The sequence below is a fragment of the Streptomonospora sediminis genome (assembly GCF_054778995.1).
Map to the genome: position 1 here is coordinate 112,795 of NZ_BAAGYZ010000012.1, position 57,302 is coordinate 170,096.

General features: G+C 72.3%; 48 protein-coding genes (1 of these 48 running past the window's edge). 14 read left to right on the forward strand and 34 right to left on the reverse strand.

The window, feature by feature from the left end; genetic code table 11:
• Window positions 1-54: 54 nt before the first annotated feature.
• The 11 genes from ACYVD5_RS04260 to ACYVD5_RS04310 form a co-directional block, all read right to left on the reverse strand.
• Window positions 55-201, reverse strand: a complete 147-nt coding sequence (locus ACYVD5_RS04260) for a hypothetical protein (RefSeq protein ID WP_460999563.1) — start codon at window positions 199-201, stop codon at window positions 55-57.
• Window positions 202-349: 148 nt separating this feature from the next.
• A complete protein-coding gene (locus ACYVD5_RS04265; protein WP_460999564.1) occupies window positions 350-499 on the reverse strand; it encodes a hypothetical protein in 150 nt (49 codons plus the stop codon).
• A gap of 13 nt (window positions 500-512) precedes the next feature.
• Window positions 513-2,003 (reverse strand): nitroreductase family protein, encoded by a 1,491-nt coding sequence (locus ACYVD5_RS04270; protein ID WP_460999565.1) that lies wholly within the window; start codon window positions 2,001-2,003, stop codon window positions 513-515.
• 163 nt (window positions 2,004-2,166) lie between these two features.
• A complete protein-coding gene (locus ACYVD5_RS04275) occupies window positions 2,167-4,182 on the reverse strand; it encodes a TOMM precursor leader peptide-binding protein (protein WP_460999566.1) in 2,016 nt (671 codons plus the stop codon).
• Window positions 4,175-6,085 carry a hypothetical protein gene (locus ACYVD5_RS04280; RefSeq protein ID WP_460999567.1) on the reverse strand — a complete coding sequence of 637 codons (1,911 nt, stop codon included), beginning with the start codon at window positions 6,083-6,085 and terminating at the stop codon, window positions 4,175-4,177. The genes ACYVD5_RS04275 and ACYVD5_RS04280 overlap by 8 nt, the downstream gene beginning before the upstream one ends.
• A 561-nt stretch (window positions 6,086-6,646) precedes the next feature.
• A complete protein-coding gene (locus ACYVD5_RS04285; RefSeq protein ID WP_460999568.1) occupies window positions 6,647-7,297 on the reverse strand; it encodes a response regulator in 651 nt (216 codons plus the stop codon).
• A 136-nt stretch (window positions 7,298-7,433) separates the two neighbouring features.
• Window positions 7,434-10,163: a type I polyketide synthase gene (locus tag ACYVD5_RS04290; RefSeq protein ID WP_460999569.1), complete on the reverse strand. Its 2,730-nt coding sequence runs from the start codon at window positions 10,161-10,163 to the stop codon at window positions 7,434-7,436.
• Entirely contained in the window at window positions 10,156-17,604 is a 7,449-nt protein-coding gene (locus tag ACYVD5_RS04295; protein WP_460999570.1) for a type I polyketide synthase, read from the reverse strand. Before ACYVD5_RS04295 ends, ACYVD5_RS04290 begins: the two co-directional genes overlap by 8 nt.
• Window positions 17,601-18,296 carry a helix-turn-helix domain-containing protein gene (locus ACYVD5_RS04300; RefSeq protein ID WP_460999571.1) on the reverse strand — a complete coding sequence of 232 codons (696 nt, stop codon included), beginning with the start codon at window positions 18,294-18,296 and terminating at the stop codon, window positions 17,601-17,603. Before ACYVD5_RS04300 ends, ACYVD5_RS04295 begins: the two co-directional genes overlap by 4 nt.
• A gap of 245 nt (window positions 18,297-18,541) precedes the next feature.
• Entirely contained in the window at window positions 18,542-19,183 is a 642-nt protein-coding gene (locus tag ACYVD5_RS04305; protein ID WP_460999572.1) for a response regulator, read from the reverse strand.
• Window positions 19,180-20,331 (reverse strand): sensor histidine kinase, encoded by a 1,152-nt coding sequence (locus tag ACYVD5_RS04310; protein ID WP_460999573.1) that lies wholly within the window; start codon window positions 20,329-20,331, stop codon window positions 19,180-19,182. The genes ACYVD5_RS04305 and ACYVD5_RS04310 overlap by 4 nt, the downstream gene beginning before the upstream one ends.
• Window positions 20,332-20,887: 556 nt before the next feature.
• On the opposite strand from ACYVD5_RS04310, the gene ACYVD5_RS04315 reads away from it, so the two are divergent.
• The 4 genes from ACYVD5_RS04315 to ACYVD5_RS04330 are packed head-to-tail and all read left to right on the forward strand — an operon-like array spanning window position 20,888 to window position 23,928.
• The gene (locus ACYVD5_RS04315) at window positions 20,888-21,160 is read left to right on the forward strand and encodes an acyl carrier protein (RefSeq protein WP_460999574.1); all 273 of its coding nucleotides are present in this window, start codon (window positions 20,888-20,890) and stop codon (window positions 21,158-21,160) included.
• Window positions 21,157-22,017, forward strand: coding sequence for an SDR family NAD(P)-dependent oxidoreductase (locus ACYVD5_RS04320; protein WP_460999575.1), 861 nt, complete (start codon window positions 21,157-21,159; stop codon window positions 22,015-22,017). The genes ACYVD5_RS04315 and ACYVD5_RS04320 overlap by 4 nt, the downstream gene beginning before the upstream one ends.
• A gap of 25 nt (window positions 22,018-22,042) precedes the next feature.
• The gene (locus tag ACYVD5_RS04325) at window positions 22,043-22,999 is read left to right on the forward strand and encodes an ACP S-malonyltransferase (RefSeq protein ID WP_460999576.1); all 957 of its coding nucleotides are present in this window, start codon (window positions 22,043-22,045) and stop codon (window positions 22,997-22,999) included.
• On the forward strand, window positions 22,996-23,928 hold the full coding sequence (locus ACYVD5_RS04330) for an ACP S-malonyltransferase (protein WP_460999577.1): 933 nt from the start codon (window positions 22,996-22,998) through the stop codon (window positions 23,926-23,928). The genes ACYVD5_RS04325 and ACYVD5_RS04330 overlap by 4 nt, the downstream gene beginning before the upstream one ends.
• A 4-nt stretch (window positions 23,929-23,932) precedes the next feature.
• On the opposite strand, the gene ACYVD5_RS04335 is transcribed toward ACYVD5_RS04330, so the two are convergent.
• The 11 genes from ACYVD5_RS04335 to ACYVD5_RS04385 all read right to left on the reverse strand — a co-directional run bounded on the left by ACYVD5_RS04335 (window position 23,933) and on the right by ACYVD5_RS04385 (window position 36,694).
• Window positions 23,933-24,574 carry a GNAT family N-acetyltransferase gene (locus ACYVD5_RS04335; protein ID WP_460999578.1) on the reverse strand — a complete coding sequence of 214 codons (642 nt, stop codon included), beginning with the start codon at window positions 24,572-24,574 and terminating at the stop codon, window positions 23,933-23,935.
• A 71-nt stretch (window positions 24,575-24,645) separates the two neighbouring features.
• Window positions 24,646-25,722 (reverse strand): 3-oxoacyl-ACP synthase III family protein, encoded by a 1,077-nt coding sequence (locus tag ACYVD5_RS04340; RefSeq protein ID WP_460999579.1) that lies wholly within the window; start codon window positions 25,720-25,722, stop codon window positions 24,646-24,648.
• On the reverse strand, window positions 25,719-27,047 hold the full coding sequence (locus tag ACYVD5_RS04345; RefSeq protein WP_460999580.1) for an MFS transporter: 1,329 nt from the start codon (window positions 27,045-27,047) through the stop codon (window positions 25,719-25,721). Before ACYVD5_RS04345 ends, ACYVD5_RS04340 begins: the two co-directional genes overlap by 4 nt.
• Entirely contained in the window at window positions 27,044-28,291 is a 1,248-nt protein-coding gene (locus ACYVD5_RS04350) for a hypothetical protein (protein ID WP_460999581.1), read from the reverse strand. Before ACYVD5_RS04350 ends, ACYVD5_RS04345 begins: the two co-directional genes overlap by 4 nt.
• Complete coding sequence (locus ACYVD5_RS04355) at window positions 28,281-29,249, reverse strand: JmjC domain-containing protein (protein WP_460999582.1); 969 nt, start codon at window positions 29,247-29,249, stop codon at window positions 28,281-28,283. The genes ACYVD5_RS04350 and ACYVD5_RS04355 overlap by 11 nt, the downstream gene beginning before the upstream one ends.
• Window positions 29,246-30,244 (reverse strand): hypothetical protein, encoded by a 999-nt coding sequence (locus ACYVD5_RS04360; RefSeq protein ID WP_460999583.1) that lies wholly within the window; start codon window positions 30,242-30,244, stop codon window positions 29,246-29,248. Before ACYVD5_RS04360 ends, ACYVD5_RS04355 begins: the two co-directional genes overlap by 4 nt.
• The gene (locus ACYVD5_RS04365) at window positions 30,237-31,610 is read right to left on the reverse strand and encodes a radical SAM protein (RefSeq protein WP_460999584.1); all 1,374 of its coding nucleotides are present in this window, start codon (window positions 31,608-31,610) and stop codon (window positions 30,237-30,239) included. The genes ACYVD5_RS04360 and ACYVD5_RS04365 overlap by 8 nt, the downstream gene beginning before the upstream one ends.
• A gap of 801 nt (window positions 31,611-32,411) precedes the next feature.
• Window positions 32,412-32,543 (reverse strand): hypothetical protein, encoded by a 132-nt coding sequence (locus ACYVD5_RS04370; RefSeq protein WP_460999585.1) that lies wholly within the window; start codon window positions 32,541-32,543, stop codon window positions 32,412-32,414.
• Between the two features lie 71 nt (window positions 32,544-32,614).
• Window positions 32,615-33,202 carry a DUF1707 SHOCT-like domain-containing protein gene (locus ACYVD5_RS04375; protein ID WP_460999586.1) on the reverse strand — a complete coding sequence of 196 codons (588 nt, stop codon included), beginning with the start codon at window positions 33,200-33,202 and terminating at the stop codon, window positions 32,615-32,617.
• Window positions 33,203-33,552: 350 nt separating this feature from the next.
• Window positions 33,553-34,713 carry a glycine amidinotransferase gene (locus ACYVD5_RS04380; RefSeq protein ID WP_460999587.1) on the reverse strand — a complete coding sequence of 387 codons (1,161 nt, stop codon included), beginning with the start codon at window positions 34,711-34,713 and terminating at the stop codon, window positions 33,553-33,555.
• A 1,117-nt stretch (window positions 34,714-35,830) separates the two neighbouring features.
• Window positions 35,831-36,694, reverse strand: coding sequence for a LysR family transcriptional regulator (locus ACYVD5_RS04385; RefSeq protein WP_460999588.1), 864 nt, complete (start codon window positions 36,692-36,694; stop codon window positions 35,831-35,833).
• A gap of 94 nt (window positions 36,695-36,788) precedes the next feature.
• Between ACYVD5_RS04385 and ACYVD5_RS04390 the strand changes: the two genes are divergently transcribed.
• The gene (locus ACYVD5_RS04390) at window positions 36,789-37,529 is read left to right on the forward strand and encodes an SDR family oxidoreductase (RefSeq protein ID WP_460999589.1); all 741 of its coding nucleotides are present in this window, start codon (window positions 36,789-36,791) and stop codon (window positions 37,527-37,529) included.
• Between the two features lie 80 nt (window positions 37,530-37,609).
• Here ACYVD5_RS04390 and ACYVD5_RS04395 read toward each other — a convergent pair whose 3' ends face one another.
• A complete protein-coding gene (locus ACYVD5_RS04395) occupies window positions 37,610-38,350 on the reverse strand; it encodes an SDR family oxidoreductase (RefSeq protein WP_460999590.1) in 741 nt (246 codons plus the stop codon).
• Between the two features lie 245 nt (window positions 38,351-38,595).
• Here ACYVD5_RS04395 and ACYVD5_RS04400 point away from each other — a divergent pair, with 245 nt between their 5' ends.
• On the forward strand, window positions 38,596-39,408 hold the full coding sequence (locus ACYVD5_RS04400) for a nuclear transport factor 2 family protein (protein WP_460999591.1): 813 nt from the start codon (window positions 38,596-38,598) through the stop codon (window positions 39,406-39,408).
• Window positions 39,409-39,510: 102 nt separating this feature from the next.
• Here the strand turns inward: ACYVD5_RS04400 and ACYVD5_RS04405 are convergent, their stop codons facing one another.
• The 3 genes from ACYVD5_RS04405 to ACYVD5_RS04415 form a co-directional block, all read right to left on the reverse strand.
• A complete protein-coding gene (locus tag ACYVD5_RS04405) occupies window positions 39,511-40,470 on the reverse strand; it encodes a lysostaphin resistance A-like protein (RefSeq protein ID WP_460999592.1) in 960 nt (319 codons plus the stop codon).
• 238 nt (window positions 40,471-40,708) lie between these two features.
• Window positions 40,709-40,912 carry a cold-shock protein gene (locus tag ACYVD5_RS04410; protein ID WP_460999593.1) on the reverse strand — a complete coding sequence of 68 codons (204 nt, stop codon included), beginning with the start codon at window positions 40,910-40,912 and terminating at the stop codon, window positions 40,709-40,711.
• A gap of 720 nt (window positions 40,913-41,632) precedes the next feature.
• On the reverse strand, window positions 41,633-42,100 hold the full coding sequence (locus tag ACYVD5_RS04415) for a winged helix-turn-helix transcriptional regulator (RefSeq protein ID WP_460999594.1): 468 nt from the start codon (window positions 42,098-42,100) through the stop codon (window positions 41,633-41,635).
• A gap of 136 nt (window positions 42,101-42,236) precedes the next feature.
• Between ACYVD5_RS04415 and ACYVD5_RS04420 the strand changes: the two genes are divergently transcribed.
• Window positions 42,237-42,986 carry an SDR family oxidoreductase gene (locus tag ACYVD5_RS04420; RefSeq protein ID WP_460999595.1) on the forward strand — a complete coding sequence of 250 codons (750 nt, stop codon included), beginning with the start codon at window positions 42,237-42,239 and terminating at the stop codon, window positions 42,984-42,986.
• A 120-nt stretch (window positions 42,987-43,106) separates the two neighbouring features.
• On the opposite strand, the gene ACYVD5_RS04425 is transcribed toward ACYVD5_RS04420, so the two are convergent.
• The 3 genes from ACYVD5_RS04425 to ACYVD5_RS04435 are packed head-to-tail and all read right to left on the reverse strand — an operon-like array spanning window position 43,107 to window position 46,011.
• A complete protein-coding gene (locus ACYVD5_RS04425) occupies window positions 43,107-43,988 on the reverse strand; it encodes a citryl-CoA lyase (protein WP_460999596.1) in 882 nt (293 codons plus the stop codon).
• The gene (locus ACYVD5_RS04430; protein WP_460999597.1) at window positions 43,985-45,238 is read right to left on the reverse strand and encodes a CaiB/BaiF CoA transferase family protein; all 1,254 of its coding nucleotides are present in this window, start codon (window positions 45,236-45,238) and stop codon (window positions 43,985-43,987) included. The genes ACYVD5_RS04425 and ACYVD5_RS04430 overlap by 4 nt, the downstream gene beginning before the upstream one ends.
• On the reverse strand, window positions 45,235-46,011 hold the full coding sequence (locus tag ACYVD5_RS04435) for an IclR family transcriptional regulator (RefSeq protein WP_460999598.1): 777 nt from the start codon (window positions 46,009-46,011) through the stop codon (window positions 45,235-45,237). The genes ACYVD5_RS04430 and ACYVD5_RS04435 overlap by 4 nt, the downstream gene beginning before the upstream one ends.
• A 190-nt stretch (window positions 46,012-46,201) precedes the next feature.
• Here ACYVD5_RS04435 and ACYVD5_RS04440 point away from each other — a divergent pair, with 190 nt between their 5' ends.
• From ACYVD5_RS04440 to ACYVD5_RS04460, 5 genes are all read left to right on the forward strand, one after another.
• Entirely contained in the window at window positions 46,202-47,242 is a 1,041-nt protein-coding gene (locus tag ACYVD5_RS04440; protein ID WP_460999599.1) for a Bug family tripartite tricarboxylate transporter substrate binding protein, read from the forward strand.
• Complete coding sequence (locus ACYVD5_RS04445; protein ID WP_460999600.1) at window positions 47,239-47,853, forward strand: tripartite tricarboxylate transporter TctB family protein; 615 nt, start codon at window positions 47,239-47,241, stop codon at window positions 47,851-47,853. Before ACYVD5_RS04440 ends, ACYVD5_RS04445 begins: the two co-directional genes overlap by 4 nt.
• Entirely contained in the window at window positions 47,854-49,353 is a 1,500-nt protein-coding gene (locus ACYVD5_RS04450) for a tripartite tricarboxylate transporter permease (RefSeq protein WP_460999601.1), read from the forward strand. It begins immediately after the preceding gene.
• 155 nt (window positions 49,354-49,508) lie between these two features.
• Window positions 49,509-49,940 (forward strand): PPOX class F420-dependent oxidoreductase, encoded by a 432-nt coding sequence (locus tag ACYVD5_RS04455; RefSeq protein WP_460999602.1) that lies wholly within the window; start codon window positions 49,509-49,511, stop codon window positions 49,938-49,940.
• A 146-nt stretch (window positions 49,941-50,086) separates the two neighbouring features.
• Complete coding sequence (locus ACYVD5_RS04460; protein ID WP_460999603.1) at window positions 50,087-50,404, forward strand: ArsR/SmtB family transcription factor; 318 nt, start codon at window positions 50,087-50,089, stop codon at window positions 50,402-50,404.
• Window positions 50,405-50,480: 76 nt separating this feature from the next.
• Here ACYVD5_RS04460 and ACYVD5_RS04465 read toward each other — a convergent pair whose 3' ends face one another.
• Window positions 50,481-50,894: an arsenate reductase ArsC gene (locus ACYVD5_RS04465; RefSeq protein ID WP_460999604.1), complete on the reverse strand. Its 414-nt coding sequence runs from the start codon at window positions 50,892-50,894 to the stop codon at window positions 50,481-50,483.
• A 207-nt stretch (window positions 50,895-51,101) separates the two neighbouring features.
• Between ACYVD5_RS04465 and arsB the strand changes: the two genes are divergently transcribed.
• Window positions 51,102-52,217, forward strand: a complete 1,116-nt coding sequence (arsB, locus tag ACYVD5_RS04470; protein WP_460999605.1) for an ACR3 family arsenite efflux transporter — start codon at window positions 51,102-51,104, stop codon at window positions 52,215-52,217.
• 39 nt (window positions 52,218-52,256) lie between these two features.
• Here the strand turns inward: arsB and ACYVD5_RS04475 are convergent, their stop codons facing one another.
• Window positions 52,257-53,660, reverse strand: a complete 1,404-nt coding sequence (locus ACYVD5_RS04475) for an NAD(P)-binding domain-containing protein (protein WP_460999606.1) — start codon at window positions 53,658-53,660, stop codon at window positions 52,257-52,259.
• Window positions 53,661-53,807: 147 nt separating this feature from the next.
• Window positions 53,808-54,416, reverse strand: a complete 609-nt coding sequence (locus ACYVD5_RS04480; protein WP_460999617.1) for a TetR/AcrR family transcriptional regulator — start codon at window positions 54,414-54,416, stop codon at window positions 53,808-53,810.
• A gap of 268 nt (window positions 54,417-54,684) precedes the next feature.
• Here ACYVD5_RS04480 and ACYVD5_RS04485 point away from each other — a divergent pair, with 268 nt between their 5' ends.
• The gene (locus ACYVD5_RS04485) at window positions 54,685-55,449 is read left to right on the forward strand and encodes an SDR family NAD(P)-dependent oxidoreductase (protein ID WP_460999607.1); all 765 of its coding nucleotides are present in this window, start codon (window positions 54,685-54,687) and stop codon (window positions 55,447-55,449) included.
• A 426-nt stretch (window positions 55,450-55,875) separates the two neighbouring features.
• On the opposite strand, the gene ACYVD5_RS04490 is transcribed toward ACYVD5_RS04485, so the two are convergent.
• Together ACYVD5_RS04490 and ACYVD5_RS04495 are read right to left on the reverse strand one after the other, a co-directional pair.
• Entirely contained in the window at window positions 55,876-56,070 is a 195-nt protein-coding gene (locus tag ACYVD5_RS04490; protein ID WP_460999608.1) for a ferredoxin, read from the reverse strand.
• 130 nt (window positions 56,071-56,200) lie between these two features.
• Window positions 56,201-57,302: the 3' portion of a cytochrome P450 gene (locus ACYVD5_RS04495; protein WP_460999609.1), read on the reverse strand. It continues 134 nt past the right edge of the window; only the last 1,102 of its 1,236 coding nucleotides appear in the window; its start codon lies beyond the right edge, outside the window; it ends in the stop codon at window positions 56,201-56,203.

Below are 57,302 nucleotides of genomic sequence, written 5' to 3' on the forward strand. Positions count from 1 at the left end.
CCCGGAACGTGCCGCGATACACCCCGGTCGGCCGCTATGCGGGAACGGCTGCCATCAACCGATCCAGCACGTCGTGCAACCGCAAGGGCACGACGTGGCGACCTCGGTCATGCCTTGGCCGGACTCCAGGGACTCCGGGGACTCCGGGGACACGACGTCGACGCTCTCAACCGACAGCCCGGCGACATCGATACCATCCATTTTCCTGCTCCTTTCATTGACATCCGCCCGCGCTTGCCGCGGACGGCCGCCTGGCAACCTAAATATCCACCATGCGCCGGGCACCGCAGAGCCATCCGATCGCAGCACCAGGGCTCCCAGAACAGACCACTCGGGCGCGCCCGGTTAACTAATCATCGTCGACCACTAAGCAACTGCACGGGAACACGACACCGCAAGAGGCGGCGATTTCGGTCATCCCGTGGCCGTTCTCCAGAGCTTCCGACGACACGACGTCGACGCTCTCAACCGACAGCCCGGCGACATCGAGACCATCCATTTTCCTGGTCCTTTCATTGACAGCTGGCCGCGCTTGCCGCGGACGGTCGCCTACCATCCCCACCTGCCGTTCCGGTACTTAATGCAAGCCGCCCGTCCAACACGGGGCCGCCCGTGGCCGGAACTCCGATCAGTAGGAAACCCAGCGGTGTCCTGCCGGTGCCCGCCAGCCCCAGTGCCGCCTCGGTCACGGCGTTGGTGCCATCGGAGTGGATACGGGCGCTCAGGCCCAGCGGCGGTGCGGCCAGTGCCGCCCGGTGCAGCGCCATGCCGGTCTCGGCCTGCTGGATGCGGTACCAGCGCGCACCGAATTCGGTCGAACCGGCGAGCTGGTCGCCCACCGGGATGAGGACCGCTGCCGCGCCGCGCAGTGCAGCACGGGCGTTGGCGGTCAACGGGCCGCGGGCGATGGCCGGGCCTATGTCCCCTGCGGCACCGACCGGTTCAACGGCGTGCCAGCCGCCGCGGTACCGGTAGCCGCCGGCCGCCAAGCCCGTGGTGCGCAGCGCCACCAGGTACAGCTCCAGCGTGCACGGCCGGTCGCGGGCACCGGGGATGTCATCGGCGCCGGCGGCCCACGCGGCGGCCAGGATGCGGGCCACCTCCGCAGCCGCGACGGGGTCGGGACGGTAGCCCCGCGGTGTCGAGCGGCGTGCGCCGATACCCGCGGCCTGCACCGGGGGCGCGACCGCCGGCAGCGGGACCGGTACCCGCTGGGGCTCCGCCGTGCGCCCGACCGCGCACGCCGGCACCGTGCACGCCGGCGCTCGGGCCGCCGCGGCGGCCCGAGCGTGCAGCGCGGCCAGGTGCGGAAGGCGGCCGGTGACGGGAACCGGCGGCGCGGCCGGACGCGGCTGGGCGGCGGGTTCCACCGCGGACCGGGTGCCGGTATCGGTAGCAGTGCCGCCACCGGTGGCGGTGTTTGTGTTGGTGTTGGTGTTGGTGCTTGTGCTGCTCTTGGTGCCGGTGTCCGCGGCCGTATCCGCGGTCCCGTCCGTGTCGGTATCGGCACCCGCATCGGTATCCGTGCACTCGCCGATCCGCCCGCCGGTGAGGCTCAGGACGGCGAGCACCCCTTCGGCCTCCGGATCCAACCCGAGCAGCCGGGCAACCGCGCCGTCGTCGAAACGCAGGTGGGCGCGCACCACGATGCCGTCGCGTTCGGCCACCGCCCGGGCCTGGGTGATCAGCGCGCCGATCTCCTGGCACTGCAGCCGGTAGGCGAAGTCGCCGTATTTGAATCCCTGGCGCCAGAAGACGGCCGACAGCAGCAGGTGGACATCGGCGGGCTCGCGGGGCGGATCGGCCAGTGCCGCGGTGACCGCCGGCCGGTGGTCACCGCCGTTCAGGACCTCCAGAACGTGGTGCGCGGGGGCGTAGTGGCTCAAAGCGCCGACCTGGGCGGCATAGGCCTCGATCGGATAGAGCCCGCCCCCCGACGGCGCCGGGCGGTGGAGCATCAGCGCCGGCGGACCGCCGCTGGTGTGGGCCCAGCTGCCGCCCACCACCCCCAGCAGGTCGCGCAGCAGGCGGCCGAGCGGTTGCGGCTGCGGGGCCTTGCGCCGCGCAGCCGGGTAGGTCTTATAGGTGCCCGGCTCCAGTCGACCGGCTCTTGCGGGCCGCTGCGCACGCCGTCCAGAAAACCGCTGATCGCGTTCACGGGCGGCCTCACGGGAAGGGGTGGGGGTCGGGGTTGAGGTCGGCGGGTGCCAGGTCGCGGTCGGCGCGGCCGAGCAGCCGGGGCACCGACAGCAGCCGCGGCAGCCCGTGCATGCGGCGGAACCGGTGGCCGAAGGTCATCGAGGCGGTCCCGGGCACGAGCACCTTGGCGCAGGCGAACCCGCCCGCGGCGAGTTCGGGGCCGGTGGTGTCGACCGCGATCACGTCCAGTCCGCTGCGCGCATAGCGGCCGGCCAATTCCGCGAGGTCATCGCGGAGGTCGTCGTGGAGCGGCCACGGAGCGCCCGGGATGTCGCCGACCGGTATCAGCGGGCCGTCCGCGGGCAGGAAGGCGAACCGCTCGAAGGCATCGGGGTGGCCGTAGAGCAGCGTGTGGTCATCCATGTCGCGCACCTGGTCGGGGTCGGTGAGCAACCGCGCGGCCCGGTCGGGGTCGTAGCGCCGGGTCAGCCCGTCGATCAGCGGCCCGATCTCGCCGATGGCCGCGGACAGGGCGCGTTCGGGGTCGAGATGGGCCGCTGCGCCGCACAGGGCGCGGGGCCGGTCGGGGCCGCCGGTGCGGTCGACCGCCATGGCCCAGATGGCGGGCACGCCCTGCTCCACCGTTGCGGCATAGGCGCTGATCTCATAGCCCAGGCGGTTGCGGATGTTGGCGGCCGCTACCGGGATGCGGCGGTCGCGGGCGGAGCCGAGGTCGATGCGGGGGATCGCCATGCGGGTGTACCAGGTGGTCAGGAACGCGTCGCGCTCGGCGACCTCCAGCAGGCCGTGCAGTACCGCCTCGGCCGGCCCGCTGCCCACGGCGCACCCGTTGGAGCATTCGTAGGCCGGGCCCGGCTCGCCGCGGCGCAGGCCGTAATAGGCGAAGGATTCGGGTACCAGCACCGGTTCGTTGCGTGTGCAGGAGCGGCCCCACACCCACTGGATCGGGCGGTCGGGGTCGAAGCGCCGGAAGGGGAACCCGGGCCGGTCGTACCAGTGGTCGGGGTAGAGGCCGAGCCGGCGGGGATCGAGCGCGGTGTCGGCGACCTCGCGGTACGCCGCCCGCACCGGGGCGCCGGGGCCCCGCCGGTGCGGGCCCGACCACCGCTCCAGGGCTTCGGCGAGCGCGGCGGCGGTGGCGGCGCGGTAGTCGTCGGCGCGACCGTACCCGTGCTGGCTGTCGTGGCGGGCGGTGGCGGGCCGGAGCCGGGCCACCGCTGCGGCGGCGGGCACGTGCTCGCCGGTGGCCAGCGACTGCACCAGCCCGGTCTCGGCATCGACGTAGAGCCGTTCGAGCTCTGCCATCCGGTCGGTGAGCGCGGCCGCGCGGAAGGTACCGGGTGCGGGCTTGGGCTCGGACTCGGGCTCGGGGTCGGGGTGGCGGGCGGGCGCGGGGGCCGGCGCTTGTGCGCAGTCGGGGCAGTGCGGATCGGGAAGCAGCGGGTGCCGGGTGATCAACCCGTCGAGCACGGAGATCCGCAGCAGGGCCCGATGGGTGCGGGCCGTTGCGGGCGCGGTGTGCAGCCGCCGGATCTCGTCGGCGATCAGCGCGCCCACGGCCGAGGCGAGCACGGGTGTGAGCAGCGGGCAGGGCCGTTCGGCGAGCTCCCGGGCATGGCGCTGCCGCAGGGTGCCGCGTTCGGGGGCGTCGGGGCGGTTGCCCGCCCGGCGCCGCTCGGCGCAGGTGGGGCAGCCGGGGCGGTCGGGCAGCCGGGCGGGGCCGATCATGATGCGGCCGGCCTCGACCCGCGCCGCGAGCCAGGGGACGGCGGCCGCGGCGGCGGCGCGCTCGGTGCCGGGGTGGGCGCGGGTGTCGTCGGCGTCGCTGAGCACGGCGATCACATCGGGGGCGCCGAGGCGGGCGGGGTCGGCGGCGGTCCCGCCCAGTGCCGCGGCGGTCGCCGAGCGCAGCAGGCCGGCCCCCGGCAGGGCGACCACCATGCCGGCGCACACGACCGCGTCCGCCGCCCCGGCGCCGGTGGCGGCCGCTGTGGCGGTGGCGGCTGCGGTGGGCTCAGCCATCGAACAGCTCCACCCGGACGGCGTGCGGGGTGGGGGTGTCGCCGACGGGCAGCGGGGCGGCCACCGGAGTGCTTCCGGCCGCCTGCAACGCTTCGGCGATGGGGCGCCACTGCGGCGGGTCGTCGCCGGGCCACCACGGCTGGGGCTCGGTGGCGCCGCCGGGCCGGCCGGCGGCGCGCGACTGCCAGGCCAGCACCGCGCGTTCCAATCCGTTGCGCAAGGCCGTGGTTTCGGTATCGGCGCAGGTGATGATGGTCGCGCCCGCCGCTTGGACACGGTAGGCGGGCAGCTTGAGGACTCCGCTGAGATCGGTGGCGGCCGGGGTCTCGCCTGCGGTTTTCAGCAGGCTCAGCAGGTCGGCGGTCGCTGTATCGGCGGCGGCCTGGAGCAACTGCGCAGGCGGGGCGGCTGCGGGTTGCGCGCGCAGGGTCCGGATGATCAGCTCCTCGGCTCGTGAGCGCAGTGCGGCCGCGAGGGCGGCGTTCCAGGTTAGTCCTGCGCCGTACCCGGAGGGCGGCAGCCCGGCCGGGCCGGCCGGGTCCGCTCGATCCGCCTGGTCCGGCAGGGCGGCGGAGGCGGCCAGCGGGCGGCTGCGGCCGGAGAGGAGTTCGATTCCGCAGCCCCCGCCCGCTCCCAGCGCGCCGTATGCGGCACAGGCGGCGAGCACGGTGCGGGTGCGGGCGGTGGCCCGATCGGCGCCCCACCCCACAACGCGGGGCGCCGGCCGGCCGCCGGGCCGCGAACCGGCCGGGTGGCCGACCAGCGCCGCGCACACGGAGAGGGGTGTCTGGACGAGGTCGTCCTCGTCCAGCGAACCGAACAGGCCGGTGCGCGGATCCACGCATGCGGCGGCGCGGTCGAGCAGCTGCTGCGGGCTGATGGGGTCGGCGCCGGCGAGTTCGCCGATCGCGGCCCGAACGGAGCCGGCACTCCGCGGAGCCGGGGCGCCGACGGGAGGCACCCGGTGCCGGTGGGAGTCGAGGGTGCGCAGGTCGATCCGGGTCGGCGGCTCGTCGGCGCCGGCCAGCCCGGTCAGCCGGGAAAAGCACGACAGCGCGAGCCGGGCGCCGAGCAGGCCGGGCACTGCGCCGGTGAGCAGGTCGTCCGGCGGTGCGCCGCCGGAGGGGCCCGCGGCGCCGCGTCCGCCCGATGGGCCGCCGGGTGGCGGCAGTCCGCCCATCCGGTGCCAGCATGCGCCGGCGGTCTCGGCGGGAGCCACGGGGTGGATCCAGGCCTCGTCGCCTTCCAGCAGGATCTGCCCCAGTTGGGTGCCGGTTCCGGTGAGCGCCTCGGCGGTCGCGGCCAGCCGGGCTCGCCGGTCGTCGACCTGCAGCAGCACGTCGGCGGGTTCGGTGGCATGGGGAACGTCGGCGAGGTGCACGCACTGGTCGCCGCCGCGGCGCCCGCGCGCGGCGGCCGCCGACAGCCGGTCGGCCTCGCGGTCGGGGGCCTCGACCACGATCCGGCGCCATCCCGAGGCGAGTCCGGACTCCAGTAGCGCAGACAGCACCGGCCCGTGCCCGGTGAGGGCGATGCGAGCCTGGCGGAACCGCTCGAACCGGCGTTCGGCAGAGGCCAGGCGGTAACGGATGAAGGCGATTTCGGCGGCGTAGGTGTCGAGCTCGGGCCCGGTGAGGCCGTGCGGTTCCTCGTCGGCCGCGTCGAGGACGAACCCTTCGGCCGCCAGTGCCTCGACCAGGTGCACGACATGACTGCGGTAGTCGCCGGGCAGGCCGGAGGTCAACTCGTCCAATGTGCGTTCGCCGGTGAGGTGCGGGGTGAGCCGCGACAGCCATTCCGCGGCCTGGGCGCCCTTGAGCGTGCAGACACCGTGATCACCGTGGAGATAAACCCCGTCGTCGCCGGGGACGCAGCGGATTCCATCCCTTATCTGCGGTCGCATACTTCCCGGTCCTCCGATTCGCCGCTCCGGCCACTGGTGGACGTGCCCACCGATTACATCACCGCAGCAAAAAATATGGCGCCCCAGGAAGATGAAAAGCACCGTATGTCCATTCAATCCCTTGCGGGAATTGCACCAATCCAGCGCAATACAGGATTCCATTGGCGCCGACGGAAACCCGTTTACCGCATACCCAAAAACAGAAGAAATCGTCCGGACAACCATCCGGGAATGCGGATACGGGATTGCCGGACAGCACAAGGCAAACAGGCCGCAGACCCATTATGCGGCCGACCGGCCGCCCGCGGATCCACCAGCGGACCGCGTCCGGCCCGGAATTGCGCACGCCACCAAAATTCCGGTTCCCCGGACCTGATGCCGGACCGGACCGGGAAGACGGAAGCGGCGGAAGGCGCCGCTGGATGTGCCGTGCGGCCCCGGGGCGGCACGGCACGATTTCGGCCGCATTTTCTTCCGGGGAAGCAGATGCGGCCTGCCGCGTGCGCACCGCCGAACCGGTTCCGGGAGCGCCGCACCGCGGGTCCGGCGGCGGCCGCCCGATTAGGGCTGGGGAACGTTGTCGGTCAACCCCAATTCCTGGGCGACGATCGCCGCCTGGATTCTGGTGCGCAGGTTCAACTTGGCGAGAATACGCGCGACATGGGTTTTGGCCGTTGTGTCGGCCACGCGGATCCGCGCCGCGATCTGCGTGTTGGACATACCGCGCCCCAGACAGGCAAGGACCTGCCGCTCCTTCGGCGTGAGCATATCGGTCTCCCGGCCCGAGGAGATCGAACGCGCGGAGAACGTGTTGATGAGTTTCGTGGCCACGACCGGCGCCAACACGCCCTCCCCGCGGCGCACCAACCGCACCGCCTCGACAAGGCGCTCCGGTTCGGTGTCTTTGAGTAGGAAGCCGTGGCAACCGGCGCGCAGGGCACCGAAGATGTATTCGTCATGGGCGAAATTGGTGAGGACCAGCACCTTGGTGGTGGCCGAGAGGCGCCGTGTTGCCGCGATCCCGTCCATACCCGGCATCCGGACATCCATGAGGACCACGTCCGGCCGCAGTTCACGGGCCATGGCCACGCCTTCGGCGCCGTCCACGGCGCATCCCACCACTTCGATGTCCTGAGCGTACTGTTCGAGTATCAGCGAGAATCCGGTTCTGACCGCCGCTTCGTCGTCGGCGAGTACCACTCGTATGGTCATGGGCGCTCCGTAAAGTCGGCCGGACAAGGAGGGCGCCAGGCTTCCGGGCCCATCCGCCGAGGCCTGCCGGCGCTGTACGCCGGTGCCGGGAGCCGCTTGCGGGGCCGGCCGGATACCGCCGGCCGCCGCAGGGGCATTACTGCGTACCGGTATCTGCGCCGCCGATGGCGCCGAGCAGGCCGGCGATGGTCGGATGGTCGTAGACGACCGTGTCCGGGAGATCGCGCCCGGATGCCGCCCGCAGCCGCTCGCGCAACTCGGCGGCCAGCAGCGAGTCCATGCCGAGGTCGAACAGGTCGCCGTGCGGGTCGATCCTGCCGCCGATCCCCAGCGTTTCGCGCACCAGCGCCTCGGCCGCCTCCACCGAAGCGCCCGTACCGTCCCCGCTGTGCTGCCAGCGCTCGGTCGCAGGCAGGGACCTGCCGGTGAGCCTTCCCGCGGCGCCGTTGCCATCGGCCACCGCCGCGGGCTCCTGCGGGAACCAGTGGGGGGTCCGCTGGAACGGGTACGTCGGCAGGTCCAGCCTCCTGCGGCCGATATCGCCGCCGTCGTCCAGCGCCTCCCAGCGCACCGGGGCGCCCCGGACGTAGAGGGCTCCCAGCGCTTCGAGCATCCGCCGCCACTCGGCGCCGGGACCGATACCGCTCAGCACCGGGGGCGCCGCGGTGCCCGCTGCGGCCGGGCCCGGGCCGGGCCCCAGCACGAGCACCGCATCGCTCCGGGTCTCGGCGGGCAGCGGCGGGTCGGCGGGGTCCGGGGCCCCGGCCAGGACCGCGTCGATGCAGTCGGCGAGGCCGGCCTCGCCTGCGGCATAGGCGGCGACGTGCCGGCCGGTGCCGTGGCCGGTGGCCGCCTCCGGGTCGATGCCCCAGGACCGCCACACCTCCAGCAACCCGTATTCGAGGGCGAACAGCGCAAAGCGGGGGCGGATGCCCGCCGATTGCGCCGTGTCCGCCGTGTCGGCGCGCAGGAGCAGCCCCGGTTCTGCGGGCGCGCCGGTCCGGGCCGCCCACATCCCCGCACACCGTGCCAGCGCCCGGCGGAACGCGGAGCTCACCGCGTACAGCTCGCTCCCGGCCTGCGGATACAGCGCGGCGCCGCCGGGGAAGTAGGCCAGCACCCGCGGGCCGCCGGTGCCCCGAGCGGTGCCCTGGTGCACCCTGTTCGGGACCGCCGGCGGGGCATCGTCCCGCCACCGGTCCCGCCCGCCCGGCCGGTCCTGCTCTTCCTGCCGCCCCCGGCCCCCGTCCCGGTCGCCGAGCCAATCGGCCAGGTCCGCGGTCAGCTCCCGCATGTCCGCCGCAGCCGTACACAAGCGGTGCGCGAAGTGGGCGCGGCCGGTGTTGGCCGTGAAGCAGATATCGCCGATCGGGCCCGGGCCTGCCGCGGCACCCCCGGCCCCGAACCGGGCGAGGTAGCGGCCCGCCAGCTCGCGCAGCGCTTCCTCCGTCACGGCGGACAGCGCAAGGACATGGCACGGGCGCTCCGTGCCGACCGGTATGCGCGCGGGCACCGGCGCCTGCCCGACGACGACGTGGCAGTTGGTCCCGCCGAACCCGAACGAGCTGACCCCGCAGATGCGGTCGCCGGCCGGCCATGCCGACCGGTGCGCCGACACCCGCAACGGAATGGCGTCCCACGGTATGTGCGGGTCGGGATCGCGGAAATGCAGCGTAGCGGGGATGATGCCCGCGTTCTGGGACAGCACCGCCTTCATCAGGCCGCCGACTCCGGCGGCGGCCTCCATGTGCCCGAGATTGGATTTGGCCGATCCGACCGGGAGCGGGTGCCCCCGCCCGCCGAAGACCGCCGCAAGTGCCGCCGCCTCGATCCGGTCCCCGAGGGCGGTCCCGGTCCCCTGGGCCTCGATGTAGCCGATGTCGTCGGGGCCGACACCCGCGTCGGCCATGGCGGCGCGGACCACGTCCTGCTGCGCCGCCCCGTGCGGCACGGTCAGCCCGGCCCGCCGGCCGTCCTGGTTGACGGCCGAACCCAGCACCACCCCGAGTATGCGGTCGCGGTCGCGCTCGGCGGCGGACAGCGGCTTGAGCACGAGCATCCCGCATCCTTCGGCGCGCCCGTATCCGTCAGCGGCGGCGTCGAAGGGTTTGCAGCGCCCGTCGGCGGCCAGCATTCCCGCCGCGGCGAGCCCGGCCCCCTCATGGGGCGTGATGATGCGGTTCACGCCGCCCACCAGGGCCATGCTGCACTCGCCGGAGCGCAGCGCCCGTACTGCCAGATGCACCGCGACCGCAGAGGAGGAGCAGGCGGTGTCGATCGACAGGCTGGGACCGCTCAGCCCGAGGAAATAGGACAGGCGCCCGCTGGCCGTACTGGCGGTCGCCCCGCTGCTGAAGTACTCGTCGACGGCCGCCGGCCCTTGGGCGGCGGCGGCCTCGCGGTAGTCGCTGTTGCCGATCCCGACATAGACACCCGTGCGCGGCGGGAGGTCGGCGGGCGAGCGCCCGGCGTTCTCGACGGCCTCCCAGGCGACCTCCAGCAGCAGGCGGTGCTGCGGGTCGATCCGCGCCGCCTCGCGCGGCGAGGTCCGGAAGAACTCCGCGTCGAAGCCGGCGAGGCCGCCGACATAACCGCCGCGGTGGCCCGCCTCTGCACCGCCCGCCGCCGGTTGCCCGGGGTGCGGCCGGCCGCGGGGGGCCGCACCGGTGGCGTCGGCGCCGCGGTAGAGGAGATCCCAGTACTCCTCGGGGCCGTCCGCACCCGGGAACCGGCACCCCATGCCGACGATGGCCGCCGGCTCGCCCGCGCCGCCGCCCCGCAGGGTCCGCACCTCGGCTTCGAGCTCTTCGATCCTGGCCAGCGACTTCTCGAACAGTGCCGCGTAGGTTTCCTCGTTGCTAGACATCACGGCCGAGCTCAACTCCCAGTTTTTCGGCGAGCCGTTGCGCTGCGCCGGCGGTGCCGCCTCCGGTGGCGCTTCCGGCCGCGGTGGCGGTTGCGCCGCCCCCGGTTTCCGCTCGGGGGGCCCCGGCGGCGTCTTCGGGCCGCGTTCCGGCGATCAGCCGGTCGAGGTACTCCACCAGGTCGCCGAGCGTCGGATGGTCGTAGGCCAGGGTCAGGTCGAGGCGCCGGCCCAGCCGGCGCTGAAGGCGGTTGCGCAACTCGATCGACGCCACGGAGTCCAACCCGAGCGCGGCAAAGCCCTGGGCGCGGTCGACCTCTGTGTCCGCGCCCAGCACGAACGACAACTCGCGCCGCACGTGCGCGTCCAGCAGCCGCCTGCGCTCCTCCCCCGGTACCGCCTCCAGCTTCGGTTCCGGCTCCGCGGACGTGCCTGATGTGCCCGCTGTGCCGGGCACCGGGGCGGTTGCGCCGGCGCCGGGCACCAGTTCGCCGAGGAGCGGCGGGACCCTGCCGCCGGCCGCGGCGCGCATGCGCCAGTCCACCCGCAGCACAGCGGCGTTACCGTCCTCGGGCGGATCCCCGAGGAGGTGGGCCAGCGCATCCAGGGCGGCTTCGGGAGGCAGCGGATACTCGCCGGAGCGCGCCGCCTTGGCCTGGTCCTCGGCGCGTGCGCTCATCCCGGTCCGGGCCCAGGAGCCCCATTGCACCGCGAGCGCGGGCACGCCCTGCCCGCGCAGTTGGGCGGCCAGGCCGTTCAGGAAGGCGTTGGCGGCGGCGTAGTTGGCTTGTCCGGGCGTGCCGAGCAGTGCGGACACCGACGAGAACAGCACGAGGAAATCGAGGTCGGCGTGTTCGAGTGCCCGGTGCAGGTTCCACGCCCCGGTGGCCTTGGGCGCCATGGCCCGCGCGATCCGCTCCGCCGACAGCGAGGTGAGCGCTCCGTCGTCGAGCACCCCGGCGAGGTGCGCGGCGCCCCGCAGCGGCGGGAACGCGGGGTCGGCCCCGATGGATCCGACGATGTCCGCGATCCGCTGGGAATCGGCGGCGTCGGCCGTGTACACCGCCACGTGCACGCCTTCGGCGCGCAGGGCGTCCACTGCGGCCTGGGCCTCAGGGCCCGGCCCGCTCCGGCCGGCGAGTACGAGGTGGCGTGCGCCGCGGTCGGCGAGGAAGCGCGCAAGGAGTGTCCCCAGCCCGCCGAAACCGCCCGTGACCAGGTAGGTGCCGTTGCCGCGGACCGCTGGGCCGGTGTCCCGGGCACCTACCGGGAGGGCCGGGACGGCGGGAACGAGGCGCGCCGCGTAGCGGGTTCCGCCGCGCAGTGCGATGTCGTCCTCCTGGAGTGTGCCGGCGGCCGCCGCGGCGGCCAGTTCGCCGGCGAGGCCGTGCACCTGCTCGCGCCATCCGGCGCCGGGGTCCAGGTCGACCGTGCCCAGGGCGAGGTCTTCGTGCTCGGCGGCGGCCACCCGCACCACTCCCGTTGCCGCCGTTTGGGCGGCGTCGCCGACAGGGCGGCCCCCGGCCCCCTGCGCCCCTTGGGTGACCACGATGAGGGGCGGCGGTTCGGCGGGCGTGCGGGTGAGCTCTCGGACGAGCCCCAGCACCCGGGCGGAGTGCGACAGCGCGGCCCGGTCCGGGGGGTCGCCGTGCCCGGCCTCGACGGCCCGGCAGTCCACGACCAGGTCGGCCGCGCCGAGCAGGGCCGGCAGGTCCGCGCTACCGGTGGCCGCCGGCGAACGCCCGGGCGGGTCCTGCGCGCCATCCCCCGCATCCCCGGCATCCCCGGCATCCCCGGGCTCGCCGGTGTCCGGAACCAGGGTGCAGCCGATGCCGCGGTCCCGGACGGCCGCGGCCAGCGCGGCTCCCATCTCCGGGCCGGCCAGAACGGCCCAGTGGCCGCCGCCGGTGCGGGCGGCCTCGGGCGCCTCGGGCAGGGGCGGCAGCGGCCGGCGTACCGTGCGGTACAGCCAGTCGCGCCAGGGCGGGTCCGCGGCCCCGATCATGGCGCTGCGGTGCGCCCGTTTGAGGACGATCCCCTCCAGCTCCACCAGCACCCGGCCGTCGGGGGAAAGCAGCCGCACGTCGCCTTGCAGGGTTTCGGGCACATCCCCCTCGGACGGCCGGATGCGGGCTTCGCACCGGGCCTCGCCGGCGAGGGGCGCCAGCAGGCGCAGCCGCTCGGCTCCGGCCGGGACGTAGGTCTGCCGGCCGCGGTGTTCGGGGTAGGCGACCGTGAGTGCGAGGAAGCACGCCTCCAGCAGCACGGGGTGGATGCGGTAGCGGCCGGTGTCGGCCGCGACCGCCGCCGGCGGGGCGATTTCCGAGCGGCAGGCCGATCCTGCCTTCCACAGCCGCGAGGTGGCGTGGAAGGCGGGGCCGAGCTCGATCGACCGCTCCCGCTCGCGTTCGTAGATTTCCGCGGGCGCAATCCCGGTGCCGGCATCGCCCCGGGTGTCCGGTTGCGGCCACTGCGGCAGTGCCGGCTCGGGCGAGCCGTGCAGCGCACGCACATCGGTGGAGAAATGATGGGTCCACTCGGCCGCGCCATCGGTCCCGCCGTCGGCCGCGGTTGCGGGCCGCGAGAAGATGCGCAGGCGGTGGCCGCCGTCCTCCCGGGGGGTCAGGACGGTCTGCACGGTGCGCTCGGCGCCGTCGCCGAAGCTCATTGCCCGGCTGATGACGGTGTCGCGGAGCTCGTGGGCGCTTCCGCCCAGCGCCGTCTCGGCCGCGGCCAGCGCCGTTTCCAGGTAGGCGACACCGGGCAGGACCACCGTCCCGAACACCCGGTGGTCGGCCAGCCAGGGCAGCGTGCGCGGGCCGATGTCGGCTTCGAACCGGATCTCGTCGCTTCCGGCGAGCCGGATGCGGGCGCCCAGCAGCGGCAGGCCGGTGCCGAAAGCCGCCGGCGTGCGCCCCCGGGGCGGCGGGTCGATCCAATGCCGCGCCGGCCGCCACGGGTAGGTCGGCAACTCGACGCGGCGGCGGGTGCCCGGGGGGTGGAGGGTCTCCCACGCGATGTCGCGGCCGGCGCGGTAGAGCTCACCGAGACTTTCGAGGAAACGCGCTGCTTCGCGGCGCGGGTGCATGCTGGGCAGGTGGCGGCCCGGCGCATCCGGTGCCGCCCGCTGCGCCAAGGCGAGCAGGCCCGCGCGGCCGGACAGCTCGATGTAGGTCCCGCACTCCGCCTCCCGCAGCGCCGCCAGTCCCTCGGCAAAGCGCACCGGCCGCCGGGTGTGTTCCAGCCAGTACCCGGGGCGGGCGATCTCGGCGCCGATCGGCCGGCCGGTGACGTTGGAGATGACCGGGACCTGCGGCGGCGAGAACCGGACCCGGTCGACGGCCGCGCCGAACGCCTCCAGCATCGGTTCCATCATCGGCGAGTGGAAGGCGTGGGACACGGCCAGGTCCGTGCAGCGGACACCTTCCGTGCGCAGCGCCGATACCACCTCCTCCACCGCCCGGGCCTCGCCGGAGACCACGGTGGCCCGCGGCCCGTTCACGGCGGCCACCGCCACCCGCTCCCCCAGCGGCGCGACGAGCCGCGCCACCGTTTCCTCGTCCGCCATCGCCGCGGCCATCCGCCCGCGCGGCAGCTCCGCCATCAGCCGGCCGCGGGCGGCGACCAGCGCGGCGGCGTCCTCAAGGCAGAGCACACCGGCGGCGTGGGCCGCGCTGTATTCCCCGATGCTGTGGCCGAGGACCGCGTCGGGCTCGATGCCCAGCGCACGCCAGGTCCGGGTGAGGGCGTACTCGACGGCGAACAGGGCGGGCTGGGCCCACCGCGTGTCGGCGAGCGGGTCGGCGCCGCCGTGCTCGGCCAGCAGCACGGACTGCAGCGGCGCGGGCAGCTGCGGCCGCATCAGTTCGGCGCACTCGTCCAGGGCTTCGCGAAACACCGGAACGGTCCGGTACAGCTCGCGGCCCATCCCCGCATAGTGCGATCCCTGGCCGCCGAACAGGAAAGCGGTTGCTCCGCTGCCGGGCGGTTCAGGGGCGCGGTGCGCGCAGGAGGCGCTCTGCTCGCGCAGCAGCTCGCCCGCCTGGCGCGGCGACTCGGCGACCACGGCGATGCGGTGCTCGAAGTGGCGGCGCCCGGCGGTGGTGGTGGCGGCCGCGTCCGCCAGGTCCTGTTCCGGCCGCCCGCTGAGGTGTTCGGCATAGTCGGCGGCCAACTCGCCGAGTGCCTCGGGGGTCCGGGCGCTGACGGCGAGCAGGTGGACGCCGCCCGCGCCGGGCCCGGGGCCGCCGCCGGCTGCGGGCGCCTCCTCCAGCACGACGTGGCAGTTGGTGCCGCCCATGCCGAAGGAGCTGACACCGGCTCTGCGCGGTCCCGCGGCGGCGGGCCAGTCCCGCAGCGCCGTGTTGACGAAGAACGGGCTGGAGGCGAAGTCGATGTCGGGATTGGGGCGGTCCGCGAGCAGACTCGGCGGTATCCGGCCGTGCCGCAGCGCCAATACCGCCTTGATCAGCCCGGCGATCCCGGCCGCCTCGTCCAGGTGCCCGATGTTGGACTTGACCGAACCCACCGCGCAGCATCCGCGTTCCAGCGGGGCCCGGCCCGCCCGGTCGAAGGCCTCGGTGAGCGCGGAGATCTCGATCGGGTCGCCCAATCGGGTGCCGGTGCCGTGCGCCTCGACGTAGCCGATGGTGGCGGGATCGGTCCCGGCGGCGCCCAGCGCCCGCTCGACCACGTCGGCCTGCTGCGCGGCGCTGGGGGCGGTGAACCCGACCTTGTCGGCTCCGTCGTTGTTGGCGGCCGATCCGCGGATGACGGCGTGCACGTGGTCGCCGGCCTCGAGCGCGTCGGCGAGGCGCTTCAGCAGGACGACTCCGCAGCCGCTGCCGAAGAGCGTCCCTTGCGCTTCGGCACCGAAGGGGCGGCAGCGGCCGTCGGCCGACCGGATCATGCCGTCCTCGTACAGGTAGCCGGTGTGCTGCGGTACCGGGATGGACACGCCGCCGGCCAGCGCGGCGTCGCATTCCCCGCCGAGGATGCTCCGGCATGCCCAATGCACCGCGACCAGCGACGTCGAGCAGGCCGTCTGCACGTTCACGCTCGGACCGGCGAGGTCCAGTTTGTAGGACACCCGGGCGGCGAGATAGTTGCGGTCGTTGCCCATGCGGATCTGGAACTGGCGCAGATCGGCCTCTGTCAGCGGCCCGCGCTGCGGGAAACCTTCGGCCGGGGCGACGTTGTTGAGCAGGTAGGTGCTCATGCTGGAGCCCGCGAAGACACCGACGCGGCGGTGCCCGGTGCCGGGTGCGTAGCCGCCGTTCTCGCACGCCTCCCATGCGCACTGCAGGAATATCCGCTGCTGGGGGTCCATGGTCGCCGCTTCGCGTGCGCCGATACCGAAAAACGCGGCGTCGAAGCGGTCGGCATCGGCCAGCCCGGCGCTCGCCCGCACGTAGTCGGGGTGGCCGGCCAGCCCGGGATCTGCCTGTTCGAGTTCGGCGGGCGCCAGCGGGCTGATCGACTCCGTGCCGTCGCGGAGGTTGCGCCAGAACTGGTCGGGTCCTGCCGCGCCCGGGAACCGGCAGGCGATGCCGACGATCGCGATGGCATCGTCGCCTGCGGGGACGCCGGATGCGGCTGCGGGCCGCTGTTGGGCCGCCGGCGCCGGCTCGCCGCTGATGCGCCGCGCCAGCGACCGGATGCTGGGATTGCGGAACAGCTCCACAACGGGCAGGTCGGCGGCCAACCGCTCGGCGATGCGCCGGCGCAGCTCCACCAGCAGCGCCGACGTGCCCCCCGCGTCGAACAGATTGTCGTCGATGCCGACCGTGTCGGTGCCCAGCAGCTCCTGCCAGATCCGCGTCAGCGTGCGTTCGGTCGGGGACTGCGGCAGGACCGGCGCCGTATCCAGCAGCCGCGGGCCCGGCCGCGGTTCCGGCAGCCGGCGGCGGTCCGTTTTCCCGCTGGAGGTCAGCGGCAGGGCGTCCAGCACTTCGTAAGAGGCGGGCCGCAGCAGCCGGGGCAGGCGTGCGCTCACGTGCCGGTGCAGTCTGCGGGCGATGTGTGCGCTGGATTCCCGGTCGCGGAGGACGACGTAGGCGGCCAACCGCTGGCGGCCCGGTTCGCCCCACGCCGCGACCACGGCTTGGGCGACCTCGGGATGGGTGGCGAGCTGCGCTTCGACCTCGCCGGGTTCCACCCGGACACCGTTCACCTTGACCTGGTCGTCGGCGCGGCCCAGCAGTTCCACCGTCCCGTCGGGCAGCCGGCGCGCCAGGTCGCCGGTGCGGTAGAGGCGGCCGCCGCCAGGGTCGTCGATGAACCGTTCGCGGGTGAGATCGGGGCGGTTGACGTAGCCGGGCGAGACCCCGGCCCCGCCGATGCACAGCTCGCCTTCCTGGCCGTCGGCCACCGGGCGCAGACCGCTGTCGAGGATCCTGATGCCGACGTTGTCGATGGGCCGACCGATGGGCACCTCGACAGGCCAGTCCGCAGCGGGCGGTGCGAGCGTGTGCGCGGTCGCGTCCTGGAACTCGGTGGCGCCGTAGTGGTTGTGCAGCCGTGCACCCGTACGCTGGAACATGTTCCGCAGGGCGGGGGTGATCCGCAGCCGCTCCCCGGTCGTGACGACCTCGTGGAGCGGCAGCTCGACCGGGCTGTCGCGGAGCGCTTCGGCGAGCTGGGTGAGCGGGGTGACGGGCAGGAAGAGGCGTTGGACCGACCGGTCGCCGATGAACCGCGCCAATGCGTGGGGGTCGCGGCGCACGTCCTCGCCCGGTATCACCAGGGTCCCGCCGAAGCACAGGGTCGAGAAGATCTCGTGCACGGAGAAGTCGAAGCTGACGGCGCAGAACTGCAGGGTGCGCAGGCGGCACGCGCCGGGCCGGGTGCGGTCGTGCCAGCTCAGCAGGTTGGCCAGCGCGGCGTGGGTGATCGCCGCGCCTTTGGGCGCACCCGTGGATCCGGACGTGAACAGCACGTAGGCGGGCGAATCCGCGGCGGTTTCGGCGCTGACCTGCGCGTCCGGCCCGCCGGGCCCGGACCCGGAGTCGGGCTCGGGCTCGGCCGCACGCGGGTGCACGGTCGGCGGTGCTGCACTGCCGAGGGCGTGCTGCGCCGGTGCGTCGTCGGTGACCAGGACCCGCATCCCGGCTTCGGCCACGATGTGCTCGAAACGTTCCTGGGGGTCACCGGTGTCGATCGGCACATAGGGGGCGCCGGTCTTGAGCGCGGCGACCATCGACACGATCAGCTCCGGGCCCCGCCGGGTGCGCACGCCGACCGGTTCGCCGGGGCCGGCGCCCGCCTCCTGCAGGTGCCGGGCGAGCCGGTTCGCGCGCCGGTCCAGCTCGCGGTAGGTCACCGTCCGCTCCCCGCAGACGAGGGCGGCGGTATCGGGTTCTCGGGCGGCGCGCTGCTCGATCATGCGGTGGAGCAATTGCGCGGGGCGGCCGCCGGTGCCGCTGGTGTCGCCTACGGTGGTCATGCGCTCACCCCCGACTCCCGGCCGGCGGCCTCGCCCGCCCGGCCGGCCAGGGGCGGCAGGGCGAGTTCGCCGAGCGCCACGCGCAGGCCCAGTTGAAAGCGCGTGGTCGCACCGGCCTCGATCATCAGCGAGTTGATCTCGCGGCGGACCGTGCGGTCGGTCACGTTGAGGCGTTTGGCGATGGCGGCGTCGGTGAGGCCCTTGGCGAGCCAGAGCAGGATCGCCGATCTTCGCTTGGTCGTGGCGGTGCTGGAGGGGGCGTTGGCCCGTGCACCGCACCACGCGAGTTCGAAGAAGCCCTTTGCGGTCTGCACGTATTGGGGATCGGTCGTGATCCAGGCCCTACCGCTCTCGTGCCAGGGCGCCGGGGAGATGAAGACCGTGCGGCGGTCGCCGATGGCCAGGCAGACCGGCGCTGCCGACAGCAGTCTGACCTCGGCCCCGGGAATCCGGGCGGGCACGTCGGCCGGGCCGGGGATCCCGACCGAGGCGATCCTGCGGGAGGCCGCCCCCGGCTCGGTGGCCGGGGATCCGTGCCGGGCCGTCGCCGGCAGCAGCCCGGGAACCCATTCCCGGGGGACTATCGCTGAGAAGTCCTTCTGGAATGCCGACGCGAACTGCAGCAGTCGGCCATAGGCGTGCGGTGACTGGACCGGGTGTGAGGTGCGCTGCATCGATGCGGTTCTTCGCATGGGAGTTCCTCATCTGCTCTCGATCGGGGGATGGGCACCGGATCGGCGATGTCGCGAACTGACGGAGAGCGGTCGGGCCTGGTGCGGCCGCGGGACGGGGGTGGACCGGTCGGGGGCGGCGGGGGTGGGCAGGAGTGGCGGTGGCAGGAGTGGGCCGGGTGGGCGGGAGAGGCCGGGCGGTCAGGCCCGGGCCGGCAAGGGCCGTGCGCGAGCACCGCGGCGGCCCGGCGAACGCACCTCCGCTTTCACAGATCGTGCTCGTGCTCTTGGGCGAGGATGGCGGCCTGGACGCGGCTGCGCAGTCCGAGCTTGGACAGGATCCGGCTGACATGGGTCTTCGCGGTCGCATCGGCCATCTGCAGCCGTTCGGAGATCTCCAGGTTCGAGAGGCCCTCGCCGATGCACCTGAGGACTTCGCGTTCGCGTTTGGTCAGGTTCGCCAGCCCCGGTTGCGGCCCCTTGTGGTGGGTCTGGGCCGGCGCGGCGAACGAGCGGATCAGCCTGCGGGTGACCGCCGGCGAGATCATCCCCTCGCCCCGGGCGACGATCCGCACCGCCTGCACCAGCTCCTCGCTGTCGGCGCTTTTGAGCAGGAAACCCGCGGCGCCGGCGCGCATGGCTCCGAACACGTACTCGTCCAGGTCGAAGGTCGTCATGATGAGGACATCGCAGATTCCGCCGACCTCGCGCGTGGCGGTAATACCGTCCTTGTGCGGCATGCGGATGTCCATCACCAGTACGTCCGGCCGCAGGCGCCCGGCCAGCTCCACGGCCTCTTCGCCGTCGTCGGCCTGTGCCACGACCTCGATGTCGGGGGCGCCGTCGAGTATGAGCGACAGGCCGGTGCGCACGGCGATCTGGTCATCGGCGATGAGCACGCGGATCACAGGACCGCCTCCCGCGTCGAGTCGGGAAGCACGGCGTTGACCCGCCACCGCCGGCCGCCATCGACCGGTCCCGCGCTGAACCGCCCGCCCAATGCCCCGGCCCGCTCGCGCATGCCCACCAGCCCCAACTCGCCGCTGGGCAGGCGCGGCGGCTCCGCCGACATCGTGCTCTCGATGGTCAACTCGATTTCCGCCTCCTTGTAGGCGAGGCACACGCGGGCGGTGCCGCTGCCGTGCTTGAGCGCGTTGGTCGCCGCTTCCTGCACGATGCGGAACGCGGCCAGCTCCACCACCGGCGGCAGTGGGCGCGGCTCGCCGTGGACCTCGAAGCCCACGTCACCGCCGAGATGGTCGACGAGGTCCTTGATGTCGGCGATACGCCGCGGAGCGGAGGTCGGTTCCTCGTCCTGTTCGTCGCGCAACACGTCGATCATGGCCCGCAGCTCGGCCAGGCCCTGCGTGCCGCCCTCGTGGATCGTCGTGATGAGCTGGTCGCGGGTCCGTTGGCCGAGGTCCTGGCGCGACTGCAGGGCGGTCGCCTGCAGCACGATGACACTGAGCCGGTTGGCCAGGGAATCGTGCAGTTCGCGCGCCATGCGGGCCCGTTCGGAGACGACCGCGTTGCGGCGGTCCAGTTCGGCCAGGCGGGCCGTCTGGACGGCGCGCAGCCGCTCGTCCTCGGCCCGGTCGCGGGACTGCCGCACAACGGCCGCCATCAGTACCGGGCTGACCAGGACAGCGGCGATCACCGCGGTCAGGGTGATGCTGCCGCCGAGTTCCTGGCGCATCGCGAAGACGACCCCGCCCATGACCGCGCTCAGCGACGTCGTGACGATCAGCATCAGCCGCCATACGGGCCGCGGACCGTAGGCGCATGCCGCGTAGATGTTGTCGGTGAAGATCAGGATGGTGGCCAGGGATACGCCGATGACGACGTCGCTGACGAACCCGACGGTGCCGATGGCCAGGCCGATCAGCGGTGCGCGGTAGCGCAGCGCGATGCCGGCGCACACCAGCGCCAGTGTCACGATCAGCAACGGGGCGGGGTAGCCGTACTGCGTCGTCGCCCAAGCGGTGGCCGAATCCTGCGAGGCGTAGGCGCCGGAATAGAGCAGGACCAATCCCACGGAGAACACGGCGGTGGCCAATAGACCGGCTTTCGCGTCGCGCGTTCTCAGCAGCTTCCGCACCCTGTACCCCATTGCGCGATCTTTTGACGCCATCGGCATCCTCCCTCGAAAGGAGGCGGCGTACATACTTTTATGTACGCCTTCCTTCCCGCAGCACTCCGGCCGAATGTTACGCAACCGGAGGCACGATATACACCCATCGCCTACTTAGGAAGTTGTAAACCGCAAGACCCGGTTGCGGGAACCCCGGCCGCCGCCGGAACCGGAGCCGGCGGTTTGCGCCCCCAACGGCCGCGACCTGCCGGTCCCGCCCGGCGCGGGCCGGGGCGGCGGTCGATTCCGCGCATCGGGCCCGGGCGCCGGCCGCGGGCCGACCCCGCAGGCAGCACCGGCCCGGGACCGGCCGAGAGGGCTCGGAGGCTCCCGCCCGGCCCGGAGGCGTCCGGGCGCCGGGCCATGTCCGGAACTGGACACCGACATTGTCCCGCCCATTCTGCGGACCCTATGTTGGGGCCTGTTTCCCGGCGAAACATATTTCCGCGAGCCAATGCCGCCCGCAGTGGAAAGGTGAATCGTGGCCAACGATGTTAAAAGGCTGTTCGTCGAGGTTTACAAGATCGACTTGCATCCGGACGAGATCGCCGACGACGAGCCCCTGTTCGGGTTGAGCTCCCGCTTCGGGCTCGACTCCATGGACACCCTGCGCTTCATATCCGAACTGCACGAGCGCTACGGGCTGGACATCGCGGCGACCAACACCGACTCCTTCCGCACCATGGCCCGAATAGCCGAGACGGTCGATGCCGACGCCACCGCCAGGCAGGCGCTCCGGCAGGACGGCGAATGAGCCGCCGGACCGCGGAGGCGGATGCGGCCGGCCCGGTGGCCGAGGCCGCAGCGGCGGTGCCGCCCGTTCCCGGCGAGGCTCCCGATGCGGCGGCCGCACCGCGCCGGGACATGAGCGGACGCGTCGCCGTGGTCACCGGCGGCTCCCGCGGAATCGGCCGCGCGATCTGCGAAGCCCTGGCCGACCGGGGCGCCCGTGTGGTCGTCGGTTACCGCGCCGACAGCGCCGCCGCCGAAACGACCGCCGAGCGCATCCGCGCGGCGGGAGGCCCGCGGCCCGCGGTGCGCCGATTCGACGTCGCCGACCATGCGGCGGTCGGCGACGCCATGGGCCGCATCGCCCAGGAGCACCAGCGCATCGACATCCTCGTCAACAACGCCGGTGTCGGCGACGCCGGCGCGGTCCTGCCGACCAGCTCGGCCGACGACTGGGCCGCCCCCGTGCGGACGAACCTCCTGGGGACGCTGCACTGCATCAAGTCGGCGTCGATGTATCTGCTGACCAGCGGCAACGGTGCGATCGTCAACGTCGCCTCCATCGCCGGAATAACCGGCATTTCCGGCCTCAGCGGTTACGCGGCCAGCAAGGCCGGGATACTCGGGCTGACCCGCTCGCTCAGCCGCGAATACGCCCGCCACAACGTGCGGGTCAACGCGGTGGCTCCCGGATACGCCGCCGGAACCGGCATGGTCGACCGCATTGGCGATGCGGCCCTGAAAGAGATCACCGGCCGGGTGGCCCTGGAACGGCTGGCACAACCCGGAGAGATCGCCGGCGCCGTGGCCTTCCTCGCCTCCGACGAGGCCGCCTACATCACCGGACACACGCTCGTCGTCGACGGCGGGCTCACCGCTTAGCCGGCCGGCACGGAAGGGAGTGGACATGGCTGCGCCCGCACGGACCGCGTTCCTGCTCAACCCCCAGGTGGTGGTCGAACCCGGGGACTACCGCGACCTCTTCGACTCCCACCCGGGCGTGCGCCAGAGGTTCGCCGAGGCCTCGGCCGTCCTCGGCACGGATCTGCCCGCCGCGTTCTTCGGCGGCGACCCCGCATCGGTCAACAGCGGCCGGGTGGTGCGGCCCGCATCGCTGGCCATCGCCACCGCCATCCACGAAACGGCGGTGCAGCGCTACGGCCGCCCGGACTACATCGCCGGGCTCAGTCTGGGATCGGTCGTCGCCGGCCACCTCAGCGGCCACATGAGCTTCCGCGACGCGGTCCGCATGACCCACATGATGCCGGCCATCGAAGACGAGGTCTTCGCCGGTCTGGGGCTGGGGGTGGCGTTCTACTACGGCGTCGACCTGGGGCGGTTCCAAGAGCTGCTGCGCACCGAGCAGGACGAGGGGCGGGTGCTGAGCCCGTGCGCCTACACCGCGGGCGATCAGCTGATCCTCACCGGGGATGTGGAGGCGCTGCAGCGGATGAACGCCCACGCCCCCCGCTGCGGCGGAGTGGGCGTGGTGATCCCCCATGGCCCGCCGGCGCACAGCCCGCTGCCCGCGCTGCACGAGGTCGAGGAACGCTTCCGCCGGGAATGGCACTACCTCGACCCGCCGCGCGATCCCGACATCCCCCTGATGTGCAACCTCACCGCCAGACCGCTGCGCACGGCCGCGGAGCTGACGCACTCCTTTGTGAGCCAGTACAGCCGCACCGTGCACTGGGAGCAGACGATGCACCGGCTGGCCGCGCTCGGCGTCGGCAGGGTGACGGTTGTGGGGCCCGGCCACTTCGTGCTGAAGTCGCTGCGTTCCACCGCCGTCGACTTCGAGGTGACGTCCCTGCTGGGGGCGGGCGACCTGGCGGACGCGGCGGCCGAGGCAGGGCGCCGGTGACCGCCGCAGCGCCCACGGCGATCGTCTTTCCGGGCATGGCGCCCTCCAACCACCGGGCTGTCGGCGACTTCATGCGCACCGATGCCCACGCGCGCCGGCGCGTGGCCCAGGCCGACGAGGTATTGGGCTACCGGCTCCTCGACCGGTTCCGCGACGCCGGCGCCTACGACGAGTCCAGCCGCATCGCCTTCGTCGTCAACTGCCTGGCACTGGCCGACCGCGCCGTCGGCGACCACCGGGAACGGCCCGTGCTGTGCGCGGGCCCCAGCTTCGGCCAACTGGCGGCCATGGCGTTCACGCAGGTGCTGGCCTATCCGGACCTGGTCCGGCTCACCGCCGAACTGGCCCGCCTCGAAATCGACTACTTCGCCGCCGACGAGTCCGACCTCGTCACCCACTTCTTCTTCCGCACCCCCGACGAAGCGCTGCGGGTGGTGCTCGCCGCGTTGCAGGAGCGCGGAATCTGGTGCGACGTGTCGTGTTTCCTCGGCGGCGGGTTCTACGCGGTCACGTTGGCCGCCGAGCACGTCCCGGCGCTGGAGGAGGCGGTCAGGGACGTGCGGGGCGTACCGCTGTACTCGATGCGGCCACCGGTGCACTGCCGGGCGTTCCAACCGCTCAGCGACCGGGCCCGGGCCCTGCTGCAGGGGTTCGGCCTGGCGGATCCGCGCATTCCGCTGGTGTCGGACCAGGACGGCGGTGTTGTCCGGACCGCGCAGGGGGTGGCCGACCTGGTCGCCGACGGTTTCGTCCGCCCGGTGCGCTGGTCCGACGCGGTCGCCGCGCTGCAGCGCCGCGGCGTGGCCGAGGTCTGTGTTCCCGGACCCAGCAACCTCTTCGACCGCCTCTGCCGGCCCCACTTCCGGGTCCGGACGGTCACCCCCGAAGACGCGCCCGGCGCGCCCGCCGGCGCCGCCCGCCGCGGCTGAGCGCTCAACCGCGCTCGCGCTCCACGAGCCGCTTGAACATCTCGCCGGACCAGCGCTGGCGCATCGTGTCCCGGAACGCCTCCACGGCCGCCTCCTTCTCGGCCCGGGGAACCGCGTCGGGCACCTTCCCCCACGCGTCCAGCCGGTAGAACTCATCGCGCAGCACCGAGGCCACCATGGCGTCGTGGTACTCGCCGTCGAGGAAGAAGTAGTCGCGCAGCACCCCTTCGACGACGATGCCGGAGTTGAGCAGCATCTTGACCGTGCGCCGGTTGAACAGGCCGACGATGAACTGGACGCGGTGGGCGTTCTTTGCGTGGAACAGGTGCTCCAGGACGAGCGCGGTCGCCTCGGCGCCGCAGCCGCTGTCCCAGTACCGCTCGTCCCCCACCGCCCCGCCGATCTCGTAGTTGCCGACGTACTTCTTGCTCTGCCAGCGGATGAAGCCGATGCGGTGCCCGTCGGTGGTGTGCACCATGAGCAGGGACTCCCCGCTCACCTCCGCCCGCTGTTTGATCAGCTCGGGCGATGCCATCTCCGAACCGCCCCCGGCCAGTGCCGACGTCCGGCCCGGCCGCATCCACGCGCTGATCAGCTCGTAGTCGTCCTCGGCCGGCGGCCGCAGCGACACCAAGTGCCCGTCCATCCCGGGCCTCCTCCCAAACGAGAATCCGTACGGTTGCGCGCGGCGGCGGGACGGGACCGCCCCGCCGCCGGTCAGGTGCGGTGCTCCGGTGCCGGGCCGGGCGCGCCGCCGTCCGGGGCGAAATGCCGCAGGCACAGCGACCCCCACAGGAACCCGGCGCCGATGGCCGAGACCACCACCAGGTCACCGGTGCGGATCCGCCGCTGGGCGAACGAGTCGTGCAGGCCCACGAAGACCGTTGCCGCACCGGTGTTGCCCAACCGGTCGACACTGACCGCGGCCTTGTCCATGGGCTGGCCCAGCACCCGCATCGCCTCTTTGACGATGTTGAGGTTGGCCTGGTGGAAAACGAACCGGTCGACGTCGGCGACCCGGTGGCCTGCGGCGGCCACCGCTATCTCGACACTGGCGGGCAGGTTCTCCGTCGCCTCCTTCCACACCGCGCGGCCGTCCATCCGCAGGAAGTGGCCGCCGCCGGCGACCGTCTCGGCCGAGGCCGGCATCCGCGATCCCCCGGCGGGGATCTCGACCGCGTGCGAAAGCAGCGAGTCCGCGTGCCAGGAGAGGATCCCGTAACCGGGGCGGGTCCGTTCGAGGACGGCGGCACCGGCCGCGTCGCCGAAGAACACCCGGGTCGCCCGGTCCTGCGGATCGGTGCAGCGCGACAGGCACTCGGCACCGATGACCAGAACGCAGCCCAACTCCTCGTTCTGCAGCAGATGGCCGGCCAGCCACAGTCCGTAGACCCCGCCGGCGCACGCCGCCTGGTTCAGATCCAGCGGCAGGGCCCGCAGCGCCCCGATCCGCTCCTTCACCAGCAGTGCCGTCGAGGGCAGCGGCTGGTCATAGGTGAACGTGGACAGGATGATCGCGTCGAGGGCCCCGGGATGGACTCCCGCGTCGCTGAGGGCGGCCTCGGCGGCGGCGACGCACATGTCCGACGTGGTCTCGCCCTCGGCGAGGAAGCGCCGTTCGCGGATCCCGGTGCGCGACCTGATCCACTCGTCGGTGGTGTCGAGCCCGGCGGCGACCTCGTCGTTCGGCACGACACGGTCGGGGATGTAGGCGCCCGTCCCGGTGATACCGACCGGCAACCGCAGCCCGCCGCGGAACAGCGGGTCCGCCGGGGGCGCTCCGTTGGCATTCATGGTCTCCTCGTTTCCTCCCGGAGTGGCGGGTCGGGGCGGTCAGGGCGGGGCTGCTGCGCCAGCGGCAGCCGCCGCGCGGTGGGCATCGCCGTCACGCACACGGCAGAGGCGGCCAGCAACCCGGCGAGCAGCAGGAACGCCGGAACCGAACCCAGCAGCTCGTGTCCTGCCCCGCCGAGCAGCGGGCCCAAGGGCTGCGCCGCCCCCATGGCAACGGCCGTGGCGCTGAACGTCCGGCCCTGCAACCCATCGGGCGAGTGGTGGATCTGGTAGACGGTGAGCTGGGCGTTCAACACAGGGACGGTGAACACGCAGGCGGCCAGCAGCGCGGCATAGGCGACCGGCCCCGCGGCCAGCGCCAGCGCCGCGACCGCCGCCGGCAGCAGCCAGATCGTGCCCAGCAGCAGTGCGGCCGGCGAGCACCTGCTGATCAGTACCGGTGCCGCCATAGCCCCGGCCACACCGCCCAGGCCCGCGACCGACAGCGCGCCGCCGATCGCGGCGGCGCTGCCCCCGCCCTCCTCGACCGCCGCGATGATCAGCAGGGTGACGCCGCCGAATACGGCGTTGGGGCACAGCGACGCCACCACCAGCACCCGCAGCGCCGGGCGCCTCCTGATGAAGGCAAACCCTTTCCCGGCCTCGCGGAAAAGCCCCGAAGAGGGCGAGGCACGCCGGGCGGAGTCGTCCTGCAGCCGGTGGCGCACCCCCAAGACCATGGCGGCCGACAGCAGGTGCCCGGCGGCGTTGGCGGCGAAGGGCAGCGCGCTCGCAAGCGCGAACAGCCAACCGCCCAGCGCCGGCCCGGCCAGACCGGCCGCCTGGCTTCGGGCCTCGTTGCCCGCCACGGCCGCGGAGATGTCGCCCGTGCGCACGATGTGGCGCAGCGCCGCCCGCTCGGCGAACCGGACGACTTCCATGGCGCCGCCGTCAATGGCCGCCACCGCTATGACCAGCGCCAGCGGGACCGTTCCCGCCGCGGCCGCCAGCGCCAGCAGGGCCATCGCACCGGCCCGGCACAGCGCGCCGACGACCAGGATGCGGTGCCGGTCCAACCTGTCGCAGGCAAGGCCGGCCGGCAGCTTCGCCGCGAGGCCCACCGCCGAGGCGATGAATCCCAGCACTCCCGCCCACAGCACGCTGCCGTGGGTCTGCAGCACCAGCAGCGGGTAGGCGATGACGCCGGTCACATAACCCAGCTGCGAAAAACACTGCGCACCCCACAGCAACCGGAACGCCCGGTTGGCGCGCAGCGGCGGCGCCGAGGAGGAGGCCGCCTGGCGCACGGGCTCCGTTTCCTCGCCGCCACGGCCGGTTATGCTCACGTGCGCTCCGCGGCGGGGGCCGCATCGGCACCGCGCAGGCGCACGGCCGCCGACAGCACGCCCAGGCCGAGCCGCCGTTCGCGTTCGCCGGCGCCCAGCAGATCGGCGACCGCGTATTCGCCGCCCGAGCCGAGGCGTTCGACGAGCCCGATCACTGCGTCGTCGCGGGGCACGGTGACGCACCGCCCCCGGATGTAGAGGTCGCAGCGGTCGCCCCGCTCCCGCAGGACGAGGGGGAAGGGCGCGGCCAACCGGACGGTCGAGCCGGCGAGGGTATCCGTGTCGACACCGGTGCGCGGCATCGGGGAAAGGGACAGCCCGAGGTTGCTGCGCTGGCGTGCGGTGTAGGCCGCGACGGCGTCGGAGAGCCACGCCTCCAGGCCGGCCGCCGGCAGTCCGGCCCAGCCCAGGTCCGTGTAGTCGACGGGTTCGGGTTGGAAACCGGGTGCGCGCACCGGGTCGCCGGCTCCGTTGAACAGTTCGCCCAAGGCGGCCGCAGCGGCCTCCTGCGCCACGTCCGCCGCCGGCATCTTCGACATTTCCAGGCCCAGGGTCGCCGCGAGCTCGTCGGAGCGGCCCACGTGGAACCGGCTGACGTTGAGCAGGAGCGCGTCGCCCGGCTCCATGGTGTCGGCGGTGGCGTGCGGCAGCAGGGGCTCCGGATCGTAGGACGGACGCAGCGAGCCGGTGAGGTTCCGGTAGGTCTCCACCGGCCAGGAGTAGAACGCCTTGCGGCCCGGGCCGAGATTGAGGTGGACGACGCGTTCGTTGCGTCCGATATCGCGGTGGACCCCGGAAGGGGTGAACCCGTAGTCGCCCAGGAAAAGCGAAACACGGTAGGTGTGCTGCGGGATCCCGAACGATTCGCGGGCGGGGGCGAAGAACTCCGCTGCGGCGCGCGCCACGGTGTCGCTCCACCGCTCGGCCGCGTTGACCATCACGCTGAACGTCCGGCCGGCGAAAACGCGTTTGGACCAGTCCCCGATGGACTCGCCGCTTCCGGGCGGGGCGCCGAGCACCAGCGGTTTCAGCGCCGGCGACCGGCGGCCCTCGATGGTCACGTCCAGCATCCGCGTGACCCTGGAGTAGTCGTCGTCGGCGGCCAGGGCCCCGATGAGGCCGCCGACGTCGCCGAGCCCCAGTTGCGGCATATCGGCGGCGGCGCCGCGCAGCAGGACCTGTTCTGCGAACCCCGCGGAGCGGGTGGCGAGCGTGTTCCAGACACCGGCCGGGTCACCGGTCACGGGGATCGACCTCCTCGGAGCCGAACTGCCGGCCCTCCGCCAGCACCTTTGCCAGTCCACCGCCGGGTTCCGGCGCGGCCGGCCCGTGGTGCTCGACCGCCCGCTGCCAGATACCGGCGGTCCGCCCGAGCCGTTCGGCGGCGGCGCGGGCGCACTCCGCGAGCATGCGGGGGCCGCCGCCGGCGCCGTCGGAGCCGTCCTGGCGGTGGAACCCGAACGGCAGGGCCCGCCGCAACCGCGGGTCGCTCTCGGCCAGCTCGGTGATCTCGCGGACCAGGACATCGCCCCACGAAACGGGTTTGGCCGCGATCGACAGGTGCAGTGACGCCTCGTCCGTCGCGTCGCCGACATGGATGTATCCGCGGGGCAGGTACAGGCAGTCGCCTTCGCGCAGGACCACCTCGCGCGTGTCCTCCAGCGGGACCTCTCTGCCGTTCCACGGCTGCGTGGGCGGCTGCTCCACCGGGGCGCCGATCGTCCAGCGTTTGGAACCGTGCAGTTGGCGGATGAACACGCTGGCCATGTCGTAGTGCGCGCGCGCACCGCGGGCGTTGGCCGGGGTCAGAAACGCCGCGCAGTAGGTGTCGTAGCCCGTGGCCGCCGTGATGCCGCGGGTCAGCTCCGCGACAGCGGGGCACCAGGTCCGCACCTCTTCGAACACCAGGGTCGTGCCGCGCTGCAGTTCTGCGGCGGCCAGCGCCGGGTCGACGAACGGTTCGGCGCCCGGGCCCGTGCGCTCACGGGCGCGCGCCAGGGAACCGGCCTCCGACACGGTGCCGTCGCGCATCAGCCGGACCGCCGAGGTCGGCAGCGGCACCTCGGCGAGCAGGGAGTCCAGGATCTCCAGCGAGAACACGTCACCGAAGTCGCCCAGCGCCCTGCTGACAAGCGGGTGCTCCTCCCACCGGCGCTCAAGTTCACCGATGTCGTTGACCAGGCGCGAGAGAGCACCGCTCACGGCTCACCTCCGGCTGCTGCTGCACCGCTGCGCACGGCGGCTCCGCCGCGGCGCGTGCGGCTGGCCTTTTCCATCCGCCCCTCCCAGAACGGCGAGAGGTGGCCGATGTCGGCGCTTTCGGCTCGGACATCGACCCGGGCCGGCAGCTCGGTGACGGTGACGCGGTCGTCCTCGCCCACTGCCGCCAGGTGGTTGTCGTAGGTGAAGACCATGCCGATCCGGCCGTCGAGTCCGGTGATCGGCGGATGGAACTCCCGCTGGCCCGCAACATTGAACAGCACCGGCGGGTTGCCGTCGGTGTCGCGGATCACGGCCAGCCACTCGCCGTTGAGCGACACCGTCATCGCCGAAATGCCCGGTGCCGCGCTGATCTCGTAGGTCCGGCGCGGCGGCCAGGGTTCGATGCGCGCCAGGACGGTCTGGGCGCGGCCGCGGGGGTGGGCGAACCACAGGCCGCCGAGGATCTCGTCGTAGGCGTAGGCGGCGGCACCGGCCCAGGCGGGTTCGCGGTGGTGCTCGCTCGCCCCGGTATCGGCGTCGAACCGCAGCACCCCGCCGTCGCGGGTGACCACCACCAGTCGGCGCCGGCGGGCCTGGCGGGCGATGAGTCCGGGGGCATCGGGCAGCTCCAGGCGCCGCCGCCACCCGCCGTCGTAGGTGAACAGCGCTTGCCCGGTCGCCGCGGCCAGCCGCAGCGGCCCGGTGTGCGCACCGAACGCGGCCACTTCGGCGTCCGGTCCGGGCAGCTCGACCGCCGGCCCGACCGCTGCCCCGCCGCCGCTCCAGGTGACGGGCAGTGCGCTGCCGGAGCGGTGGTCCACGGCGATGAAGGCGCCGGGGCCGGCGCCGCGCACGACCGTGTCGGCGTGCACGCCGGCAACGGTGTGCGATACGGGCGGCAGTTCGGTGAGGTCGGCCAGCAGCAGGGTCCGTTCGGCGGTGATCCGCGCGAGGATCCGGCCGTCGGCGTCGGTCGTCAGCCAGTGCTCAGGCATCAGCGGCCTCGTTCCGCCCGGCTGCGACGAGGTCGGTGTAGGTCTTGAGGTTGGGGCCGATCCACACCTTCTGCGGCGGGCACGGGCGCACCCCGTCCTGGATGCGGATGAGCGGGCAGTGCGCGCCCTGGCAGGACGGGCGGAAGAAGCACGATTGGCAGCCCGAGTCGTGGGCCTCGTCGTTCTCCGTCCACAGCTTCATCAACCGGTCGTTGAGGTTGAGCTCCCCATCGGGGGCGAGCCGGCCCACCATGTTCTGGGCGTCGCGCAGGGCCACCGTGCACTTGTTGACGATGCCGTTGGGCCGGATCAGAAACGACCAGGGGTTGGCGGCGTAGCAGACGCTTCCGCCCGGCCGCAGGGTCCGGGTGTCACCGCTGGGCAGGTCGTGGCACCGCGCATCCTGGTAGAGGTCGAGTTTGGCCTCCTCGGCCGCCTTCCCGGTGGCGGCTTCGGTCTCGGCGTCGTTGGCTCCGCCCCATTGGCCCACGGGCCGGAAGATCACCGAGAAACGGTCGTCGCCCTCGACGATCCCGCCCAGCTCCTCAAGCAGCTCTGGGACGCTGCCGACGTTGGACGGCGTGAAGTTGGTGCGCAGCAGGGCGGAGAAGTCGAGGTCGCTTTGCGCGAGGCTGCGGACGTTGGCGATGATGTCGTCGAACGTCGAGCCGCCGCCCATCAGCGGCCGGCTGGCGTCGTGGCTGTGCCGGGGCCCGTCCAGGGTGATCTGGAGCTGCTTGATGCCCAGCTGGACGCATCTTTCGGCGATGTCGGGGGTGAGCAGGTAGCCGTTGGTCGTCATGCCCGCCCGGTAGTCGATGCCGTTCCGGGTGGCGAAGTCGCCGAAGTATTCGCTCAGTTCCTCGATGACGTCGAAGGCGACAAGGGGCTCGCCGCCGAACCACGAGACCCGCAGCGCTTCGAGGCCGTGGCTTTCGTGCCGGCGCCGCACCAGCTCGCGGACGCCGTCGCGGACGCCGGAGAGCATGTGCCCCAGCGCGAAGTCCTCGTAGCAGTAGGTGCAGCGGAAGTTGCACGCCTCGGTCGGCATCAGGATGAGTTCGAGGATGTCGGTGCGGGCGAGCCGGTCGTCGCGCAACTCTTTGGCGTCGGCCGACTCGTCGTGGTCGTCGGGGACGACGTATCCGCGCTCCTGCAGAGCCCGGATCATCCGCGTCCGCTCGGGGTCGCCGTCGTCGGCGGCGAAGCGGGCGCTGCGGTTGTGCAGCAGGTCGTGTACCCGCCCGGCCAGCGGCTCGCGTACGTAGAACACACTGCCGCGCAGCGAGTTGTACAGAACGGCGCCACCGGCATCGTGCGGGGTCATGACCGTGAACCGCGAGGGCCGGTAAAGGCGGTTGCTCATCACGATCCCTCCGTGGGGGTCGGACACGCTGGGGCGCGTGTTTCGGCTGTGCGGCGCGCCGCCGCGGCGAGGATCGATGCACGCCGCGGCGGCTACTGCGCGGTCCGCGTATCCGGGTCCACGGGGGACGGGACCGCCTCATAGGGGCATTCAGCAGCCGAAGTCGATGTCCGAGACCTCGGCGGCCTCCTGCTGCTCCACGACGATCTCCTCGAACTCGTCATAGCTCTGCATGGTTGTTCACCTCCTTTTCCGGGCTGGGGGCTGCTCCGGCGTCCGGGGAGCGGAGCCGGATGACTGGCAGCGGCCGCGGGGCGGCCGCTCGAATAGGGGACAACTCGAATGGGGCAAACGGGTAAGGACTCTGGGGCGGCCGGATCGGTGCCGGCCGCGGGTGGCGCGTACGGCGGCAAACGGTGTTCCAGGTCCACCGCAGGTGCGGTGCGGTGGTGTGCTCCGGGTTTGCCGCCGGCCTCCTGTGCAGCTGATGCGTGGGGGTTTTTCCGGTCTGCGAGCTTCGTTGCGCAAACGACGATAGGAGCCCCGCGGCGGCAAGGGCATCGCCCGCGGGAGCGACGTTGCGCTACTCCGCCTGGCAAGCGGACCGTACATACAAATGCGTATGCCGACCGGGGAGGGTGTAGCAGAGGGTCGCTCGACCCGGTCGTTTCGCTCAGCAGGGGGTGGGGCTCAGCCGGGGATGCATCGCGGTGCGTTCGGCAGGAATGCCGGAAACCGCTCCTGCCCCGGGAAGGTGCCTGCGCACTGGACGGGAGTGCGCAGGCCGGCCCTTGCGGCGGGTTACTTCAGGTTGGCCAGGATGAGCACAATGATCACACCGAGGACGATCAGCCCGCCGACGAGGCCGACGTTGATGTCCCACGGGCCGATGCCCACCGTCGTGTCGTAGACCAGAGTCAAAGCCTGTTTCATCTCCATTTCCTATCAAACCTCCTTTCCAGCGCCTGATTGGCCGCTATCGGCGAGCAGCGCCGTTTCGGTCCTCAATCCCCGAGGATCGCGCGCATTATTCGGCCGCGGCGGCGGTTATTGGAAATCTTGATGCTTCCGGGCAGGGCATCCGCCTTTATTTTGACGACTGGGGAACCCGGACGCGCGGGTTCAATATCAACCGACTTATCGCCGAGGTAGGCACTGCCGTCGAGTTCCACACCGATTCCGGGCGGCACCCAGACCATAATGCTGCCGAGGACCGAGCGAAGATGCAGCGTGACCGAATTCGAGGAGAAGTAGGATTCGCGCAGATCCAGCTTTATATGGCCCAGTACGGCCAGTGCGCGCAGGCCGTCGTCGACGACCCAGCGGCCATTGCGCTCGATGTCGTCGCCCAGGCTGAACAGCCGGGTAGCGGCCGTATCAACGGCTGATGCCTGCGCCACCTCGGGAGCGGGCGCCTCGGGCAGATCCGCCACAACGCGCGAGAGTTGGGCGCGGGTCTGCGCGGTATACGCCGCTTCGGTGCGTTCGGTGAGTTCTTCGAGAGTCAGGCGTCCGTCGCCGCACGCCTCACGCAGGCGTTCGACTGCGTCCTCGCGTTCGGTGTCGGAGACCCGGACGTTGTCAGGTTCCACACTTTTCAGCGTAGCGATGCGGCTAGAGCCGTGGATCATCCCAGCAGACGAGATTCGTGTCGTTAAAAATATGTATGCCGGTTTCGCGGAAGTACGCGGGGAAGCAGGATGGGAAGTACGGGTAGGAGTACTGGTACCGCCCCGTATCCGGCTATTGACCCGGACAAGATACCCGCTATCGGCATTTGCCGAACGCGCCGATGATAAGTGACCGTGCCGAAGCCGAACTTCCGGCTCAGCCGCAATCCGTCCAATGACCGGATGCCGGGAGAGTACGGCGCGGTTCCGTGCGGCGGCGCTGCGGCGTGCGGGCCGCCGCACACCGCAGCGCCGCCGCTCCCCCGGTCAGGTCAGCGCGCGGGCTCCTGCTCGGGGCGCAGCCGGCCCGCGTTCGGGAAGTGGTCCCCGCAGCTCCCTTCGCGGCGGATGTCCCAGGTTGCGCAGTGCAGCGAGCCGCCGAACTCGAACACGTTGCGGAACGGCACGGTGAGAACCTCGAAACCCATGCTGCTCAGCAGGTCATGGAGCGGGGCCTCCCGCTCCTCGCAGACCACCGTGGTCGGCGACAGGCTCAGCACGTTCATCGACAGCCACTTCGACGACTGGCAGTGCGCGGGCATGTCGGCGTTGGACAGGACGGGTTCGGGGGCGTCCACCAGCTTCCAGTCGTTCTCAGCGAACAGCCCGAGTTCGTCCTCCCTGATCGGGCGGTCCGGGTTGGTCAGTACCAGCCCGGGCCGCAACGGCACGAACGTGCAGTCGATGTGCGAGGGGAAGTAGTCCAGCGGGAAATGCACCGGATGCACGCGGAAGCCTTTCGGCTCCAGGTGGCGCTTGAGCCACCGGATTCCGCTCCGGTTGGTGGTCATCGATTCCTGGACGACGATGTCCCTGCCGAACCGGCTGATGTCGGCGGCGTCGAACACGATCTCCTGCTGGGTAATGCAGAACTCCGACTCATGCATGAGCCGGTGGCGCTGCTTGAGCGGCCAGGACCAGAACTCCTCCCGGTACATGGAGTCGGCCATGGTCGGTTTGGGTGCCGTAGTCCAGGTGACGGAGGAGTCGGACTCCCAGTATCCGTAAACGAGGCGGCGGTAGGGCTCGTACTCGAAGAACCTGCCCCGGCGCGACATGGTCGCTTCGACGATCTCGTTTCCGAAGGTGATCATTACGTCGCGGGGGCAGACGGCGCAGTACTGGTTCTCGACATCGAAGTGGGGGGTCCGCAGCGGCCGGCCGAAGTCGTACGCGTCGGGCCTGCGGACCACCACCCCTTTGGACTCCAGCAGTGCCGTGAGCCCGTCCAACTCCTCGTTGGCCTTGGCGATGACATCGGGCGGCTTGGGGCCGGTGGGAAACGGTTGGTCCGGCGCGTTGCGGACCTGGGGCCGGTTGCCGGGTTCCACGGGTTCGAAGCAGGCGCCATCGGCCGATCCGACGACGACCTCCTTCAGCGTGTCCCACTCGTTCCAGGAGTTCACGGCGATCGTGCCGTCGCTGGTGGACATCGGTCTCCCTCTCTATAGCCGGGCGGGTGGAGGCGGAAGGTTCTGGGATCACCGCGGCACAGCGGGGATGCGGTGCCCGCTGGGGCCGCGCGGCACGTTCCGCGGGCATGCCGCGCAGCCCGCGCCGCGGGAAAGCCGGGGCCGTCCGCCGCCGAGGGCTCGGCGGCGGACGGCCTGATGGGCGCCTGGGGCGGGTCGGGCGCCGGGCGGGTCGGGCGGGTCGGGCGGGTCGGGCGCCGGGCGGGTCGGCGGAGCCGATCCGCTACCGGGTCATCCGCTGCAGGTATCCGGTATCCGGCGGGGGCCGGTGCGCCGGCGAGCGGGCGGAGCACGGAACCCGCTCAGCTCCCCTCCACCCGCGGCGGAGATGAAGCGCTAGGGAGTGGCCCGATCGCGGGGTATGCGCCCCGGACCGGCTGGTGGACCCGAAGGCCGGCAGCAGCGGCCCCGCTGCGCCGGCGCACCACCGGCGCAGCGAGCGGGCGGAGTCGGCAGCGGCCGCCCCGCCCTTTCGAATGCCCGCCCGGTTGCGGCACCGCTCGTGGCAGCGGCGCCACCGGAGCACTTGCCGCGGGTGCCAGGGGCCGGCTCGGGGGCCGGGGCCGCCGGGCTCGCAGCGGTTCGGCAAAGGCCGGGCACTCGAAACGCCTGAGAATATAGGCAGCGCCGACCAAGCCGAAAGTGCGAAGCTCGCGGAACACTTCGGAATGGCCGCGGTTGCCGGAGAATACGTTGCTTGACGCGGTTGAACTTTAAGTGAGGGCTACGCAGAGCGTCAACCGGAACACCGCGGATTGGAAAAAGCCACTTAACCCAGAGGATTCGCGAAAAGTTCCTGGCAGCGGCGCCACCGCAATGCGGCCGCCGCAGTGGCGCACCGCCGATGGAATCCCCTGGTGGGACCGGTCGCATAGGCGGTGGCCAGCGCAAACGCCTTTCCGGCAGGCGCGCGGACCGATTGCCGCCGGTTGTCCTATTCCGGACATAGGGGAGCGTTTTCCCGTCGTGGATTCTTCCGGTCGGGGCGGTGCGGCGGACGGCGGTGGCGGCGATGGCTCGGGCGGCCGGTTCCGGCGCGCCGCGGACCCGTCCGTCACGGTGCCGGCCCGCAGCACCGTCATATCCGCAGTGCCGTGCGGACCAGTCCGGCAAGGGCCAGGCTGCGGCTGTGCGCGGGCCAGACGATGTGGGCGACCACGGGAGGCGCGTCGGTCAGCGGGACGGCGGCGTGCTCGGCCCACAACCAGGCGCGGGCGGACTCGGGGAAGATGGCCGCAGTGCGTCCGAGGGCGATCAGCTGGGCCAACTGGGTCTGGTCGTGGATCACAGGGCCCGGACCGGACGGACTCGTGGGGTCGCGGGACCAGCGGGCGAGCGGGAGACCGGGGATGTCGCCGACGTCGGCCATCGACAGGGTCTTGCGCGCAGCGAGGGGGTGCCCGGCGGGCAGGATGGCGATCTGGCTCTCGGTCAGCAGTGCCTCGCTGTCGAACCCTGCCAGGGAGTTGAACGGCGTGTGCATGAGCGCCGCATCGGCACGGCCATCGCGAAGCATGTCGCCCTGTTCGCACGTGCCGCTCGGCAGTACCTCGACCTCGGCGGCACCGGGCTCGGCCGCGTAGGCGTCGAGGAGCTTCTGCAGCAGCTCGTGGGACGCGGCGGCTTTCACGGCCAGCACCAGGCGGTTGCGCAGACCGCCGGGAGCGTCGGCGCCACCGGCGCGGCGGGTGCGGCGGACGGCGGCGGTGGCGGCGTCGAGGGCCGCGCCGCCCTCGTGCAGCAGCACCTCGCCGGCACCGGTCAGCGAGATACCGCGCCGGTTTCGCTCCAGCAACGCGACGCCAAGGCGCCGCTCAAGCCGTTGGATCGCCCGGGACAGCGGCGGTTGGGCCATGCCGAGGCGTTCGGCGGCGCGGCCGAAGTGCAGTTCTTCGGCGACGGCGGTGAAATACCTGAGCTCGCGGGTCTCCACGGTGTCCACCGCAGCAGCCTACCCTGGGTGATACCCACCGGGTATGACAGTGGACCCTCATGGTGTTGGCTGCGCCGCTCGGTGGCGAGCCAGTATCAATGCCATGAGCGAAACAAAGACCGCGCTGGTGACCGGCGCGAACAAGGGGATCGGCTACGAGATCGCGGCCGGACTGGGCGCCCGCGGCTACCGCGTGGGTGTAGGCGCCCGCGACGAGGCCCGGATGAGGGCCGCCGTTGACAAGCTGCGCGCCGACGGGGCGGACGCGTTCGGTGTACCGCTGGAGGTGACCGACGACCGGAGCGTCACCGACGCCGCAGCATTGGTCGAGCGGCAGGCCGGGGGCCTGGACGTGCTGGTCAACAACGCCGGCATCCACGGCGGGGATGGGCGGGAGGCGTGGGGGCAGGATCCGACCACGCTCGACCTCGACCTGGTCCGCAGGGTCTTCGAGACCAACGTCATCGGTGTCATCCGGGTGACCAACGCGATGCTGCCGATGCTGCGGCGTTCGGCGTCGCCGCGTATCGTCAACGCCTCCAGCACCGTCGCCTCGCTGACCCTGCAGGCGGACCCGGACGCGGAGGTCGGCCCCGTCATGGCGGCCTATTCGCCGACGAAGACCTACCTCAACGCCCTCACCGTGCACTACGCCCGGCAGCTCGCCGACACCAACATCCTGATCAACGCCGCCGACCCGGGCCTGGTCTCGAGCGATTTCACCGGGTTCCAAGGGTTCTACACCCCTGAGGAGGGCGCGGTCACGGCGATCCGGCTCGCCGTGCTGCCCGATGACGGCCCGAGCGGTGCGTTCTTCGGCGAAGCCGGCCCCCTCCCCTGGTGATCGTGGTACCGGTGTCCGGCGCCGACCGGCGCCGGACACCGGTACCTCTACATCGTAGATTTTTCCCGTGCCTTCATTGTTCAGCCCTGGACGGTCGGGCGGACGGTGATGTCGCCGATTTCGACGTCGGCGGGCTGTTCGATGGCGAAGGCGATGGTGCGGGCCACGGCTTCCGGGTCGATGGCGAACCCGTCCATCATGGCGTTGACCTGCTCGCGGACCACCGGGTCGTCGACCGAGTCGGCGAGTTCGGTGCGGATGACACCGGGCGACACCGAGGTCGTGCGCAGCATGCCGTCGGTCGACTCCTGGCGCAGCCCCTCCAGCAGGGTGCGGACCGCGTTCTTCGTTCCGGCATAGACCGCCTGCGTAGGGACGATCTTCAGCCCGGACGTCGACACGGTCGTCACGAGGTGGCCCTGGCCCTGCCGGCGGAACACGGGCAGCGCCGCGTGGATCCCGTTCAGCACGCCGCGGACGTTGACGTCGATCATCGCCGACCAGCCGTCGAGGTCGCCGTCCTCGATCGGACCGGTCTTGGCGATACCCGCGTTGCCGACGAGCACATCGAGCCGGCCGAACTCCGCGACGGCCCGGTTGACAAGGCGGTCGAGGTCCTCGCGGACGGTCACGTCCACGGTGCACACGGCGGCACGGCCGCCGCTGCCGCGGATCTCCCGGGCAAGCTCGTCGAGGCGCTCCGTCCGGCGGGCCCCGAGGACGACCGCCGCGCCGCGCTCGGCGAGCAGCCGGGCGGTGGCCGCGCCGATGCCGCTGCTGGCCCCGGTGATGGCGACGGCCTTGCCGCTGATGCCCTGCATGGCAACCCCTCTCTCCAATAAAGCGGACAACCGTCCGATTGCGCGTTGAGATTACCGGACAACTGTCCACTTGTCCATGCCACACCCACCGGGAGCGGGCACTCCCACTCCGGCACACCTGTGTTTCAGCTAATACTTGTTCGGACATCTTTTTTTCGCGCGACGCTTGATTCAAGCGACAGAGAGCCGCATAGTAGGAGTTGATTGTTCAGACAACTTAACCCTTACCGCTCTTGGAGAGTGCCATGCCGAGCACACAGTGGACCGAGTACGTCGACGCACCCTTCGACCGGGTCATCGGACTCCTGCACGACAAGGTGGAGAACCCGCGGAAGTACGTGCCGCCCGTGCGGTTCAGCCGGATCCTGGAACGCACGGACGACCACGTACTGCGCGAGATGTACCAGCCCTACCCCGGCGACCTGACCATCCGGGAGCGCATCACCGAGCGCGAGGTAGCCGGCGGCACCGACGTCGTCTTCGAATACGTCGACAACCCCACCTACGTGGGCGCCTTCCACAACACGGTGGTCCGCGCCGGGCGCGGCACCGAGGTCACCTACTTCATGGACTGGAAACCGCGGGCGGGGGTCGCGGACCCGATTTCCGACGAGGTGGCGCAGAACATGGTCCGCGCCGGTGTCTCGCACCTCAAGCGGCTCGTGGAGACCCCGGCGCAGGTCCCCGACTGGGTCAGGTCGTTCTTCGCCGCCGCCGAGTCGCGGGGCACCGACGGCATCGCCGAACTCGTATCGGCCGGGGTGCGGTTCCGGATCGGCAGCGACGCCGAAGCGGTCGGCCGCGAGGGCATCGTCCAGGCGAGCGAACCGCTCCGGTCGGTGGTCGCGGAGGTCCGCCACGAGTTCGTCCACGTGGACGAACTCAACGGGGGAACCCGCGCCTACACCGACCTCTTCGCCGACTTCACCCTGCACGACGGGCGGCGCGTCCTGCTGCCGTTCCTGGTCCGGCTGGACCGCGACACCGACGGCCGGATCACGGCGATCCTGGTCAACGGCGACATCTCACCGCTGAACAGCGGCTGGCAGCCGGCCTGAGCAGCGCGGCCGCGATACCGCAGCCGGACGGCCGCCGTCCCCGGTGTCGAGGGCGGCGGCCGTCCGGGCGGGCTCAGCGCCGATCCGGGGTGGACGCGGCGCTCAGGCCGAGCTCACGCCTTCGGCGGTCCGGCCGGCGTCCGCGCCGCGCCGCGGACGCCTCCGGATCTGGCCGGTGCGGGCGGCCCTGTACAGCAGAAAGACCGCGGGAACCAGGCACACCAGCAGCGCGACCGGGCTGGCCTCCGGCCCGAACGTGCCGCCGGTCAGCAGCGGCGAGCCGGACAGCGTGGTGTTCAGCAGCCCGTCGGGCGCCGTGTCGGAGGCGGACTGCACGACACCGAAGATGCCGGCGTGCGTGAAGTTCCAGCCGAAGTGCAGACCGATCGGCAGCCACAGCGAGCGGGTCAACACGTAGCCGGCGGCCATCAGGATTCCGCCGGTCAGGGCGATGGATAGCGTGCCCCACAGCGTGGCATTGGTGTTGACCAGGTGCGTCGCACCGAACAGGACCGACGACGCGGCCAGGGCGATGACCGTGCCGGTGCGCTCTTCGAGGATGCGGAAGACGACCCCGCGGAACAGCACCTCCTCAATAACGGCGACGCTCGCCATCATGCCGGCGGCGGCGGCACACCCGCCGACGGAGCCCCACGACACCTGCTGCCAGCCGCCGAACACCGCGATCAGCAGCATCAGCGCGGTGAACATGCCGGCCCCCAGCAGCGCCCCGCGTCCCAGCAGCCCCCACCTGCCCTCCTTGGCGAGTTCGGGGACACTCGGCCGCAGCTCGACGGTCCGGCTAAGCCAGCCATAGCAGGCGAGGGCCGCCACGGCGAGAGCGATCCCCACCGGCAGCGCGAGCAGCGGGACGGGCGCGACAAGCCGGTTGATCCCGGCGGTCGCCGCCAAGACAACGAGCAAGGCGACCACCAGCACGGGCACCCGGAAGCTGCGCAACCGGCGCCGGCCGGCAGATGGCCCCGCCTGCTGGGCGACCGTACCTCCCCCGTCCGTGTTCGGGGTGCTCTGGGCGCTCTGGGTGTTCTCCCCGGTCTCCATGGTTCTCGATCCCGTCGACGGCTGTGCACGGCGGCTGCCGTGCGGTCCGGTAAACACTAGGGATCGGTGCAGGCCGGCGGCGTCCCGCTGGAGTGGACACTTCGCGGTAGCTCGCACGGGGGACGGCCCCAACACCACGGGACATAAAAAACAGCTGCCCCCGCCGCGGACGGCGGGGGCAGCTGCCAGTAACGCCTAGAGGCACGGAGCACCCGGCGTGACCGGGGCCGCGCCGCTACTACACGACGCGGACGCGCTCGGCCTGCGGGCCCTTCGGGCCCTGCGTGACGTCGAACTCGACGCGCTGGTCTTCATCGAGGTTGCGGAAGCCGGTGCCGTCGATGTTGCTGTAGTGAACGAAGACGTCCGGGCCGCCCTCATCCTGGCTGATGAAGCCGAAGCCTTTTTCGCCGTTGAACCACTTGACGGTTCCCTGAGCCATAACTGCCTCCTGGCAGGTCGACGGGTTCGAATCCGTAATCCGGATCCGCGATCGCTGTCAGAGCGCCCACCCACCATTCCTGGCTGCAGGATCACTCGCGTTGCACGCTGCGAGCGTCAAACATGAAGTCAAATACACACAAAGAAAAACGCACGATCGCTTGATACAACAACCTACCGCATCAGATATTCCCTCCGCGATATCCACGCCCTGCCGAGTGTGCGCCGGCGCACGCTCGGGCGCTCGGCCAGAGCGCGGACCGGCACCTCATGCGCCGCCGGAACCCGTTCCACCGGCACCGGGCGCGCCGCCGCCCCGGTCGGGCCCGCAGCCCCCCGACCGCCGCGCCGACTTGTATACACACGGCGCGACCTGCACAAACGCCGGTCGACTCCGTCGCCGGCGCCGCAGCCACCGCGCCGCGCTCAGCGCGGCAGGTCCGCCGCGCCGAGCGCGGGGGCCGCAGGCACCCGCCGGTCCCGTCCGCTGCCGAACACGCAGCACAGGCACATCAGAGGCCCCGCGGCCACCACCTGGAGTGTGTCTTTCATCTCGGCGCTTGCCCGCGCCAACGCCTGACGGCATACCCCTGCGCGCCGCGCGGGTCGGCCGCCGCCGGCAGCAGGCCGGCGGCGGGGCCGCGGGAGACCGAAGACAGCCGCCCCGGCGCCCAGTCGCCCGCGCGCCGCACGACGTGCCCCGTTTCTTCCAGTTCGCGGATCAGGGCGTCGCCGAGCCGGTCCTCGACCTGCGCGCCGCCGGGGACTCGCCAGCAGCCGACCGGGAGTCGTACTCCGCCTGGGCCTGCAGAATCCGATCGGTGTTGGAGCCGAACCAGTGGATCAGTTCGCACAGCGGCTCGGTGAGGCTGGTGCCGAGCGCAGTCAAGGTATAGGTGACCTGGGGCGGAACAGTGGGTTCGACGGAGCGGTCGACCAACCCGTTGCGCACGAGGGACTTCAGGTTCTGCGACAGCATCTTCTGGCTGATACCGCCAATACGGCCGTGCAGCACCGAGAAGCGGTGCGGGCCGTCGATGAGCGCGGCCAGGATCAGGGTCGCCCAGCGGCTGGTGGTCTGGTCCATGACCGACCGGGTGGGGCAGTCGCGTTCGAAGGTGTCGGCGGCGAGCAGTGTGCGGGCGGTGGCCGACCGCTGGGTGTCGGTCGCGGCGTGGGTTTCCTTCATGGCACCAGCTTACAAAAAAGTACGTACTTACGTAAGGAAACCACCTCTCCTAGAGTTACCAATGCGGTCGCGACACCGGTACCCCCGGGCGGCGCGGCGGCCGCTGCGCGCTGCCTGCCACCGAAGGAGACGGACAATGAGCACACTCCAAGGCCGCACCGCGCTGGTCACCGGCGGGTCCAAGGGCATCGGCGCCGCCATCGCGGCGGCCCTGGCCGAGGCCGGTGCCGCGGTCGCCGTGAACTACGCGGGCGACGCTGAGGCCGCCGCCACCGTCGTGGACAAGATCACCGCGGCGGGTGGACGGGCCGCTGCCGTGCAGGCCGACGTCGCCCGGCCCACCGACGTGGTGCGCCTGTTCGCCGAGGCTCGGGAGCACCTCGGCCCGGTGGACATTCTGGTGAACAACGCGGGCGTCTACTCCTTCGCACCGTTCGAGGCGGTCACCCCGGAGGAGTTCCACCGCCAGGTCGACACCAATCTGCTCGCCCCCCTGCTGACCATGCAGGAGTTCGCCAAGCAGCCTGAGGCCGACGGCGGCGCGATCATCAATCTGTCCACCGCGGGGACCACCAGCCACCCGCCCTACTCCGCGCTTTACACCGCCACGAAGAGCGCCGTGAACTCGGCGACCACCGTCGTCTCCAAGGAACTCGCCGGCCGGGGCATCCGGGTCAACGCCATCGCCCCGACCGCCTCGGACACCGAGGGCACCCGCAACCTGGGCTTCGTCGGCAGCCCCGCCGGCGAGCAGGCGGCGTCCCAGATCCCCTTCGGGCGGCTGGGCCGGCCCGAGGACATCGCCCCGATCGCCGTGTTCCTCGCCTCCGCCGGGGCCGGCTGGATCACCGGCGAGGTCGTCTTCGCCTCCGGCGGCGACCGCTGAGCCACCGGGCCTGGGGCGGCCCGGCCCGGTGGGCGGGTGGGACGCCCCGGCCCGCCCGGCCGCCGGCGGCATTGGGTGTATCCGCCGCGCCCGCGACGCGCCCCCGCTTGCCCGCCGGCCTCACTCCGGCGGTTCGCGCAGGGCGGGGCCGGTGTAGTCGGCGAGCAGCGGGCGCGGGATCGGGCCCTTGATCCGGGTGCCGCCCTGGGTCTCCTCCCAGGAGTGGGCGAGGATGCCGACCGAGCGGGACAGCACGAACAGCCCGCGGCCCAGCTCCGGCGGGAATCCCAGCTCGGCGTAGACGACCGCGGTCGCGCCGTCGATGTTCATCGGCACCGGCCGGCTCGCGCGCGCGGCGATCCGCTGCTCGATCTCCAGCGCGGCGGCCAGGTGGTCGCCGCGCACCACGCCGTTCTCGGCGGCCTCGCCGACCATGGCCAGCAGCGGGTCGCGGCGCGGGTCGCGGGGGTGGAACCGGTGCCCGAACCCCGGCATGTACCGGTGCTCGTCAAGGGCTTCCTCGACCGCCGTTCCGATGTCCGCGCCGTCCTCGTGCACGCGCCGCCGGACACCCTCCAGGACGGCCATGCACTGCTCGCCTGCACCGCCGTGCACATCGCCCAGCAGGTTCACCCCGGTGGCGACCGCGTTGTTCAGGCCCACGCCGCAGGTGGCCGCCATCCGGGCCGCGGCGATCGACGGCGCCTGCGGCCCGTGGTCGACCGCGGCGGTCAGCGCGGCCTCCAGCAGCCGCGACTCGGCCGCACCCGGCAGATCGCCGCGCAGCATCAGCCAGATCGTGTCGACGAAGGACGCATTGCCGATCAGCCGCTCGATCGGGTAGCCGCGCAGTGCGATCTCGCCCGGTTGGATCCGCACCAGGCCGGTGGCCCAGTACGCGGCCGGATCGGCGCCGCCGCCCGCGCCGGGCTCGGAACCGGGGGCGGAGCCGGGGCCGGGCCCGGATCCGGGGTTGGCGTTGGGGTCGGACTCCGCGCTCATACCACTCCCGCTTCCCGTAGCCGCTCAATGTCGTCTTGGCCGTAGCCCAGTTCGCCGAGTAGTTCGTCGGTGTGCTCGCCCAGCAGCGGCGGGGAAGCCGCGGGCGCACGCGCGTGGTCGTCCACCCGCACACCGCTGCCCAGGACCCGCACCGTCCGGCCGGTGTCGCCCGGGAACGGCACCTCGTGCACCAGCTCGCGATCGGCGACCTGGTCGAGCTCCAGGGCCTCGGGGACCCCGAGCACGCGTGCGGCGGGGATCCCGCGCGCGGACAGCACCTGCTCCCAGTGCAGCGCCGAGTGCTCCAGCAGCCCGCGCTCCAGCTCGGTGCGCAGCGCCGAGCGGTTGGTCTTGCGGTCCTCGCGGGCGGCGAAGCGGGGGTCGGCGGCGAGGTCGGGGCGGCCGACCTCGGTGCACAGGCTCTCGAACTGCTCCTGCTTGTTCGCCGCGATGTTCAGGTGGCCGTCGGCGGTGCGGAAGGTGCCCGACGGTGCCGAGGTGGCGTTCTCGTTGCCCATGGGCTCGGGCTCGACCCCGGCGATCAGGTAGTTCGACACCGCCCAGCCCATGGCCGTGACCGCGGTGTCCATCATGGACAGGTCCAGCCACGACCCGGTGCCGGTGCGTTCGGCGCGCAGCAACGCGGCGGAGATCGCGAACGCGGCGGTCATGCCGCCGAGGGTGTCGGCGATCGGGTAGCCGGCGCGCAGGGGGGCGGTGTCGTCGGTGCCGGTCACGCTCATCATGCCCGACAGGCCCTGGATCACCTGGTCGTAGGCGGGCCGGTCGGCCATCGGGCCGTGCTGGCCGAACCCGGAGATGGCGCAGTACACGAGTTTGGGGTTCAGCTCGCGCAGGCGGTCGGCGCCGAACCCGAGCCGGGCCAGCACGCCGGGCCGGAAGTTCTCCAGCACCACGTCGGCGCCGCGCACCAGTTCTGCGAAGACGGTCTTGCCGCGCTCCGTCTTCAGGTTGATGGTGATGGAGCGCTTCCCGCCGTTCTGGGCGAGGAAGGAGGTGCCGAGCCGCTCGGCGTTGAGCCCGGCGTCGGCGCCGAGCTGGCGGGCGAGGTCGCCGCTGCCGGGGGTCTCGACCTTGACGACGTCGGCGCCGAACAACCCGAGCTGGTAGCTGGCGAACGGGCCGGCGAGCACGTTGGTCAGGTCCAGCACGCGCACTCCGCCCAGCGGTGCGTCGGCACCGGCGGCGGTATCAGCGCCGGTGCCGGCTCCGGTTCCGGTGCCGGTCACTTGGGCCCTCCGAATCCGATCCGGGTGATCCGCGCGGCGGCCTCGCCCACCGCGGGGACGAAGTCGGCAACGGCTTTCTCGGTGAACCGGGGCGTAGGCCCGCCCAGTGCGAGGGCGGCGAGCACACCGCCATCCGCGCGGAACACCGGCGCGGCCAGCCCGGAGGCGCCCACTTCGCGTTCGCCGTGGGTGAGCGCGTATCCCGCCTGCCGCACTTCTTCGGTTTCGGTGCGCAGCTGGGCGGCGGTGCGCCCGCGCGGGTCCTGGGCCGCCACTTCGCCGAGGAGCCGGTCGTCGGCGCCGACGAGCAGCACCTTGCCGGCCGCGCCCGCCCACAGCGGCAGCTCGTCGCCGACGCGCACCACGTGGCGCACGTTCTGGCTGCCTTCCTGCTGCTCGACGCAGATGCGGGAGAGGTCGGCGCGTACGTACAGGTTGACGGTTTCTCCGCAGGTGTCCGACAGCGCGCGCATCACCCGGCGCGCCGACTCGGGCGGCTGCCAGGCGGCGCGCGCCAGGCTGGACCAGCGCAGCAGTCCGGGGCCGGCGCTGATCTGCCCGGAGCCATCGGACCACAGCAGTCCGCGGCGTTCCAGGGTGGCGACAAGGCGCAGCACCGTGGTCTTGGCCAGCCCGGTGGCCTCGGTCAGCTCGCGCACGCTCCAGAACATGCGTTCCTCGGTGAACAGACCGAGCAGGTCCAGTGCGCGCAGCACGCTGCGCACCCCGGAGTTCTGTCCTGGTTCGTCCGTGGATTCCGCGGTACCGGACATGCGATCACCCTTTCAGCCAGTATTGCCTCAGGCGTACGGTGCGACCTAGAGTACCCGGAAATCCACTAGGTGGACGGCCTAGACCACTGCGTGGTCCACCTTTGGTCCGTCATTGGTCCATCATGAGTCGTAGGCCACACGCACCGGCCCCCATCCGGCGTCCGACGACCCCGCAAAGGAGCAAACCATCATGAGCGCTACCGACCCTCCGGACGGTGCGGGGTCCGAACCCGGCCCCCGCCTCGCCGGCCGTGCGGCGCTGCGCATTGCCGCGGCGGCGCTCGGCCTCGCGGTGGTGGCCTTCGGGGTCGTCGACGCCTACGGCAGTGCCCAGTCCGGGTCCGGCCCGCGCGACCGGCTGCACATCACGGTGCCCGCGGCGCCCGGCGGCGGCTGGGACAGCGTCGGCAGGGAGATCCAGGCCGTTGCGGACAGCCGCGACCTGGTCAACACCACCGAGGTGCTGAACATCCCCGGCGCGGGCGGCACGATCGGCCTGTCCCGGGTCGCCAACCAGACCGGCCGGGGCGACGTCCTGATGATGACGGGCACGGTGATGATGGGGACCATCGCGGCCACCGACCCGCCCAACGACCTCCAGGACGTCACCCCGATCGCGCGGCTGGCCAACGACTACGAGGTCGTCGTGGTCCCCGCCGACTCGCCGATCCGCAACCTCGACGACCTGTTCCAGGCGTGGCGCGACGACCCCGGCGCGGTGGCGGTCGGCGGCGGCTCGGTCGGCGGCACCGACCACCTGCTCGCCGGGATGCTGATGGAGGCCGGCGGCGCAAAGCCCGCCGACCTGAACTACATCGCCTACGCGGGCGGCGGCGAGGCGGTCGCCGGCATGCTCAACGGCAGCCTCGCCGTCGGCGTGTCGGGATACGACGAGTTCGCCGCGCAGATCGAATCCGGCGAACTGCGCGCACTGGGCCTTTCCGCGGGCGATCCGGTCGAGGACATCGACATCCCGACGTTCCGCGAGCAGGGCGTCGACGTCGAGCTGGCGAACTGGCGCGGCGTGGTGGCTCCCCCGGGGCTGTCCGAGGAGCAGCGCAACGAACTGGAGGAGCTGCTCAAGCAGGTGCACGACTCCCAGCAGTGGCAGGACACCCTCGACAAGCAGGAGTGGGAGGACACGTTCCTCACCGGTAACGAGTTCGAGCGGTTCGTGGCCGACGAGACCGACCGGATCAACGAGATCAGCAAGGAGCTGGGTCTGGCATGACGACCGCACCGTCCGCACCGTCGGCACCCCCGGCCGCGGCGAAGCCCCGGGGCGAGCTCATCGTCGCCGCGCTCGTCGCCCTCGTCGGGGCGGTCCTGCTCATCCGCACCGCGACCATGGATGTGCCGGGCACCGGGGGCTACCTCGGACCGCAGTTCTTCCCCTACGTCATCGGCTCCCTGCTGGTGGTACTGAGCGTGCTGCTGGCGGTGCAGCACCTGCGCCCCGGCCCGGCGGGCCCGAGCGGGGCGGCCGCCGGAGCCGGCTCCCGAACCGGACCGGAGTCCAAAACCGAGTCCGAAGCGGACTCCGCAACAACGGCCGAAGCAGAGCCGGCAGCCGAGTCCGGCGCCGGCGGCACGCCCGCCATGAGCTGGAAACCGTTCGGCATCGTGGCCGCGACCCTGGCGCTGCACCTGGTGCTGCTGGAGCCGGTCGGCTGGCTGATCACGGGAGCGGGCCTGTTCTTCGGGGTCTCCTACGCCCTCGGCGGCCGGCGCGTGCTGCGCGACCTGGGCATCTCGATCGTCATGTCCGCTGCCGCCCAGGTGGGGTTCTCGGCCGGGCTGGGCATCGCTCTGCCCGCGGGCATCCTCGGCGGGGTGGTTTGAGTGGATACGATCTCGCAACTGCTCGGGGGTTTCTCGCAGGCCCTCACACCCGAGCACCTGCTGTGGTGCCTGCTCGGCGTGGTCCTGGGTACCGCGGTCGGGGTGCTGCCGGGGCTCGGGTCGGCGATGGCCGTCGCGCTGCTGGTGCCGCTGACGTTCCAGCTGGAGCCCACCGCCGCGTTCATCATGTTCGCCGGGGTGTACTTCGGCGGCCAGTTCGGCGGGGCGACCACCGCCATCCTGCTGAACACGCCGGGGCAGAGCTCCTCGATGGTCACCGCGTTCGAGGGCTTCCAGATGGCGCGGCGGGGGCGGGCGCCGCAGGCGCTCGCCACGGCGGTACTGGGGTCCTTTGTCGGCAGCATCATCGCGGTGACGCTGGTGGTGTTCTTCTCGCCGCTCATGGTGGACCTGGCGGTGAGTTTCGGACCGGCCGAGTTCTTCGCGCTCGCCGTCTTCGCCTTTGTCGCGACATCGGCCGTCGTCTCCAACGACAAGGTGCGGGGGCTCACCTCGCTCGCCCTCGGACTGGCGATCGCGCTGGTGGGCATCGACGAGCAGAGCGGCGCCGTGCGGTTCACCTTCGGCGCGCCGCAGCTGCTCGACGGCATCAGCATCGTCGTGGTGACCGTGGGTGTGCTGGCCATCGGCGAGGTGCTGCACGTCGCCTCGCGGGTCGACCACGCCCCGGCCACCGAGACCGTGCGCTCGGGCCGGCCGTGGCTGTCGCGCAGCGACTGGGGCCGCTCCTGGCTGCCGTGGCTGCGCGGCACCGCGCTGGGTGTGCCGTTCGGGATCATCCCGGCCGGCGGCTCGGAAATCCCCACGTTCCTGTCTTACGGCATGGAGAGCAAGCTGGCCGCCCGGCGGGGCCGCAGCGAGTTCGGGCGCGGCGCCATCGAGGGCGTCGGCGGTCCCGAGGCCGCCAACAACGCCACCACGGCGACCTCGCTGGTCCCGCTGCTGGGCCTGGGCGTGCCGACCTCGGCGACCGCGGCGATCATGCTCGGCGCGTTCCAGCAGTACGGCATGCGTCCGGGGCCGCTGCTGTTCACCGAGGAGTCCGAGCTGGTGTGGGCGCTGCTGGCCAGCCTGTTCGTGGGCAGCGCCATGCTGCTGGTGCTGAACCTGCCGTTCGCGCCGGTGTGGGCGAAGCTGCTGCAGATCCCGCGCAACTACCTCTACGCCGGGATCGTGGTGTTCGCGACGCTGGGCGTGTACTCGGCGAAGACGGCGATCGCCGACGTGGCGCTGCTGTATGCGGTCGGCATCGTCGGGTTCCTACTGCGGCGCTACGGCTTCCCCATCGCGCCGGTGCTCATCGGCGCGATCCTCGGTCCGCTGGCCGAGACCGAGCTGCGCCGTGCGATGGCGATCAGCCAGGGCGATGTCGGCCAGCTGTTCGCCGGCCCCATCACGCTCACCCTGTACGGCGTGCTCATCGTCGCGCTGGTGGTCCCGATGGTCCTGCGCATGCGCGGCAAGCGCACGGCGCGCTAGCCGGCCGGCGTCCCACCCGGACGCCGGCCCCCGTACTGCGCCCACCCGCCGCACGCATGGCGGGTGGGCGCAGTGCATTCCGCCCCGCTGGGCGGGGCGCCGCGGGCCCGTGCCCAGCGGGGAATAGCCGGGGTCCGGCCGCGGCTGGACCGGTTATGAGTGATTCCGAGTTCGACCCGCGCACACTGCTCGCAGAGAGCCGGCTCGGGGTGCTGGCCACGATCAAGGCCGACGGCCGCCCCCAGCTTTCGCCGGTCTCCCCGTTCTACGACCGGCAGGCCGATACGCTCGTCGTTTCGATGACCGAGGGCCGCGCCAAGACCGCCAACCTGCGCCGCGACCCGCGCGCCGCACTGGAGGTCACCAGCCCCGACGGCTGGGGGTGGGCCACCGCCGAGGGCCCGGTGACCCTCACCGGCCCGGGCACCGATCCGCACGGCCCCGAGGTCGAAGCGCTGGTGCGCTACTACCGCGCCGCCTCCGGCGAGCACCCCGACTGGGACGAGTACCGGTCGGTGATGGTGTCCGACCGCAGGGTGCTGATGACCATGGCGGTCGACCACGTCTACGGCGCCAGGATCCGCTGAGGGACCGGCCGGCGGACCGGTAGGGCGATCGGCCGGCACATCCAAACGCTCCGGCCGATCCGCCGGGCCGCGCTGCCGGCGCGCCGGACCTGCCGCCCGGGCGGGGCCGGCTTGACGCCCCGGTCCGGCCGTGGTGATATCGAAACATGCTGATGTCACCTGAGGGCTCCGTCGCAGAGACCGCCATCGGCCTGTTCGGGGACCCGCTGCGGGCACGGATCGTGCAGCTGCTGGCCGGCGAGCAGATGTGCACCTGCCACCTGATCGCCGAAACCGGTGCCCGCCAGACCACCATCAGCCATCACCTGCGGATCCTGCGCGAGAGCGGCCTCGTCGAGACCGAGGCCCGCGGCCGCTACACCTACTACCGGCTGCAGGCCGAGGCCGTGGCCGGAGCCGCCGAGGGGCTGCGCGACCTCGCGGCCCGGGCGGCCGACGCCCGGGACCGCTACCGCCCCTGCTGAACACTTGCCGCCGGCGCGCACCCGCACGTCCGCACCCCTGCGCGTCCGCGCCGCAGCCGGCCCCGGCCGGCCCGGGTCAGCCGCGGGCGGCGACCCCCAGCTCGGCCAGCAGTCCTTCGACCCGGCGGCGGATCTCGTCGCGGACCGGCCGCACGTCGGCGACGGACCGGCCCGCGGGGTCGTCCAGCTCCCAGTCGAGGTAGCGCTTGCCGGGAAAGATCGGGCAGGTGTCGCCGCAGCCCATGGTGATCACGACGTCGCTGGCCTCGACGGCGCCGGATGTCAGTATCTTGGGTTGCTCGGCGGCGATGTCGATGCCCAGCTCGGCCATTGCCTCGACCGCCGCGGGGTTCACCGACTCCGCGGGTTCGGAGCCGGCGGAGCGGACCTCGACCCGGTCGCCCGCGAGGTGGGCGAGCAGGCCTGCCGCCATCTGGGAGCGCCCGGCGTTGTGGACGCAGACGAAGAGCACACTCGGTTTATCCGACACGGGACCGGCCTTCCTTCAACACCCTGACCTGGATTCGGTTGGCTTACCCGGCTTGGGCGTGCCCGGCTCGCCAGGACTTGCTCCGGACGCGGCCGTGCGGCGGCGCCGCCTTCAACTTATCAGTCGATATTGATATCAGCTTGCTCCGATGTACGGTTGTCTCCAGCGCCAACGCGCAGCCGTCCAGCCCTCCAGGAGGTCACCGCCATGCCCCGCTCCCGCACGGATGCCCAGGCCCCCGAGCGGGTCCCCGACCCGGCAGGGAACCCGCGGCTGTCGACGCTGGACCGCTTCCTCCCGTTGTGGATCGGGCTCGCCATGGCGGCGGGCCTGCTGCTGGGGCGGTGGGTGCCCGGGCTGCAGGGCGCGCTGGACGCCGTCAAGGCCGGCGGTATCTCCGTGCCGATCGCGCTGGGCCTGCTGGTGATGATGTACCCGGTGCTGGCCAAGGTGCGCTATGACCGCCTGCACACGGTCACCGGCGACAAGCGGCTGCTCGTGTGGTCGCTGGTGCTGAACTGGCTGGTGGGGCCGGCGGTCATGTTCGCGCTGGCCTGGATCTTCCTGCCCGACCTGCCGGAGTTCCGCACCGGTCTGATCATCGTCGGGCTGGCGCGCTGCATCGCCATGGTCGTCATCTGGAACGACCTGGCCTGCGGCGACCGCGAGGCCGCGGCCGTGCTGGTCGCGCTCAACTCGGTGTTCCAGGTGGTGGCCTTCGGGCTGCTCGGCTGGTTCTACCTCGACCTGCTGCCCGGGTGGTTGGGGCTGGAGCAGAGCGGTATCGACGTCTCGGCGTGGGAGATCGCCGCGATGGTGCTGGTCTTCCTCGGTATCCCGCTGGTCGCCGGCTACCTCACCCGCACGTTCGGCGAGCGCGCCAAGGGCCACCAGTGGTACGAGGAGCGGTTCCTGCCGCGCATCGGCCCGCTCGCGCTCTACGGCCTGCTGTTCACCATCGTGCTGCTGTTCGCTCTGCAGGGCGAGGCGATCACCTCGGGCCCGTTGGACGTCGCGCGCATCGCCGTGCCGCTGCTGCTGTACTTCGTCCTGATGTGGGGACTGTCGATGCTGCTGGGCCGCGCGATCCGGCTCCCCTACGAGCGCGCGACCACCCTGGCCTTCACGGCGGCCGGCAACAACTTCGAACTGGCCATCGCGGTGGCGGTGGGCGTCTTCGGCGTCACCTCCGGCCAGGCGCTCGCGGGCGTGGTCGGCCCGCTCATCGAGGTGCCGGTCCTGGTCGGACTCGTCTACGTCTCCCTGTGGGCGCGGCGCTTCTTCCGCGCAAGCGGGCGCGAGGCCGCGGCCGAACACGGCTGAGGCGCCGGGGCGGGGCCGCCCCCGCCCCGGCGCCGTGGATCACTGCAGGGCGGGCGAGGCCGGGCGGGAGAACCCGACCGGATCCGCACCGCTCGTACCGCAGCAGCCACCACCCGCGGCCGCCGCATCGGACTCCTGCTCCTTTTCCCGTTCCGGTTCCTGCTTGTGCCCCGAACCTGAACCCGCATCCGCGGCTTCGGCGAGTCCGGGCCCCTTGCACACCCCTGTTTCGGGCAGCTCCAGTTCCACCCGCGCGGCCGACTCGGTATCGCCCGCCAGCTCCGCGGCGATGCTGCGCACCTGCTCGTAACCGGTCAGTGCGAGGAACGTCGGCGCGCGGCCGTAGGACTTCATCCCGGCCAGGTAGAACCCGGGCTCGGGGTGGGCCAGTTCCGCGGCGCCGTGCGGGTAGACGGTGCCGCAGGAGTGCACGTTGGGGTCGATGAGCGGCGCCAGTGCCACCGGCGCCTGCAGTGCGGCGTCCAGCCCCAGACGGATCTCCGACAGCGGCGCGAGGTCGGGGCGGAACCCGGTCAGCGCGACGACTTGGTCGACGGGATCGAGCGCCCGGCCGTCGTCGCCGACCAGCACCGCACCGCTGCCGCCGCTGCGGACCTCGGCGGTGCGGAAGCCGGTCACCACGTCGACGTGTCCGCCCCCCACGGCCCGCTGCGCTTGCTGTCCCAGGGCACCGCGCGCAGCGAGTCCGTCGTCGGCTCCCCCGCCGAAGGCGTCGCCGATCCCGTCCCGGCGCAGCACCCACACCGCGCGGGTGCCCGGCTCCTGCGCGGCCAGCTCGGCCAGCGCCACCAGTGCGGTCAGCGCGGAGTGGCCGCTGCCCACCACGGCGGTACGGCGCCGCGCGTAGCGGGCGCGCACGCCGGGGTCGGCCGGGTCGGGGATCCGGTGGCCGATCCGGTCGGCGGCGGCGTCCTCGCCGAGCGCGGGCAGTCCGTCGGCGCCCAGCGGGTTGGGCGTGCCCCAGGTGCCCGAGGCGTCGATCACCGCGCGGGCGAGCAGGCGCTGCTCGCCGCCGGATGTCCGGACCCGCACGGTGAACGGCCGCTGTGCCCGGTCGGCGTCGACGACCCGGTCGCGGCCCTGGCGGCTCACGCCGGCGACCTGCGCGCCGAAGCGCACCCGCTCCCCCAGGGCCGCGGCCAGCGGTTCCAAATAGGAGCCGGCCCATTCGGCTCCCGTGGGGTAGGCGCCGTCGTCCGGGCGCCGCCACCCGGTTGCGGCCAGCGTTTTCCCGGCGGCCGGGGACACCAGGTCGCGCCAGGAGGAGAACAGCCGCACGTGTCCCCATTCGCGCACGGCCGCCCCTGCGGAGGCGCCCTGTTCCAGTACGACCGCGGCGATACCGCGCTGCTGCAGTTCGGCCGCTGCGGCCAGTCCGACCGGACCCGCTCCGATCACCACGACCGGAAGCTCTGTCGCCATGACACACCCTTTCATCGATGTTCGTCGATTCATGGCACTTTATAGATGTCGGTCGATGAATTCAAGGGGGTTGCGGGCACACAACCGGCCCGACCGCGGGACCCGAGCGCAGGGATGCCAGGACCCGAAACGCGGGTCAGGCCGCGGTTATCGGGCGGCGGCCTCGAAGGCGGGCAGGCCGCTGGCGACGGTGGCGAGCGCGGTGCGCCCGAGGGCGCCCATGCCGCCGGGGGGCGGGCCGTCTCCGGCGGAGCGGTAGCGGGCCTGCTCCTCGGCGGCCAAGCGCAGCGCGGCATTGAGGGCGGCGGCCTGCACGCGCACGGACAGCGCGTCGGCGGCGGCGCCCGTCCGGTCGGCGATGATCTCGGCGAACACCGACTCGGCCGCGTGGTGGACCTCCAGCCAGACCGCCTTCAGCGCGGGCTCGTGCCCGGTCATCCAGATCAGGTCGGCGACCGGCCCGGCGGCCAGGGACTCGTCCGCCCCGAAGACGCCCTCGCGTTCCAGGTGGTCCAGCAGTGCGGTGCCGCGGGGGCAGGAGCGGAGCCGCTCGGCCATGGCCTCCAGCCCTGTGGTGAGCAGCGGCCGCACGCAGCTCTCCTTGCTGGGGAAGTAGCGCCACAGCGTGCGCGTGGAGATCCCGATGGCATGGGCGATGTCGTCGCCGGTGGTGCCGGCGACGCCCTTTTCGGCGAACAGGGCGACCGCCGCGCGGGCGATCTCCAGGCGGACGATCTCCTTGCGGCGCCGGGTCATCGGCGGGCGGCCGCCCCGGCCCGCCGCGGAAGCGCGTTCGGAGGCCATGTGCCCCACCGGTCCTTCCTGGCACTCGACACCACCGCGGACCGCCAGCGTACCGCGGATCCGGCTGCGAACGACGAAATGTCGCTCAGTGACAAAAAGTCGTAGAGTGACAGATACCGGGCGGACCGCGGCCCGGCTCAGCTCTCGTTGGGCGGGCCGGCCCTGCACGGCAGCAGTGCGCGGCAGACGCCGAGCGCTGAAGACACTGAAGGGACTTTCCATGATCGAATCGGGCCTGCGGGACAAGAACGCGATCGTCACCGGCGGCGGTTCGGGCATCGGCCGCGCGACCGCGCTGCGCCTGGCGGCCGGGGGCGCCCGCCTCCTCATCGCCGACATCAACGCCGAGTCCGCCGAAGAGGCGGCGGCACAGATCCGCTCCTCGGGCGGTACCGCCGAGGTCGTCGCGGGCGACCTCAGCGACCAAGAGGTCGTCGACGAGGTCGCCGACGCCGCCGCCACCCGCCTCGGGGGCGCCGACATCCTGGTCAACAACGCCGGGATCATGGACGACCTGTCGGCCGCCGGCGATGTCACCGACGCGGTCTGGGAGCGGCTCATCCGCATCAACCTGACCGCGCCGTTCCTGCTCACCCGGGCGGTTCTGCCGCAGCTGCTGAACCGGGGCGCGGGCTCGATCGTGTTCACCGCGTCGGAGGCCTCACTGCGCGGCAGCGCCGCCGGAGCCGCCTACACGGCGTCCAAACACGGCATCGCGGGCCTGGTGAAATCCACCGCGATCCTGTACCGCGACCAGGGCATCCGGGTCAACGCCGTGGCGCCCGGCGGCACCGCCACCGGCATCTCCGTCGACCCGGCCGCGGCACCGACCGGACCGGCGGCGCTGGGCAACTACAGGGGCAACATCGGCCGGGTCGCCGACCCCGCCGAGCTGGCCGCGGCCATCGTCTTCCTCGCCTCGGACGCGGCCGGCAACATCAGCGGCGCTATCCTGCCGGTCGACAACGGCTGGTCGGCGGTCTGAGCCGCTGAACCGCTGAGCTGCGCGGCCTAGCCGGCCGCCCGCACATCCGCGCGCGGCCCGCCGGGCTGCGGGGTGACAATGCGCCCGCTATGCCGGGTTCTTGTTGATGACCCTGCGGAAATGCCGAGATCCGGCGCCGGATCTCGGCATTTCCGCAGGGTCGGTGCGTCGCCCGCCCCCGCCGTCTGCGGTGGGAGCGGCGACCGCGCCCCGGCCGCCCGCGGCCGTTGCCGCTGCTTTCAGCCCGGGCCACCTGATTGCCGGCCGCGGGCAAGGCCGCCGGGCGGACCCGTATCCACCCCGGTCCCCGGACGCACCGGCCGCCATGGCACGGCCACCCACCGGTGCCTGCGTGCGGGCCGGCTTCTCCAGGGGTGATCGATCCACCGGAGACGGCGGGCCGGGAGCGCCCGGCCCGCCCGGCGGTCATTCCTCCACGGTGATGGCCAGCGCGGGGCAGATCGCGGCGGCCTGGCGGACGTCCGCGGCGCGGTCGGCCGACGGCTCGGAGATCAGCACCACGGCGACCCCGTCCTCGTCGCGCTGGTCGAAAACGTCGTCGGCCGCCATCACACACTGGCCGGACGCGACGCATGCCTCTTGGTCGACGGTGACCTTCATCGGATTCTCCTGCTTTCCTGTCCCGTTATCTCCGGATTCGATGCTCCCACGGCCCGATGCCCGCTGTTTCCCGACGCCCGGGAAGCCCACACAGCCCGGATAACCCGCACACCCCGGGCTCCCCGGACCGTCACCAGGTCACCGGAAGCTCATGGACCCCGTACACGGACTTGTCGTGCTTGAAGTTGATCCGGTCCATCTCCGCCGCCAACCGCAGCGTGGGGATGCGCCGGTAAAGGGTGCTGTAGACGACGTTCAGCTCCATGCGGGCCAGCGACTGCCCCAGGCACTGGTGCACGCCGAACCCGAACGCCACGTGGTGGCGGGCGTCGCGGTCGAGGTCCAGGCGGTCGGGGTCGGCGAAGGCGGCACCGTCGCGGTTGGCGATGTCGTTGGGCAGGATCAGCCCTTCGCCGGCGCGGATGGTCCGCCCGGCGACCTCGATGTCCTCCAGCGCGACCCGCCGCCGCCCGTTGTGCGTGATGTTCAGGTAACGCAGCAGTTCCTCGACCGAGCGGGAGACCAGCTCGGGGTCGTCCTCGTCGCGCAGGCGCGCCAACTGGTCGGGGTGCTGCAGCAGCGCGAGTGTGCCCAGTCCGATCATGTTGGCGGTGGTCTCGTGCCCGGCGATCAGCAGCAGCACCCCGATCTGGGCGGCCTCGCTCTGGGACAGCTCCTGGGCCCGGACCCGCTCGCCCAGCCCCGACAGCAGATCGTCGGCAGGCTCGGCCAGCTTCGGGCCCATCAGCCCGTACAGGTACTCGCTCAGCCGGCCCAGGGCCGCGGAGCGTTCATCGGGCTCGGCGTCGCGCTGGACGATGACCTTGCTGTTGGCCTGGAAGAAGTCATGGTCGGAGTAGGGCACGCCGAGCAGTTCGCAGATCACCAGGGACGGCACGGGCAGCGCGAACGCCTCGACCAGGTCGACCGGCTTGGGGCCGGCCAGCATGTCGTCGATCAGCCCGTCGACGATCCGCTGCACCGCCGGGCGCATCGCCGCGACCTTTTTGACGGTGAACGGCGCCGTCACCATCCGCCGCAGCCGGGCGTGCTCGGGATCGTCCATCAGGATGAAGCCGATCTTGGAGCCGCCGCCGCTGGGCTTGGCGGAGAGCGGGTAGCCCTCCCGGGTGGCGTCGGCGCTGACGCGCGGGTCGGCCAGCACCGCCCGCTGGTCGTCGTAGCGGGTGACGACCCACGGCGTACTGCCGTCCCACAGCCGCACCCGCGCC

Coding starts and splice junctions, on each gene's coding strand:
- ACYVD5_RS04260 (WP_460999563.1), bottom strand. CDS start 201: ATGGATGGTATCGATGTCGCCGGGCTGTCGGTTGAGAGCGTCGACGTC.
- ACYVD5_RS04265 (WP_460999564.1), bottom strand. CDS start 499: ATGGATGGTCTCGATGTCGCCGGGCTGTCGGTTGAGAGCGTCGACGTC.
- ACYVD5_RS04275 (WP_460999566.1), bottom strand. CDS start 4,182: ATGGCTGAGCCCACCGCAGCCGCCACCGCCACAGCGGCCGCCACCGGC.
- ACYVD5_RS04280 (WP_460999567.1), bottom strand. CDS start 6,085: ATGCGACCGCAGATAAGGGATGGAATCCGCTGCGTCCCCGGCGACGAC.
- ACYVD5_RS04285 (WP_460999568.1), bottom strand. CDS start 7,297: ATGACCATACGAGTGGTACTCGCCGACGACGAAGCGGCGGTCAGAACC.
- ACYVD5_RS04290 (WP_460999569.1), bottom strand. CDS start 10,163: ATGTCTAGCAACGAGGAAACCTACGCGGCACTGTTCGAGAAGTCGCTG.
- ACYVD5_RS04295 (WP_460999570.1), bottom strand. CDS start 17,604: ATGACCACCGTAGGCGACACCAGCGGCACCGGCGGCCGCCCCGCGCAA.
- ACYVD5_RS04300 (WP_460999571.1), bottom strand. CDS start 18,296: ATGCGAAGAACCGCATCGATGCAGCGCACCTCACACCCGGTCCAGTCA.
- ACYVD5_RS04320 (WP_460999575.1), top strand. CDS start 21,157: ATGAGCCGCCGGACCGCGGAGGCGGATGCGGCCGGCCCGGTGGCCGAG.
- ACYVD5_RS04325 (WP_460999576.1), top strand. CDS start 22,043: ATGGCTGCGCCCGCACGGACCGCGTTCCTGCTCAACCCCCAGGTGGTG.
- ACYVD5_RS04335 (WP_460999578.1), bottom strand. CDS start 24,574: ATGGACGGGCACTTGGTGTCGCTGCGGCCGCCGGCCGAGGACGACTAC.
- ACYVD5_RS04340 (WP_460999579.1), bottom strand. CDS start 25,722: ATGAATGCCAACGGAGCGCCCCCGGCGGACCCGCTGTTCCGCGGCGGG.
- ACYVD5_RS04360 (WP_460999583.1), bottom strand. CDS start 30,244: ATGCCTGAGCACTGGCTGACGACCGACGCCGACGGCCGGATCCTCGCG.
- ACYVD5_RS04365 (WP_460999584.1), bottom strand. CDS start 31,610: ATGAGCAACCGCCTTTACCGGCCCTCGCGGTTCACGGTCATGACCCCG.
- ACYVD5_RS04370 (WP_460999585.1), bottom strand. CDS start 32,543: ATGAAACAGGCTTTGACTCTGGTCTACGACACGACGGTGGGCATCGGC.
- ACYVD5_RS04380 (WP_460999587.1), bottom strand. CDS start 34,713: ATGTCCACCAGCGACGGCACGATCGCCGTGAACTCCTGGAACGAGTGG.
- ACYVD5_RS04390 (WP_460999589.1), top strand. CDS start 36,789: ATGAGCGAAACAAAGACCGCGCTGGTGACCGGCGCGAACAAGGGGATC.
- ACYVD5_RS04395 (WP_460999590.1), bottom strand. CDS start 38,350: ATGCAGGGCATCAGCGGCAAGGCCGTCGCCATCACCGGGGCCAGCAGC.
- ACYVD5_RS04400 (WP_460999591.1), top strand. CDS start 38,596: ATGCCGAGCACACAGTGGACCGAGTACGTCGACGCACCCTTCGACCGG.
- ACYVD5_RS04405 (WP_460999592.1), bottom strand. CDS start 40,470: ATGGAGACCGGGGAGAACACCCAGAGCGCCCAGAGCACCCCGAACACG.
- ACYVD5_RS04410 (WP_460999593.1), bottom strand. CDS start 40,912: ATGGCTCAGGGAACCGTCAAGTGGTTCAACGGCGAAAAAGGCTTCGGC.
- ACYVD5_RS04415 (WP_460999594.1), bottom strand. CDS start 42,100: ATGAAGGAAACCCACGCCGCGACCGACACCCAGCGGTCGGCCACCGCC.
- ACYVD5_RS04420 (WP_460999595.1), top strand. CDS start 42,237: ATGAGCACACTCCAAGGCCGCACCGCGCTGGTCACCGGCGGGTCCAAG.
- ACYVD5_RS04425 (WP_460999596.1), bottom strand. CDS start 43,988: ATGAGCGCGGAGTCCGACCCCAACGCCAACCCCGGATCCGGGCCCGGC.
- ACYVD5_RS04435 (WP_460999598.1), bottom strand. CDS start 46,011: ATGTCCGGTACCGCGGAATCCACGGACGAACCAGGACAGAACTCCGGG.
- ACYVD5_RS04440 (WP_460999599.1), top strand. CDS start 46,202: ATGAGCGCTACCGACCCTCCGGACGGTGCGGGGTCCGAACCCGGCCCC.
- ACYVD5_RS04445 (WP_460999600.1), top strand. CDS start 47,239: ATGACGACCGCACCGTCCGCACCGTCGGCACCCCCGGCCGCGGCGAAG.
- ACYVD5_RS04455 (WP_460999602.1), top strand. CDS start 49,509: ATGAGTGATTCCGAGTTCGACCCGCGCACACTGCTCGCAGAGAGCCGG.
- ACYVD5_RS04460 (WP_460999603.1), top strand. CDS start 50,087: ATGCTGATGTCACCTGAGGGCTCCGTCGCAGAGACCGCCATCGGCCTG.
- arsB (WP_460999605.1), top strand. CDS start 51,102: ATGCCCCGCTCCCGCACGGATGCCCAGGCCCCCGAGCGGGTCCCCGAC.
- ACYVD5_RS04475 (WP_460999606.1), bottom strand. CDS start 53,660: ATGGCGACAGAGCTTCCGGTCGTGGTGATCGGAGCGGGTCCGGTCGGA.
- ACYVD5_RS04480 (WP_460999617.1), bottom strand. CDS start 54,416: ATGACCCGGCGCCGCAAGGAGATCGTCCGCCTGGAGATCGCCCGCGCG.
- ACYVD5_RS04485 (WP_460999607.1), top strand. CDS start 54,685: ATGATCGAATCGGGCCTGCGGGACAAGAACGCGATCGTCACCGGCGGC.
- ACYVD5_RS04490 (WP_460999608.1), bottom strand. CDS start 56,070: ATGAAGGTCACCGTCGACCAAGAGGCATGCGTCGCGTCCGGCCAGTGT.